Source organism: Microcoleus sp. D2_18a_D3 (genome assembly GCF_036702455.1).
GTDB lineage: Bacteria > Cyanobacteriota > Cyanobacteriia > Cyanobacteriales > Microcoleaceae > Microcoleus.
The window spans coordinates 1-57671 of sequence record NZ_JAUBTK010000040.1; the positions used below are offsets into that span (position 1 = coordinate 1).

At 46.3% G+C, this 57671-nt stretch carries 58 protein-coding genes (1 of these 58 running past the window's edge); 25 read left to right on the forward strand and 33 right to left on the reverse strand.

Translation table 11 applies throughout. From position 1 onward, the window contains the following. Together QUB06_RS18535 and QUB06_RS18540 are read left to right on the forward strand one after the other, a co-directional pair. The coding region (locus QUB06_RS18535) for an ISAzo13-like element transposase-related protein (protein ID WP_445251398.1) at positions 1 to 231 on the forward strand (231 nt) is incomplete at its 5' end. Next, positions 179 to 1030: an FAD-dependent oxidoreductase gene (locus QUB06_RS18540; protein ID WP_333436519.1), complete on the forward strand. Its 852-nt coding sequence runs from the start codon at positions 179 to 181 to the stop codon at positions 1028 to 1030. The genes QUB06_RS18535 and QUB06_RS18540, both read left to right, overlap by 53 nt. Positions 1031 to 1196: 166 nt before the next feature. Here QUB06_RS18540 and QUB06_RS18545 read toward each other — a convergent pair whose 3' ends face one another. Both QUB06_RS18545 and QUB06_RS18550 read right to left on the reverse strand, forming a co-directional pair. Beyond that, entirely contained in the window at positions 1197 to 3329 is a 2133-nt protein-coding gene (locus QUB06_RS18545; RefSeq protein WP_333436520.1) for a pentapeptide repeat-containing protein, read from the reverse strand. 500 nt (positions 3330 to 3829) lie between these two features. After that, positions 3830 to 4132 (reverse strand): hypothetical protein, encoded by a 303-nt coding sequence (locus QUB06_RS18550; RefSeq protein ID WP_333436521.1) that lies wholly within the window; start codon positions 4130 to 4132, stop codon positions 3830 to 3832. Between the two features lie 97 nt (positions 4133 to 4229). Between QUB06_RS18550 and QUB06_RS18555 the strand changes: the two genes are divergently transcribed. After that, positions 4230 to 4679: a hypothetical protein gene (locus QUB06_RS18555; protein ID WP_333436522.1), complete on the forward strand. Its 450-nt coding sequence runs from the start codon at positions 4230 to 4232 to the stop codon at positions 4677 to 4679. Between the two features lie 102 nt (positions 4680 to 4781). Here QUB06_RS18555 and QUB06_RS18560 read toward each other — a convergent pair whose 3' ends face one another. The 5 genes from QUB06_RS18560 to folK form a co-directional block, all read right to left on the reverse strand. Further along, positions 4782 to 5429: a Uma2 family endonuclease gene (locus QUB06_RS18560; RefSeq protein ID WP_333436523.1), complete on the reverse strand. Its 648-nt coding sequence runs from the start codon at positions 5427 to 5429 to the stop codon at positions 4782 to 4784. A gap of 67 nt (positions 5430 to 5496) precedes the next feature. After that, entirely contained in the window at positions 5497 to 6171 is a 675-nt protein-coding gene (locus QUB06_RS18565) for a Uma2 family endonuclease (RefSeq protein ID WP_333436524.1), read from the reverse strand. Between the two features lie 115 nt (positions 6172 to 6286). Then, positions 6287 to 7738 (reverse strand): FAD-binding domain-containing protein, encoded by a 1452-nt coding sequence (locus QUB06_RS18570; protein WP_333436564.1) that lies wholly within the window; start codon positions 7736 to 7738, stop codon positions 6287 to 6289. Between the two features lie 150 nt (positions 7739 to 7888). Further along, a complete protein-coding gene (locus tag QUB06_RS18575; protein WP_333436525.1) occupies positions 7889 to 8437 on the reverse strand; it encodes an NUDIX hydrolase in 549 nt (182 codons plus the stop codon). Between the two features lie 181 nt (positions 8438 to 8618). Further along, a complete protein-coding gene (folK, locus tag QUB06_RS18580) occupies positions 8619 to 9107 on the reverse strand; it encodes a 2-amino-4-hydroxy-6-hydroxymethyldihydropteridine diphosphokinase (protein WP_333436526.1) in 489 nt (162 codons plus the stop codon). A 299-nt stretch (positions 9108 to 9406) separates the two neighbouring features. Here folK and QUB06_RS18585 point away from each other — a divergent pair, with 299 nt between their 5' ends. Both QUB06_RS18585 and QUB06_RS18590 read left to right on the forward strand, forming a co-directional pair. After that, on the forward strand, positions 9407 to 9874 hold the full coding sequence (locus tag QUB06_RS18585) for a hypothetical protein (protein WP_333436527.1): 468 nt from the start codon (positions 9407 to 9409) through the stop codon (positions 9872 to 9874). Between the two features lie 289 nt (positions 9875 to 10163). Continuing rightward, positions 10164 to 12512: a PhoX family phosphatase gene (locus QUB06_RS18590; protein ID WP_333436528.1), complete on the forward strand. Its 2349-nt coding sequence runs from the start codon at positions 10164 to 10166 to the stop codon at positions 12510 to 12512. A 266-nt stretch (positions 12513 to 12778) separates the two neighbouring features. Here the strand turns inward: QUB06_RS18590 and QUB06_RS18595 are convergent, their stop codons facing one another. From QUB06_RS18595 to QUB06_RS18610, 4 genes are all read right to left on the reverse strand, one after another. Next, the gene (locus QUB06_RS18595) at positions 12779 to 12925 is read right to left on the reverse strand and encodes a hypothetical protein (protein ID WP_333436529.1); all 147 of its coding nucleotides are present in this window, start codon (positions 12923 to 12925) and stop codon (positions 12779 to 12781) included. 264 nt (positions 12926 to 13189) lie between these two features. Then, positions 13190 to 13627 (reverse strand): hypothetical protein, encoded by a 438-nt coding sequence (locus QUB06_RS18600; protein ID WP_333436530.1) that lies wholly within the window; start codon positions 13625 to 13627, stop codon positions 13190 to 13192. 55 nt (positions 13628 to 13682) lie between these two features. Beyond that, positions 13683 to 14510: an N-acetylmuramoyl-L-alanine amidase gene (locus QUB06_RS18605; protein ID WP_333436531.1), complete on the reverse strand. Its 828-nt coding sequence runs from the start codon at positions 14508 to 14510 to the stop codon at positions 13683 to 13685. A gap of 93 nt (positions 14511 to 14603) precedes the next feature. Then, positions 14604 to 15470 carry a peptidoglycan-binding protein gene (locus QUB06_RS18610; protein WP_333436532.1) on the reverse strand — a complete coding sequence of 289 codons (867 nt, stop codon included), beginning with the start codon at positions 15468 to 15470 and terminating at the stop codon, positions 14604 to 14606. A 539-nt stretch (positions 15471 to 16009) separates the two neighbouring features. Between QUB06_RS18610 and QUB06_RS18615 the strand changes: the two genes are divergently transcribed. Next, positions 16010 to 17365 carry an NB-ARC domain-containing protein gene (locus tag QUB06_RS18615; RefSeq protein WP_333436533.1) on the forward strand — a complete coding sequence of 452 codons (1356 nt, stop codon included), beginning with the start codon at positions 16010 to 16012 and terminating at the stop codon, positions 17363 to 17365. 14 nt (positions 17366 to 17379) lie between these two features. On the opposite strand, the gene larC is transcribed toward QUB06_RS18615, so the two are convergent. After that, the gene (gene larC, locus QUB06_RS18620; RefSeq protein ID WP_333436534.1) at positions 17380 to 18816 is read right to left on the reverse strand and encodes a nickel pincer cofactor biosynthesis protein LarC; all 1437 of its coding nucleotides are present in this window, start codon (positions 18814 to 18816) and stop codon (positions 17380 to 17382) included. Between the two features lie 75 nt (positions 18817 to 18891). On the opposite strand from larC, the gene QUB06_RS18625 reads away from it, so the two are divergent. Further along, entirely contained in the window at positions 18892 to 19557 is a 666-nt protein-coding gene (locus tag QUB06_RS18625) for an L-threonylcarbamoyladenylate synthase (RefSeq protein WP_333436535.1), read from the forward strand. Positions 19558 to 19889: 332 nt separating this feature from the next. On the opposite strand, the gene QUB06_RS18630 is transcribed toward QUB06_RS18625, so the two are convergent. Beyond that, entirely contained in the window at positions 19890 to 20174 is a 285-nt protein-coding gene (locus tag QUB06_RS18630) for a DUF427 domain-containing protein (protein ID WP_190738299.1), read from the reverse strand. Between the two features lie 97 nt (positions 20175 to 20271). Here QUB06_RS18630 and recQ point away from each other — a divergent pair, with 97 nt between their 5' ends. Further along, entirely contained in the window at positions 20272 to 22467 is a 2196-nt protein-coding gene (recQ, locus tag QUB06_RS18635; protein ID WP_333436536.1) for a DNA helicase RecQ, read from the forward strand. A 149-nt stretch (positions 22468 to 22616) separates the two neighbouring features. Here the strand turns inward: recQ and QUB06_RS18640 are convergent, their stop codons facing one another. Continuing rightward, complete coding sequence (locus QUB06_RS18640) at positions 22617 to 23345, reverse strand: DUF72 domain-containing protein (RefSeq protein ID WP_333436537.1); 729 nt, start codon at positions 23343 to 23345, stop codon at positions 22617 to 22619. A gap of 185 nt (positions 23346 to 23530) precedes the next feature. Between QUB06_RS18640 and QUB06_RS18645 the strand changes: the two genes are divergently transcribed. The 7 genes from QUB06_RS18645 (at position 23531) to QUB06_RS18675 (ending at position 31356) form a co-directional block, all read left to right on the forward strand. Continuing rightward, positions 23531 to 24493: a hypothetical protein gene (locus QUB06_RS18645; RefSeq protein WP_333436538.1), complete on the forward strand. Its 963-nt coding sequence runs from the start codon at positions 23531 to 23533 to the stop codon at positions 24491 to 24493. A 254-nt stretch (positions 24494 to 24747) separates the two neighbouring features. Then, positions 24748 to 25863 (forward strand): AAA family ATPase, encoded by a 1116-nt coding sequence (locus QUB06_RS18650; protein ID WP_333436539.1) that lies wholly within the window; start codon positions 24748 to 24750, stop codon positions 25861 to 25863. Beyond that, positions 25863 to 26552: a hypothetical protein gene (locus QUB06_RS18655; protein WP_333436540.1), complete on the forward strand. Its 690-nt coding sequence runs from the start codon at positions 25863 to 25865 to the stop codon at positions 26550 to 26552. The genes QUB06_RS18650 and QUB06_RS18655 overlap by 1 nt, the downstream gene beginning before the upstream one ends. Before the next feature lie 143 nt (positions 26553 to 26695). Further along, a complete protein-coding gene (locus QUB06_RS18660) occupies positions 26696 to 28645 on the forward strand; it encodes a long-chain fatty acid--CoA ligase (protein ID WP_333436541.1) in 1950 nt (649 codons plus the stop codon). A gap of 151 nt (positions 28646 to 28796) precedes the next feature. Then, positions 28797 to 29237 (forward strand): YlqD family protein, encoded by a 441-nt coding sequence (locus QUB06_RS18665; RefSeq protein ID WP_333138001.1) that lies wholly within the window; start codon positions 28797 to 28799, stop codon positions 29235 to 29237. A 173-nt stretch (positions 29238 to 29410) separates the two neighbouring features. Beyond that, positions 29411 to 30706 carry a dihydrolipoamide acetyltransferase family protein gene (locus QUB06_RS18670; RefSeq protein ID WP_333436565.1) on the forward strand — a complete coding sequence of 432 codons (1296 nt, stop codon included), beginning with the start codon at positions 29411 to 29413 and terminating at the stop codon, positions 30704 to 30706. Positions 30707 to 30885: 179 nt separating this feature from the next. Beyond that, positions 30886 to 31356: a hypothetical protein gene (locus tag QUB06_RS18675; RefSeq protein ID WP_333436542.1), complete on the forward strand. Its 471-nt coding sequence runs from the start codon at positions 30886 to 30888 to the stop codon at positions 31354 to 31356. Between the two features lie 69 nt (positions 31357 to 31425). Here QUB06_RS18675 and QUB06_RS18680 read toward each other — a convergent pair whose 3' ends face one another. Continuing rightward, positions 31426 to 32853 (reverse strand): DUF3370 domain-containing protein, encoded by a 1428-nt coding sequence (locus QUB06_RS18680; protein WP_445251400.1) that lies wholly within the window; start codon positions 32851 to 32853, stop codon positions 31426 to 31428. A gap of 314 nt (positions 32854 to 33167) precedes the next feature. Next, a complete protein-coding gene (locus QUB06_RS18685; RefSeq protein ID WP_333436544.1) occupies positions 33168 to 33917 on the reverse strand; it encodes a PEP-CTERM sorting domain-containing protein in 750 nt (249 codons plus the stop codon). Positions 33918 to 34534: 617 nt separating this feature from the next. Between QUB06_RS18685 and surE the strand changes: the two genes are divergently transcribed. Next, on the forward strand, positions 34535 to 35212 hold the full coding sequence (gene surE / locus QUB06_RS18690; protein ID WP_333436545.1) for a 5'/3'-nucleotidase SurE: 678 nt from the start codon (positions 34535 to 34537) through the stop codon (positions 35210 to 35212). A gap of 499 nt (positions 35213 to 35711) precedes the next feature. Here surE and QUB06_RS18695 read toward each other — a convergent pair whose 3' ends face one another. Further along, positions 35712 to 35936: a hypothetical protein gene (locus QUB06_RS18695; protein ID WP_333436546.1), complete on the reverse strand. Its 225-nt coding sequence runs from the start codon at positions 35934 to 35936 to the stop codon at positions 35712 to 35714. A 399-nt stretch (positions 35937 to 36335) separates the two neighbouring features. Here QUB06_RS18695 and QUB06_RS18700 point away from each other — a divergent pair, with 399 nt between their 5' ends. Next, the gene (locus QUB06_RS18700) at positions 36336 to 37208 is read left to right on the forward strand and encodes a pentapeptide repeat-containing protein (RefSeq protein ID WP_333436547.1); all 873 of its coding nucleotides are present in this window, start codon (positions 36336 to 36338) and stop codon (positions 37206 to 37208) included. A gap of 146 nt (positions 37209 to 37354) precedes the next feature. Here the strand turns inward: QUB06_RS18700 and QUB06_RS18705 are convergent, their stop codons facing one another. Further along, positions 37355 to 38533 carry an FAD-dependent oxidoreductase gene (locus QUB06_RS18705; protein ID WP_333436548.1) on the reverse strand — a complete coding sequence of 393 codons (1179 nt, stop codon included), beginning with the start codon at positions 38531 to 38533 and terminating at the stop codon, positions 37355 to 37357. Here QUB06_RS18705 and QUB06_RS18710 point away from each other — a divergent pair. Next, positions 38498 to 38761 (forward strand): hypothetical protein, encoded by a 264-nt coding sequence (locus QUB06_RS18710; RefSeq protein ID WP_333436549.1) that lies wholly within the window; start codon positions 38498 to 38500, stop codon positions 38759 to 38761. The genes QUB06_RS18705 and QUB06_RS18710 overlap by 36 nt on opposite strands. 7 nt (positions 38762 to 38768) lie before the next feature. Here QUB06_RS18710 and QUB06_RS18715 read toward each other — a convergent pair whose 3' ends face one another. From QUB06_RS18715 to QUB06_RS18750, 8 genes are all read right to left on the reverse strand, one after another. Further along, entirely contained in the window at positions 38769 to 38957 is a 189-nt protein-coding gene (locus QUB06_RS18715) for a hypothetical protein (RefSeq protein ID WP_333436550.1), read from the reverse strand. A gap of 6 nt (positions 38958 to 38963) precedes the next feature. Further along, entirely contained in the window at positions 38964 to 40496 is a 1533-nt protein-coding gene (locus QUB06_RS18720; protein ID WP_333436551.1) for an NAD(P)/FAD-dependent oxidoreductase, read from the reverse strand. 302 nt (positions 40497 to 40798) lie between these two features. Then, positions 40799 to 41284: a CRR6 family NdhI maturation factor gene (locus QUB06_RS18725; RefSeq protein WP_333436552.1), complete on the reverse strand. Its 486-nt coding sequence runs from the start codon at positions 41282 to 41284 to the stop codon at positions 40799 to 40801. Positions 41285 to 41459: 175 nt separating this feature from the next. Then, positions 41460 to 43451, reverse strand: a complete 1992-nt coding sequence (locus QUB06_RS18730; protein ID WP_333436553.1) for a DUF3685 domain-containing protein — start codon at positions 43449 to 43451, stop codon at positions 41460 to 41462. A gap of 47 nt (positions 43452 to 43498) precedes the next feature. After that, positions 43499 to 45712 (reverse strand): hypothetical protein, encoded by a 2214-nt coding sequence (locus QUB06_RS18735; protein WP_333290705.1) that lies wholly within the window; start codon positions 45710 to 45712, stop codon positions 43499 to 43501. A gap of 736 nt (positions 45713 to 46448) precedes the next feature. Then, complete coding sequence (locus tag QUB06_RS18740) at positions 46449 to 46913, reverse strand: Fur family transcriptional regulator (protein ID WP_333436554.1); 465 nt, start codon at positions 46911 to 46913, stop codon at positions 46449 to 46451. Positions 46914 to 47087: 174 nt separating this feature from the next. Beyond that, positions 47088 to 48167, reverse strand: a complete 1080-nt coding sequence (locus tag QUB06_RS18745) for an Hpt domain-containing protein (protein ID WP_333436555.1) — start codon at positions 48165 to 48167, stop codon at positions 47088 to 47090. Positions 48168 to 48249: 82 nt separating this feature from the next. Then, positions 48250 to 48504: a hypothetical protein gene (locus QUB06_RS18750; protein WP_333147632.1), complete on the reverse strand. Its 255-nt coding sequence runs from the start codon at positions 48502 to 48504 to the stop codon at positions 48250 to 48252. Between the two features lie 194 nt (positions 48505 to 48698). Between QUB06_RS18750 and QUB06_RS18755 the strand changes: the two genes are divergently transcribed. Together QUB06_RS18755 and QUB06_RS34720 are read left to right on the forward strand one after the other, a co-directional pair. Further along, a complete protein-coding gene (locus QUB06_RS18755) occupies positions 48699 to 49334 on the forward strand; it encodes a DUF1345 domain-containing protein (RefSeq protein WP_333436556.1) in 636 nt (211 codons plus the stop codon). Continuing rightward, positions 49300 to 49383, forward strand: a complete 84-nt coding sequence (locus tag QUB06_RS34720) for a hypothetical protein (RefSeq protein ID WP_445251401.1) — start codon at positions 49300 to 49302, stop codon at positions 49381 to 49383. The genes QUB06_RS18755 and QUB06_RS34720 overlap by 35 nt, the downstream gene beginning before the upstream one ends. A 76-nt stretch (positions 49384 to 49459) precedes the next feature. Here the strand turns inward: QUB06_RS34720 and QUB06_RS18760 are convergent, their stop codons facing one another. The 3 genes from QUB06_RS18760 to QUB06_RS18770 form a co-directional block, all read right to left on the reverse strand. Then, complete coding sequence (locus QUB06_RS18760) at positions 49460 to 50131, reverse strand: hypothetical protein (protein WP_333290059.1); 672 nt, start codon at positions 50129 to 50131, stop codon at positions 49460 to 49462. Next, complete coding sequence (locus QUB06_RS18765; protein WP_333290057.1) at positions 50128 to 50595, reverse strand: type I restriction enzyme HsdR N-terminal domain-containing protein; 468 nt, start codon at positions 50593 to 50595, stop codon at positions 50128 to 50130. Before QUB06_RS18765 ends, QUB06_RS18760 begins: the two co-directional genes overlap by 4 nt. 133 nt (positions 50596 to 50728) lie before the next feature. Next, complete coding sequence (locus tag QUB06_RS18770; protein WP_333436557.1) at positions 50729 to 50866, reverse strand: hypothetical protein; 138 nt, start codon at positions 50864 to 50866, stop codon at positions 50729 to 50731. Positions 50867 to 50929: 63 nt separating this feature from the next. On the opposite strand from QUB06_RS18770, the gene QUB06_RS18775 reads away from it, so the two are divergent. The 4 genes from QUB06_RS18775 (at position 50930) to QUB06_RS18790 (ending at position 53358) form a co-directional block, all read left to right on the forward strand. After that, positions 50930 to 51190 carry a ParB N-terminal domain-containing protein gene (locus tag QUB06_RS18775; RefSeq protein ID WP_190733544.1) on the forward strand — a complete coding sequence of 87 codons (261 nt, stop codon included), beginning with the start codon at positions 50930 to 50932 and terminating at the stop codon, positions 51188 to 51190. A 70-nt stretch (positions 51191 to 51260) separates the two neighbouring features. Beyond that, entirely contained in the window at positions 51261 to 51809 is a 549-nt protein-coding gene (dps, locus tag QUB06_RS18780) for a DNA starvation/stationary phase protection protein Dps (RefSeq protein WP_333436558.1), read from the forward strand. A gap of 351 nt (positions 51810 to 52160) precedes the next feature. Further along, positions 52161 to 52793 (forward strand): helix-turn-helix domain-containing protein, encoded by a 633-nt coding sequence (locus tag QUB06_RS18785; RefSeq protein ID WP_333436559.1) that lies wholly within the window; start codon positions 52161 to 52163, stop codon positions 52791 to 52793. Between the two features lie 238 nt (positions 52794 to 53031). After that, positions 53032 to 53358, forward strand: coding sequence for an STAS domain-containing protein (locus QUB06_RS18790; RefSeq protein WP_041623653.1), 327 nt, complete (start codon positions 53032 to 53034; stop codon positions 53356 to 53358). Positions 53359 to 53414: 56 nt separating this feature from the next. On the opposite strand, the gene QUB06_RS18795 is transcribed toward QUB06_RS18790, so the two are convergent. Continuing rightward, a complete protein-coding gene (locus QUB06_RS18795) occupies positions 53415 to 54551 on the reverse strand; it encodes a SpoIIE family protein phosphatase (RefSeq protein WP_333436560.1) in 1137 nt (378 codons plus the stop codon). A gap of 431 nt (positions 54552 to 54982) precedes the next feature. Here QUB06_RS18795 and QUB06_RS18800 point away from each other — a divergent pair, with 431 nt between their 5' ends. Then, positions 54983 to 55462, forward strand: coding sequence for an ATP-binding protein (locus tag QUB06_RS18800; RefSeq protein ID WP_333290046.1), 480 nt, complete (start codon positions 54983 to 54985; stop codon positions 55460 to 55462). A 106-nt stretch (positions 55463 to 55568) separates the two neighbouring features. On the opposite strand, the gene QUB06_RS34725 is transcribed toward QUB06_RS18800, so the two are convergent. The 3 genes from QUB06_RS34725 to QUB06_RS18810 all read right to left on the reverse strand — a co-directional run. Then, on the reverse strand, positions 55569 to 55775 hold the full coding sequence (locus QUB06_RS34725; protein ID WP_445251399.1) for a hypothetical protein: 207 nt from the start codon (positions 55773 to 55775) through the stop codon (positions 55569 to 55571). 50 nt (positions 55776 to 55825) lie between these two features. Continuing rightward, a complete protein-coding gene (locus tag QUB06_RS18805; protein WP_333290038.1) occupies positions 55826 to 56065 on the reverse strand; it encodes a hypothetical protein in 240 nt (79 codons plus the stop codon). A 536-nt stretch (positions 56066 to 56601) separates the two neighbouring features. Beyond that, positions 56602 to 57671: part of a CHAT domain-containing protein coding region (locus tag QUB06_RS18810; protein WP_333436561.1), annotated on the reverse strand (this coding region is incomplete at its 5' end). The annotated region continues 498 nt past the right edge of the window; the window shows 1070 of its 1568 annotated nt.

The following is a 57671-nucleotide window of genomic DNA, read 5'->3' on the forward strand; positions in this document are numbered from 1 at the left end:
CCTCATATTACCAGGGCTTGTCAAGGAGTAATTTTTACAAGTTTAGAATTAGTGAAAGTTCTCGTAGAAAAAACTCAGACTAAAACGGGACTATCTGTAGCTGTAAATATCCTTAATAAAGTTTATCAAACGGGTCGAAAGGTGGCTGATAATTTCAAAAATACTATGCAAATTGTTTTTGACGAATATTTGCCCAAATGGAATTATCGAGCCGTACCCCAACCTGAGTAATTCATTAAGTTATTTATTTTTCATTCCTTACCACTCCTTTAGAGGAAGAAAACTATCTTTTTCTGAAACTGGCGTAATTTTAGATGAGGGAAATATAGCAATACTTCCAAATGACAGACTTTCGTGGAATGCGCTTTTATTTGCAGTCACCGCCAGCGAAGCGGAAGCCTTAGCGAGAAGCGGGAGCAAACCCACGGCTAAGATGCAAAGAGAGATGTTATTTATTACAACTTGGCTAAAGAGTTTGGGGGCTACTTCTGTTACTTATGCCTCAGAACTTTATATCAGACACGCTGGCAATGTGACAGGAGTGGTAGAACCTTTAACTGGCGCACAAATGCTGTTAGGTGGCGTACCAGCTAATGAGGCACTGGCAACATTTAGCTATCATTTTGATGTACGGGGATGCATCCAGGGTATTGGCGATAAAGCAAATAATCTAGGATGGTTTAAAAGTCTGAGTTTTAAACAGCCTATCTTTAATGTTGGCATCCGCCACGCATTAATTAAAAACGTTCCTAACCTGGCAGTGGTCAGTCCGTGTTCTGGATTTGAAGGGTTGGCTTGTTCTGTTGGCAGAATTGTGGAATTCAACGCCGCCGTTGGTCAAGGTGTAGGTATCGCTGCGGTTAATGCCATTCTAAATAACAAAAATCTAGCCGATGTATCTAACCGAGAAGTGAGACAAGTTCTCGTTGAAACAGGTCAGTTACCTAGAATTTTTGGAGTCCCAAATAATGGTGATGCAATGCTATTGGCGCAATTCGAGAATCTTGTCACTTCGGATGCTATTGCGTAATATCAATTCCGGTTGCAGTCCTCATGATTATTGATTGTTGACTAAGCTGTTGTGGCATTTAAATTGTATGTCAAGAAATAATCAAACTTTTTTGGGGTGTCCCACCCGCCCTGAATATACAATTTAAATGCTCAACTGTATTAGCCTACTCGCTAACAACCAATCCTTACTTCTTCTGCGGGCACTTCGGATGAATCCCCCCCTGCAAACAAATGTAAGCAATTTGACTTTTATCTAAATTCTTAGCCTCCGCAAAATCAACTCCTAGGAATCGACCGGATTTACTGCCAGTCGGATTTTGAATAAATTGATCCGAAGCTGCCTTCCCCAGAAACACAGCGCCTTTAAAATCCGCTCCCGCTAAATTCGCGCCTCTAAAATCAACCGAACTCACCTCTGCATTCCGAAAATTCGCATCTTGCAACTGAGCATCTTTTAAATTCACGTTGGCGAGTTTAGTCGAAGTCAAATCGGCCTTTTGTAAGTTGGCGCCGCTCAAATCAGCACCGGACAAATCAGCACCTTGCCATTCCGATTTAGACAAATTTGTCAAGGACAACTGAGCGCCTTGAGCCTTCACTTTGGCCAAACGCGCGCCTGACAAATCCGCTCGCGACAAATTCGCGCTTCCTATATCTGCCCCGGTAAAACTTGCATTTTTTAACAGTGCTTCCTGTAAATTTGCTCCAATTAAAATAGCACTGCTGAAATTAGCGGCATTCAAATTGCCGTTTGACAAATTAGCTTTGTTCATGACAGCGCGCACAAAAGTAGTGCGGTTCATTACAGCACTGTTCAAAGACGCCCCGACCAAATTTACTCCTTCCAAATTAGCGCCGCTCAAGTCTGAAATCCAATCGTCAAATGTACCCGGACGCCTGTCTTCGCCGGTGCCGTAAAAGCGAGTTCCCTGCAAGCTGGCATTGGTTAAATTGGCATTTCTCAACTTAATTCCCGACAAGTCAACTTTGTTTAAAACTAAAGTAAACTGAGACGGGCCGGCAGGACTTTGAGCTAAATCGGTGCGGCTGAGATCGACACCGTTGAGTTGGCTGCTATACACTGTGAGAATTTTGCCGATCGCCCTTTGTACTGTTCGCTGGCGGGCGGCCGCTAACTCGCGTTCCGGGGCCTTGCCGCCAAAGCGCAGGGATTCTAGGTCGTTGCTGAGGGCTTGATTCAACCGCTGCAAGTCAGGCAAAGCTTTCGGCCCGCTACTGACTAAAGCTTGCTGGATCGCGTCCAACATGGCGCGGTTGTCTTCTTGAGCTAGCAAATCCGCTAGCAGCGGTACGGCGCGGGAGTCTTCCACCGCCCCCAAAGCCAAAATGGCCGATCGCCTGCCCGATGCCCCGCTAGCCGATGTGGGAGACAATTTGCTGACTAAAGCTACAAATAATTCGTCGTTCCGCTGCCGGGAATCCCGCATATTTGCTTGACTTTGAGTGTAGATGAGAGTGCCGACAAACAAAGTTAAAATCAATCCCGCGCTACCGACGGTAACTATCACCAAAGTTGTGCCTGGGTGTTGGCGCATCCAATTCCACAAACTGGCATTTGCTTTCAGGCTGCTTTGTGGAGTCACAACCAAAGCCGCAATCTGCGCGTCTTCCTCAGTCCAATCTTGAGTCGGGACAGGATCGGCAGACAGTTGATTCGATCGAGCATTGACGACCAAAGTATTCGCGAGGCGATCGTGTCCGGATTGGCGTTTGTAGCGCAATGCAAAAGCGCCGTCTGCGAGCACTGCCAAGCCGCTCAACCCCCCTAAAATCAGCAAATCAGGAAACGCACCGCTCAAGCGCCAAATGCCGTAAGCGACGCCCAGAGGCACTCCCCAGCGCCCCAAACTTTCGCGAATTAGCACTGGCCCAAAACCCGGAGGAATACCCGACGCTGTGACAACTTTGACGCCGAACCAGCGTTTGGGGATAGTTTGACCGGTTCTGGCGAGCAAAAACAGTTGCCACCCCGCTAAAACTGCCGGTGCCAGCAGTGCCCCTGACCAAAATAGATTAGTTAGGGGTGCGACTCTGGGGCTGCGATCGCGCACGGGTATGCCCAAAGTACGGGCGACGGTTTCGGATGCTGCTGCTACTGAGGAATTGAGCGGCACGGTTTGAGATTCCTGGTTGACCAATGCCCCGATACTGAAGGGAACGAGGGCGCTGGCCGCAATTAACGAAATTTCCACTGCCCAAGCGCCGCACCTGCGAACCAGCAGTGGCATTTGCTTGGATTGTGTTTGCCAAGACGGATCGGGTTGATTGATGCCGCTGGGCGCGGTGGGGTTAGCCATATTTATAATTTCCTATTGTTAGTCGTTAGTTGGAGGAATCAGGAGATATTGCCAATTTATCAGAAATTTGGGTTTAAAACCCCGTCCTTGGCTTGACGGCTTTCTATTGGATGAGCGTGAATTTACGCTTGGCAAAGCAACCCCAAACCAGGTTATAATTAAGTTGTCAGGGTGAAACTCCATTGCCATCGTGAAACAGTTGAGACACACTTTCAGGCATAAATTTAGGGGCAAAGAGCGGCGAAAACTCTTAAAACAGCTAGGGATAAAAAAAATAATATCCCAATACCAGAGAACCAAATACTTTGTTGACTACTGAAGTAAGGCGGGGCACGCCTGAACTCTAGGTTCATATCCTAGTACGCTTGGGGAGATAGACCCTCTGGGATTAACTAAGTTAAGCTCGTCAATTGGTGGTATTCCACGGTTGAAAGGTTTAAGTATTGCCGTAAGGATAGTGAGTAGTAAGGTCAGTCGTGGAGCCAAGAATCACCTCGCCTTTAGGACGGTCGGTGAGTGTCAAACGCTATGTAGATTAGCACTCCGAGAACGGCAAGAGTCATCAGGGCGGAAATTAGCTTTACGATGCTATTGAAGACTGTCAGGACAATTATCGCTCCGACGGCAAAGGCTGCCACCTGTCCCGGTTTGGGGAGTCTTTGAAACTTGTCGAGTAATTGATTGTATAAGGTTCCGACGGCTTGATAGCTGTCTGAATTTTGTTTGATGAGCGGCGATCGTTCTACTTTAGCTTTTAGTTCTCCCAACGCTTGCTGCCAATTGAAGTTATTTTGAGGATTCATAAAAAAATTCGGAAGTTAGTTTAGATTAATGTGTTTGGAACCGCCATTATCCTCTACCGTCAAAGAACTAGAACCAAATGCCATTGTGTGAGGAAACATGAAGATCCATTATCCGGGCGATCGCGGCAAACTGTGGTTTAGCCCGATCGTGACCCTAGCCTTGGCAATGATTTTAGCGGATGCCGGTGCCCTTCGGAGCCAACCGCTACAAATTGCTCCGGGATTTCCCGAACCGCTGGGAGTTTCTGGAGTTTCCGGCGGCCCGAACAATAGCGGCGACTGCGGTTTTGTCTCCCAAGCACCGAACCACGTCATCGAAGTAACGCAGGATTTGCCTTACTGGCGGATTGCAGTACAAACCGCTGGAGCTCCGAGTTTGATGATTCAGGGGCCGAGGGGGCGTTTCTGCGTGCTGCCGGCGAATGCTGCTGCGGGGAATGTAGAATTTTCCGGTTATGGGGACAAGGGGACTTATGTTATTTTTGTGGGCGATCGAGCTCAAGGTCAACACCCTTACTCTCTCTCTATTTCCCAAAAGCGAAATTAAAAATACAACGGAATTAGGAGGATGGCTGTGAGAAAATGGCTTTTTGGCGATCGTAAATAAGCCGGAGTTGTGACAGCCAGTGCGGGGAATAGGGATTTCATATCAATTTTGTATTTGGTCTTTAACCCACTTGCGAAACAATCTGAGAGTTTGACTCGTACCCACTGTTTGGCTTTGTTCGCAATATTGAGAAATAGCTTCAAGAATTGGCAGATTGGGAAAAGTCGGACTCATTTCTGCTTCAACATATTTCCCATCTTGAAGCACATTAATCTGAAGCTTTTTATTTTCATAGCGCCAGATTTCAGGTACTCCCAAAGCTTCGTAAGCATCGAGTTGAGTTTGGGAAGTTATATCGACTTCAATTGCTAAGTCAGGCGGCGGATCGACAGTTAAGTCGATCCGCTTTTTCCCAATCATTAGAGCGTGATTCTGAATGTAAAAGCAGTTGTCAGGTTCAATTCCTTGTAACATACTTTTTCGTTTAAAAGTCGTCGAACCAAAACATTCTCGATCAATTTCAAGTTCTTCGAGTAATATTTTCACCATATCGCCAATGATTTCCTTATTGAATTCATGTTCTGGTAGTGGCATCCTAATCTCCAAAGTTCCTTGACTGTAAGCTATTCTAGAGCCACGGTGTTCTCCCAACTCTTCTAAAATTGCTTCAAATTCCTGCCAGTTGACATCATCTAACAGCACTCTATGTCCAGGTGGTACAATGATTTGTCTTAATTGCAGCGTTACCATTTCAACCTCCGATTTATTTAAGTTTATGATAACTTGTCTGTATCGGTAATTGGGCATTGGGAAACAGTCAGCTTTGTAGTGAGGACTTCAGTGATCGAAGCCTGATTTGTTCTCTAACCCACTTGCGAAACAATCTGAGAGTTTGACTCGTACCCACTGTTTGGCTTTGTTCGCAATATTGAGAAATAGCTTCAAGAATTGGCAGATTGGGAAAAATCGGACTAATTTCCGATTCAACATATTTCCCATCTTGAAGCACATTAATCTGAAGCTTCTTATTTTCATAGCGCCAGATTTCAGGTACTCCCAAAGCTTCGTAAGCATCAAGTTGAGTTTGGGAAGTTATATCGACTTCAATTGCTAAGTCAGGCGGCGGATCGACAGTTAAGTCGATCCGCTTTTTCCCAATCATTAGAGCATAATTCTGAATGTAAAAACATTCATCAGGTTCAATTCCTTGTAACATACCTTTTCGCTTGAAAGTAGTCGAACCAAATGGTTCAAATTCGATTTCTAGTTCCTCAAACAAAATTTTCACTAAATAGCCAATAATGATTTTAGCTTTCTCGTGTTCTGGTAGTGGCATCCTAATCTCCAAAGTTCCTTGACTGTAAGCTATTCTAGAGGCACGGTTTTCTCCCAACTCTTCTAAAATTGCTTCAAATTCCTGCCAGTTGACATCATGGAACAGCACTCTATGTCCTGGGGGTACACTGATTTGCCTTAATTGCAGAGTTACCATTTCAACCTCCGATTTATTTAAGTTTATTATAACTGATACAATCTTTTAATTTGAGTGGGAACACGGCGCTACCTCAACTTAATTTACTGGTAAATGTCGCCAAAAATCGAGAAGTCTAATCTGCGTTTTTTTGCTGGTTATAAAGTTCCTTAAACTTGCGCTGCTGCTGGTTGTGATCTACGATCGGAGAGGGATAATGAAGAAGTCGGCGTTCTAAAGGTGAAAGATTTCCTGTTAGCAAAACTTTAGTATCAACGCGGCGCAATTCGGGAACCCAGTGCCGAATATATTCCCCCTCCGGGTCGAATTTTTGAGCTTGACTCGCCGGATTGAATATTCGCAAAGGTTTCGGGTCCATGCCGCTTGATGCACTCCACTGCCAGCCGCCGTTGTTAGCAGAAAGGTCGGCATCTATCAATTTTTGCATGAAGTATTTTTCACCCCACTGCCAGTTAATAATTAAATCTTTGGTGAGGAAACTGGCGACTATCATGCGGCAGCGATTGTGCATCCAAGCTGTCTGATTTAACTGCCGCATTGCTGCATCGATAATAGGATAGCCAGTTTTGCCTTTACACCAAGCTTGAAAGAGCTTTTCATCGTTCTCCCAAGGAAAGTCTTTGAATGCTTGACGGTAGGGGCCGTCTGCTAATTCTGGGAAGTTATACATGGCGTGTTGGTAAAATTCCCGCCACGCTATTTCCTGTTGCCAAGTGCGGATGCTTGTGCACGCTTCTTCGCTGCGGCAAGTGTCCATTACTATCTGGGTAGCTTGCCAAACAGTGCGGATGCCAATTGCACCAAATTTGAGGGCTGCGCTGAGTTGGGATGTGCCGTTAATGGCGGGGAAATTGCGCTGTTCTTGATATTGGTAAATTGCCCGATCGCAAAATTCTTCTAATTTTTGTTGCGCTGCATCTTCTCCGGGTTCTATTACTAATGGATTTTCCCAAATAAATCCCAAATTCAACGCTGTTGGCACTGTTTCCATTGCACCTGCTTGGTTAGCGGTTGCTTGTTCTTCGGCGGTTAAGCCGGTCATTAATTCCAGATAAGTTATCGGCAGTGTCTCTACTGGTTGGGCTTTGGGTTTACTGTTCCATTTTTTCCAAAATGGTGTATAAACTGTGTAGGGAGTCCCTGTACCGCTGCGAATTTCATCTGGGGCGTGCAGGAGTTGATCCCAGAAATTGTGAACTTGAATTCCTGCTTGTTGGAGGGCGTTTGATACGGACTGATCGCGCTGTTTGGCGTAGGGTTCTACATCCCAGTTCCAAAATACTGCTTGAGCATTTATAGCTGTTGCTAATCTCGGTATTCCTAGGATCGGGTCATCTTGAATTATCAGCAATTGGCTGCCTGCTTCCCTATAACGCGAGGAGAGTTTTTGCAAGCAGCCGATCATGTATGTGACTCTAGCTGGCGCTACGTCATCCCGATTTATGATATTGCGATCGAGACAAAAAATTCCGACTACTTTCGGGCTTTGGTGGCGCGCTGCTGCCAGTCCGATGTTGTCAGAAATACGCAAGTCGCGGCGGTGCCAAAATAAAATTAGATTGGATATATCGGACATTCGATTTTAGATTTTAGATTTTAGATTTTAGATTTTACAGTCCTGGACACACGCGGGTTCAAAAACCCGGTTTCTAAGTTAAGATTTATCGGTTTTACGCACGATTTTTCTCAGAAACCGGGTTTCTTCCGTCAGTCCTATTTAAGTCAAAAATGGACGGGCCAATAAAAAGCTAGAAATTGATTTTGAATCAATGGGTTCCCCAGCTAAGATAGCTTTTTCTAATTCTTCCGGGGTGAATAAAACTGTCTCCATGTCTTCGTCATCGTCTTGTGCTGGCGGCTTTTCCAGTTTTTCCAAATCTTGGGCTAAGAAAGCATAAATGATTTCGTCGGAATAACCGGGGGCGAGAAAAAATTGCCCTAATTTCTGCCATTTTCCAGCGCGATATCCGGTTTCTTCTTCGATTTCGCGTTTGATAGTTTCGGCGGGATTTTCATTGATTTCTACCGTACCAGCGGGAAATTCTAAAATTCGCCCTTTTGTGGCAAAGCGATATTGGCGTACCAAGACGAGTTTACCTTCGGGTGTGACGGGAACTGCAAGTGCTCCGCCTGGGTGGCGAATACATTCCCACTCGCCTTCGGAACCGTTGGGAAGACGGAGGGTGGCTACGTCAAAGTTGAATTTGCGCCCTTGGTAAAATAGGCGTTGTTTGAGGAGTTGGGGTAGTTCTTGACCGATCGACATAAGCGAGAAGCGAATAATGTTTGAGTGCACCGATTTAAGACATCATAGGCGATCTTATAGGATTTTAGATTTTAGATTTTAGATTTTAGATTGGGAATGACTGATGACTATCACAGTTGGCAGCTTAGCTACGGTTGCATTTTTTTTGAAACTGGTACGATCCGTGAATTTTACTCAATTTTTACACTTGCAATTTTTCCACTCCAGAACAGTCTGCGGTTTGCAGCAGTTGGGCGATCGCACTTTTCGTCACCGGATGCACCCAATCCGGGGCAATTTCTGCTAAAGGTACTAATACAAAAGCTCTTTCGGTCATCCGGGGATGAGGTAGAGTCAGTGTCGGAGTTTCTAGGATTAAATTGTCGTACAGCAGCAAATCTAGGTCTAGGGTTCTTGGCCCCCATTTTTCTCGGCGAATTCGATTAAATTTTATTTCAATTTCTAATAAAGCTGCTAGCAATTGTTCTGGTTCTAGTGCAACTTCTAGGATGGCACAGGCGTTGATGTAATCGGGTTGCGGCGGCCCAACGGGGGCGGTTTGATACCAGCTTGAATGAGATTTTACTGCTATTCCTGGGGTGTTGTTGAGGGTTGCGATCGCGCTAGAGAGTGTGGCTAGGGAGTCGCCTAAGTTGCTACCAAGGGCGATCGCACATTTTGTTGATTTCATAAGGAAGGAAGGTTCGGCAACGGATTGTGTAACGGATGTAACGGATGTAACGGATGTCAGGAAGCAGGAAGAGGGAAGAAGAGTAACGCGGGGGCGGGTTGATCGATCTCCTTTACTACCGACAAATATTTCGAGTAAAACCCGCCTCTAAAAGCCTAATTTTTGGTGGTAAATTGATCCTACAGGACACTTTTTTAGGGAAACATGGTGACCCAAAACATTATTTTAATCAAATATTAACCTACTGTTAAATTTTATTAAGTATCATTGACAAGTGTTAGTATTTAGTTTCAAAAATAATGAATTTGTACCTACGCTTATTGTCGGCCGTCATTCTAGCAATTATCAGCTTAACAGCAAGTAGATCAATAGGTTTGGCTGAAACAAAAGAGCGCTACCTTACGCTAGATTCGGAGGGCAGTCCATCTTTTGCGAGTTTAGTGCAGCAGGCGGAAGATTTAGCGAAAGAGTCGATCGCCCGCGAGTTTCAAGAAAATCCGGCATTAACAGAAGTTACAATCATCATTACAGCCGATCGCAGCCGACAAAGAGTTCCAGTTTTGCGATCGAGAGTATCCCGCCACGACTGGCAAAAAGATGCGAGAATCGAACAGTGGACTAGATATTTTGCCGATGCTCAATTGCTGCTGGGATTCAGAGACGGCAATATTTCGCCCGCAAATTCTGGGTTTTCGCAAGTGATTAATGTACCTGCGCGTAGTCGATCAACCTCCAGAGAAAATGATCCAGGTTTTCGAGATGATTGAAATATTGGTAATGGGGCATTGGGCATGGGGCATGGGGCATGGGGCATTGGTAACAAATAACAAATAACCAACAGCACGACACGGAAATCACGGATACACGGATAGATATTTTTTCCTGAATCTCTCTCTCTATTCCCAATTACCAATTGCCAATTACAATATTTAACTTGTTGTTAACCTAAATATCTCCCACTTTTAATTAACCTTCAGGTTAACTTCCCTTAATTGAAAAGTGATAGAGTTTCATACGGAATCATCAGATTAGAGATGTTGGTTTGAAAAGGAATTTATGTCTAAAATAACTCGCCGACAACTGCTAATTTTCTTCGGCAGCAGTGCGGCTACCACTGTGCTTGCTCCTGGGCTAACTCAAAAACTGTTCAGCATCAATTCCAGCGCTGCTGAAGCTGTTGTTCCGACATCTTTCACTCCTGTAAGACTTCCCCACCCGCTGCCGATTTATCGAGAACTGCCCAGCTTCATGGCGATGGCGCCGGGGGGACAGGGAATCGTGATGGCTGCCTCGCAGGATACTAGATTAACGAGTTACAGCGTTGTTGACGATGTGGTTGTGCCGCCGGAATACGAACGTTATGTGATTGTCCGCTGGGGCGATCGAGTTTTCCCCAATCCGGCAGACTATTTCGGCTACAACAACGACTACACCGGCTTCGTAGGCCTTCGCGGCAGCAGTGACGACGGTTATCTTTGGGTTAACCACGAGTATGTAGGCTTTCCGATGTCGAAAGTGGCGCCGGAAGCGCCGTCTGATCTGGCACCATTTCCCACAACCGATCGCGCTGTCCTCGGTATAGACTTATCGGTAAAGAATCGGGATACCCTTGGCGAATTTCTGTACAATCTCGGTGGTTCGATCGTCCGCATCACCAAACAGTCTAACGGTAGATTTCAGGCGATCGCCGGCGACCCCCTCAACCGACGCATTCACGGACTTTCAGGGCTCGGAATCAACAGCCAGCGTACCGACAAATACAAAGATGTCACCTCCTGGGGAACCAGACAAGGGGATAACGAGTACCTCACCGGCACGGGGCCCGCAGCCACCCAAGTCTTCGCGCAAGTCAACACCGACGGACTCGGCAACCGCATCATCGGTACAGCCTACAACTGTTCCGGCGCCACAACCCCGTGGGGCACAATCCTCTCCGCTGAAGAAAACTTCCAAGGTAGCGAACTATTCTTCGTCGGGGTTCAGGAAAACGTCAAACCCAACGGCGGCCAAACCGGCTACGCCAAGGGTACTACCGGTGAGGAATTCGGCTTAGTCGGCGAAAAATACGGCTGGATGGTAGAAGTTGATCCCCAAGATCCAAGTTTCCGCCCCCGGAAGCACACATGGTTGGGTCGTTTCCGCCACGAAAACGTCGGGATTCGCGCTGAAGCAGGCCGCAAGTTAATAGGCTACATGGGGGACGATCGGCGCGGCGGACACACTTGGAAATTTGTCAGCAACGGTACTGTCACAAATCCCGCAGATAAAAACAACAGCCGATTGTTTGAAGATGGCGTTTTGTACGTAGCCCAATATAACCGCAACGGTACGGGAAGATGGCTGCCACTGACATTAAATACCCCGACAAATCCGGTGCGTCCTTCTAAAGTTGGCGAGGCGGAATTAGCAAGTTTTGGCAAAGCTCAAAGAGATGCCGCTACTCGCTTGCCCAAACGCGCCGGAATTGCTGGTCAAACCGAAGACGGCGGTTCTTTTGTAGTAGATACAACCAATGAAGCAACAGCACTTCCTGGCTATAGCAATAAAACTCTTGCTAATTTTTACAGCAGCCAAGGCGCGGTTTTAGTTGATGCTTTCTTAGCTGCTAATTTGATTGGTGGCACTCCGACGGCGCGGCCGGAAGATTTGGAAGTTAATCCTACTACTAAAGAAGTTTTCATTGCTTATACTGATGCCGCACCGGGAAGCGACGGCTATCCAGATTCTCGCATTTTTACTGTTGCTAAATACGGTAGCGCAGTCAACAGCACCCAGCAGTCGGGAGGACTTTACAAAATAATTGAAGACAGTCCAGACGGTGCAGGTTTGACTTTCCGCTGGCAGCGTTTGGCCCAAGGTGGAGAAGCGGGTTCAGTCTCTGGCGCGGGATTTGCTAGTGTAGACAATTTGGCTTTTGACACTCAAGGCAATGTCTGGGGCGTGACTGATATGTCTACGAGCACGCATAACGGTTTTGATGTCGGTGCGGCTGGAAAGCCAACGACGATCGACCATAAAAAGACTGGAAATGTGTCAGATTTTACTGGAGTTTTCGGCAACAATTGGCTCTTTTATATTCCGACTTCTGGGCCGAATGCAGGAACAGTAATTCCGTTTGCTTACGGCCCGAATCGGTGCGAAATGACGGGGCCGACTTTTGTGGGAGATACCCTCTTGCTTGCGGTGCAGCATCCGGGGGAAGATTGCCCGATCGATGATGGTACTGTACTGAGTCGGCAAATTGAAATGTTGGATTTGAACGGTGCGGTTTTTAATCAGACTCGGAGTGTGTCTCGCGGCAGTTTGTGGCCGAGTAATATTGAGAATGACAGGCGTCGATCGCCGATGCCGTCGGTGATTGGAATTCGTCGCGTGCGATCGACTCCAACGGGCCAGTTTGTTTAAATCTCACATCTTACACCATTTTCAAGAACAGGCAAGATGCCTGTTCCACAAGAAAATTCACTCTTTGTGGAACAGGCATCTTGCCTGTTCATAAAAGCTTATTAAGAATGGTGCAATATCTCAGTGATGGGCGATCGCGTAAGGCAACCATAATGCGATCGAGAATGAAGTATGTTTCTAGAATAGCTCGAATCTACCTGTGTAAGCTACAATAAAGTGTAAATATACCTTTTACTCGCAAGAATCAGAAAGGTAGGACGATCGCCCTATTGTGAGCTAGGGATTTTTACGTACTTATTATCTGCGGATACAACAGTAATTTTCCCGCCAGAACGTGACATGGTTTTGTAACGCTTTGTAAATTGGTAAGTTGTCGAGGTAGAGGAAAGGGCGATCGCACTTGCAACCTTCATTGCAGGTGATTTTGTGAGGATATGAACAAGTGACGAAGTGCGATAGCCATCCTAATAGCTAGCAGCTTAGCCTACCACGGGCGATCGAACTGATGGAGCAAATAAGGGCGATCGTTGAGATAGATGGTAGCTCAAATATACAGAATTTCGAGCAGTGGCAAAAACAGATTTTACAAGCGCGGCGGCTGCTTTCATCATCAGTAGTAACAATTGCTGTTCCAAAAGCTGTGACGAGCGATTTTATGACAGTTGTGAGCATATCTTCTAATCCTGAGATAACTTTTTTGGGTCAAAATTTACGTCTCCTATCATCGCTTCTGCTTCGGCGAAAGCAGCCACTAATTTTTCCGGTGAGCTACTACCAGCGTGAAATCTCATTGATTCAGCTCTTAAGTGTCTTTGAGCTTGACGAAACCCATTACCTTTTCGTTTAACATCTGTTGTGCTAATCAAAGCTAATGAAATTGCGCTAATTGCAGAAAGCACTTTTGTTCTATGAGTTCCGAGTTCTTCAACAAAGGTAGCAACAAGTAAAGATGAGACGATTGAAATCACTCCAAAAAACAGATAAATGGAATGTAATATATAGGCAGACTGATGCCATCTTTTGATTTGCGCCTCAATTTCTTCTGGTATTTCTTGCATGATCAATTCAACTATTAATTCAACTGGTATATGCCCTATAACGCTAAATACAGGCAAGGCATTAATAACTTAAGTACACCTTGCCTGTGATTTAAAACAATCAGGAATAAGGTTAACTAAGTCCTAACTCCATTCGAGTGTTGCTCCCAACTATTCCATCATCGAGAAGTCCAACAGAACGCTGGAAAGCTTTTACAGCCGCTTCTGTAATTTCACCAAATACACCATCAGCGGCTCCTGGATTAAATCCCCGATCGCGCAATCGCTGTTGTAGTTTGATAACGGCTGAACCTGTTGAGCCAAACTTTAGATCCACAACTTGCGAATCATTTTCTAGCTCTTCTGGCGTGAATTGCAGACCTAGCTTATCGGCAACTTGTTTTCTCAAACGGGGAAGTTGACTGTACAACAAATCACCCGGACAATCAGTATTGCTGAAATCTCTGTGTCCTTTAATATTACGCGGACTAATATTGCAAGAATCACATAATGAGACACAAAGTTCTACAAGGCTCTGCCATTGCTTTTGACCCATTTGAAAGGTCATGAAATTGCCTTCATTTTCAATGCCAGGAGATTGATTGCCGTTAGCTAATTTTCCTGGGTCTTGTGCTGCATGGGCTGATTGGATAGAAAACCCTTGTTTTACAGCATCTAGGGAACCATGCCGAGCTTCTAGAATAAACCCTCCGGTCGTATTTAAGAAGTTGTGTCCTGAGTCCGACCAACCATTAACATCCATGTGAAATTTTTGAATGTTTCGTGCCAACTGCATCGCTCCTTCACTTGTGCCTCTTGATGGATCGTTAGGAGGGTTTTGGTTGTCTGTATGATGGACGATGACATAACGGGGAGCAGTCCTGGGAAAAGGAAATCTTCCCGATATTGGCGGTCTGGCTCCCCATGCGGCTGTTGTTACAACTTTTGCGGTAAATGGCATGATTAAAGTGCTCCTATTTGGTTAAGATTCTCTAGGTTAAAGCGTTGACTGCACTCAGCCAGCGGGCTGGAATGCTCGCCCTACCGCTACTTTTCAAACAAGACCTAGTGCTTTTAGGGTTTGCGAACCAACAGCACTATCAACTGCTAAACGCTTAGTTGCTTCTTGGAATTGCTTGACCGCAGCTGCAGTTACCGAATCAAATATGCTATTAATGGGAATGTCGATCTTGGTCAGTTTATTACTAACTAGAGACTCCTGAACTTTTCTGACATCATCGCCTGTCATGGGTGGTGTTTCCAGTCTTAGTACCCTTGGGAATGGATTGTTAAAACCTTCAGCCGGTGACTCTCTCAATCTCCCTGCCGTTTGAGGGCCAAAATCCCCATCTACCAGAATCTGGTCGGTAGGATTGTATTTATTCCAAAGAATCTGAAAGGCACGAATACCCAAAGTTCCGATATCCTCTCGCGTCGCAGCAAAAAAGCGGAAGTCGAAATGAGGTCGATCTCCGGGACCAAACCAGACATAGCTGTGTCTTTCAAGAAAAGGTTCCCAGCCAATATGATCCTGAATATCTAGTGCAAGTCCGCTTTCATGGTTGCTAAATCCTGGCGGCGCAACCGCTTGAATGCCACATCGATCGGCAACTTGTTCAAACTGAAGATTTAGGAGGTACTGTTGTGCCACAGTACGATAGGCCGAATTAACGATTAGTTTTACGGCGTTTCCTTCAGCTTTCCGGCGTTCTGTTACGGCAATTTTTAGCGAATTCTTGGCAGCAGCCTGCAAGAACGGATTATTTTTATCGCCAACTGCAACTACACCTTCAATGTCTGTAAAATCTACAAGAATATTGGGAGCAATTGAGTTGAGGACGGCGATAATTTGAAGATTCAAACCTCTAATTAGACCAGTATTGCAAGCATTGATCAGAAGGGTATCCTTAAGTTTTTGCATTGAAGTTAATTAGTAAGTTGTTTTTTCACGTCTCTTGTATTCTCCAAACCCTCCGAAGTCAAGTCCGCTAAAATAGCGACCCAGTATGCAGGTTTAGTCCCACCTAGTAATCGAGTTGGGCAACCAAAAGTCAAATCTGAATTGACGTTAATGGCTGAGTCAGCACCCTGCACTCCAATTTTAAGATGGCCTGCGATTGATATATGTCTCTCGTATGCAAACCAATCTTTAGTTCCTTAAGCTCGTTTGCTTGACTCTGAATAGTTTGACTTTCCCCATCAAAACCCAAACCCATCGCCCTGCCGGTGAGAAAAAGTGACAACTTTTTGTAAACTTACGTAAATTCCCTTAAAGGCTGCTAGCAGTCAATCGATTTTAGATGTTAAATTTTATTTAGATAACAAAATTGACTTCACAGCCTGTACCTGGGGCTTGTAACCCTATTGATTTGGCTCAATTGTGTAAATTTGTTTTCTTTCCTGAAAAGCATCTCGCAGTCATGAAACCTCAGTAAGTTTACTTAATAGATCAAAATCGCTATGACAGCACAAGAGGCGATCGTCCTAGTTGATAGTCTGTTACAATCCGCAAACAAAAAGCAAAAACTCAATGACATTCAATCCCGCGTCTTTCTGGAAACTTGGGAGGGACACTCTTATCAAGAGATAGCCGATCGCTTACTTTACGAACATGACTATATCAAAAAAGTCGGTTCGCATTTGTGGCGAAATCTCTCTCAAATCATCGGCGAAAAAATCTCAAAGCAAAATCTGCAAGCAGTCTTGCGCCGCTACCAGCATTGCTGTGCGGGCATCTTGCACGCTAGCGAAGCAGATAGCAGCACTCAAAATTGGGGAGAAGCGATAGATGTTTCGCACTTTTACAATCGGCAGCAGGAACTGGAAACTTTAGAAACTTGGATTAGCAGCAATTCTACTCGTCTGATTGGTATTTTTGGACTTGGCGGTATCGGCAAAACTTCTCTGTCTGTCAAACTCGCTCAGCAAATTCAATCTCAGTTTGAATTCGTGATTTGGCGGAGTTTGCAGCAAGCACCGCAATTAGATGTTATCCTCAGCAATATTTTACCGCTTTTAACTAATTCTGAACACACACAAAATAACTCTATTAATGCTCTCATGGAACAGTTGCGGCAAAAACGCTGTTTGTTAATTTTCGACAATCTGGAGTCGATTTTGCAAGGGGGAAATCGCAGCGGACAATATCAACAAGGGTATGAAGATTATCGACAGTTATTGGCGCGCATTGCTGACGAACCGCACCAAAGTTGTCTGATTTTAACCGGACGAGAAAAACCGGGGGGGTTTGCTGTGCGATCGGGCGAAAATTTACCCGTGCGATCGCTCCAACTCTTCGGAGTTTCACCGCCCGTATGCCAGAAAATCATCGCCGATAAAGGATTAAAGGCAACCCTATTGCAGTGTCAAGATATTGTCAACTACTTTGGCGGCAATCCCCTCGCCCTCAAACTTGCTGCAACGACTATTAAAACACTTTTTGGCGGTGACATTCACGCATTTTTAGTACAAGGAAATACTGTTTTTAGCCATTTCTGGGATTTGCTCGATCGCCAGTTCTATCGCTTGTCTCCCCTGCAACAAAAAATTATGTACTGGCTCGCAATTAACCAAGAAGGAGCGACTCCTGGGAAGTTAAAAGCTGAAATTTTGCCCAGAGTGTCTGGAAGGCAACTGATGGAAGCATTGGAGGGGCTGGCTGAACGATCGCTCATCGAGGATCGGCGATCGCCCGACAATACCGCATCGACAAGTTTAACGCTACAACCTGCGATCGTCGAGTATGTGAGAGAACGCTTATTCCAAAATGCTGAGCAAGAAATGATGACAAACAAACTTAACTTATTGATAGCTTAAGCCTTGGTGATTGATTAAGTGCGATCGTACCAACTTTGCAGCGCCAAGCGGTGAACTTCCCGCCAACTAATATTTTTAAGTCGGGCAATTTCCGCGCAATCCTCATATTCCGGCTGCACATTAACAATCGTTTGTCCAGACTTCGCAACTTTTATCTTGACTTCGCCGTATTCTGTTTTAACTGTCTGGATTTCTCGGTGTAAAATAGTTCTCTGTTGAGTCGATCGCCTAATTCCCAAAGTAGTAGTTTCGCGAAAGATCACAGCTTCGCAAGCATCCTCAAATTCTGGATGACAAATCGCAGTTAACAAAACCCCAAGCCGCGACTTTTTCATCACAATTGGGACAGTAAAAACATCCAGAGATCCGGCGGCAAACAAAGCATCAAAAACATAGCCGATCGCCTGCGGACTCAAATCATCAATTTGCGTTTCCAACACCGTAATAGTTTCTATGGAATTGGTAATCGGTAATTGGGAATCCGTAATTGGGAATTGAGTATTGTTTAAAAATTTCCCTCTTCCTTCTTCCCTCTTTCTGACATCCGTTACATCCGTTACAGAATCCGTTGCCGAACTTCCCTCTTCCTTCTCCCCAATCCAGAGGCGCAAAATATTAGGAATTGCCAGGTTTCGAGAACCTGCACCCAAACCGATCGCCTGAATTTGCATCGACGGTGGCGGCCCGAAACTAGCGGCGAGAGTACAGGCGATCGCAGTTCCCGTAGGAGTGCACAATTCGCGATCTATCCCATTGCTATAAACCGGCACTCGGTGCGTTTCCCACAACCGCATCACCGCCGGCGTCGGCACCGCTAATCGGCCGTGTGCAGCCTTCACCGTACCTGCGCCAGTCGGCATCGCCGAAAAGTAAAACTCCTGAATATCCAACCAATCCAAACCCAAACAAGTACCCACAATATCAATAATTGCATCCGTCGCCCCCACCTCGTGAAAGTGAACCTCGCTTGCGGGGATACCGTGTACGGCACCTTCTGCCTCTGCTAATTTGCGAAATACGGCCAAACTGCAAGCTTCCACGCGCGCTGGCAATTTTGCAGAGACGATGATTTGCTCAATTTCGGGTAAATTGCGGTGATGACTGTGGCTAATTTCGGCATCTGCTTCGCCGTGACTGTGAGAATGTTCTTCCCCGTGATGATGGTGATGGCGGGCGTCGAAAGTCGGGGATTCCGTTTCCGAGGGATCGAGTTCGGTAGCGGGATTTTCAGGTTTTAACGACAAATCCGCAGCTAAATCCACATAAAATTTAGTTGCTTGTTGAGTATTCCGGTGGACTAATTCCGTCCGCAACTGGTACTCTGTCGAAATGCCGAGCAAATTGAGTTTTTCGATTAGGTATTCTAAAGGAACGCCGGCGTGGATGAGAGCTCCGATGCACATATCGCCAGCAATGCCGGTTGGACAGTCAAAATAAGCTATTTTATTCATTGTTAACAATTAATTTTTAGCATTGATTGTTTCACTCTATATTTCGATCGCCCACTTAGCCTGCAATATCTTAACATGGCAACTATTTACGAAGTGCATCCAGTTGCACCCCAAAGAGACCGGATCGAGAAAATTCAAAAAGCTCTGAAAGATGGGGCAGTGATGCTTTATCCGACAGATACAGTTTACGCGATCGGCTGCGATCTCAACTCCAAGTCTGCGGTAGAACGAGTCAGGCAGATCAAGCAACTCTCCAATGATAAGCCTTTAACGTTCTTGTGTTCCTCTCTGTCAAATATCACCGACTATGCTGCTGTCAGCGATGAAGCATACAGAATTATCAAGCGGTTAATACCGGGGCCTTATACATTTCTGCTGCCAGCTACTAAGTTAGTGCCGCGGTTGGTAATGAACCCAAAACGGAAAACCACTGGAATTCGCGTTCCCGACCAGCGGCTTTGTTTTACACTGTTGGAAGCCTTGGGAAATCCAATTATTTCAACATCCGCTAACATTACCACGGATGATGAAGGTGCTGCACCCGTGCCAGCAGGAAAAGGAGAAAGTTTTGGCAAAGCTGAACTTTTTGACTGTTTTTCAAAGTTAGTAGATGTCATTGTCGATGACGGTTCCGATCCGGGATATCAAGTTTCTACCATTCTCGATTTGACACAAAGCGAACCGATTGTTGTTCGCCGTGGTTTGGGTGCGGAAGCTGTCGCCGTTTGGGAAAAAGATTAAAATTTGAGGATGCTTTCGCTTCTCCAACAGTCCGCCGGGGGTTCAAAACCCCCGTCTCATAGCGAAAGTCCTCTCAAAGAGGACTGTTAAATATAGCGGTTATGGTATTGAATTTAATTAAGCTCTGTCCTATATTTTAAAGGATTGACAATTATCAGAGGAGGAATCGCTATCAGTAGATATTAGATATTATTTCTATTTGAAATCATCGCAACTTATGTTATTCCTCCCTAATTTCCACAGTCGTCTTAAGACGACTTCAGCTATGAGCCAGGGAATTAATTCCCTGGCGGCCTGTCGGAATCGCCAGCTAACAAACCTGCGGAAAAAACCTAAGCTTCTACCTTAACTCCTTTCCAAAAAGCAATATATCCGGCAATATTTTTAGCAGCATCTTTCGGAGTAGGATAGTACCACGCAGCGTCTTTATTCACTTGTCCGCCGACTTCGACACTGTAGTAACTAGCAACACCTTTCCAACCGCAAGTAGTGTGAGTGCTGCTATCCTTGAAATACTCACGGTTGATGGCATCGGCGGGGAAATAATAGTTGTTGTCTACAATTTCGCACTTGTCGCTCTCGGCCAAAACGGCACCATTCCAAATTGCTTTCGGCATCAGTTTTTCTGCTTAAATTGAGATTCTCAATTATTGTAACTGTATTTGTGCTCAAAAGGCATAGAATAGTTGAGAAGCCAACAACCAACTACTGCAAATGTCAGCGTCTCATCCGCCAATATCTTCTGTGCCACTGTCCCTGGAACAAGCTCTTAAACATTTTTTTGGCTATGACTCTTTCCGTCCGGGACAGCAGGAAATTGTCGAAGCTGCTTTACAAAAACGGGATATGATGATTGTCATGCCGACGGGCGGTGGCAAGTCTTTGTGTTTTCAATTACCGGCACTGTTGAAACCGGGATTGACTGTGGTTGTGTCGCCGTTAATTGCTCTGATGCAAGACCAGGTGGAGGCTTTGCAGGATAATGGAATTGGGGCGACTTTTCTCAACAGCACTTTGAGCTCTCAGGAAACCCGATCGCGCGAAACTGCGATTCTCGAAGGTAAGATTAAATTGCTCTATGTTGCACCCGAACGCTTGCTGGGTGAGAGATTTTTACCGTTTTTAGATATAGTAGCAAATAAGTTAGGAATTTCGGCATTTGCGATCGACGAAGCCCACTGCGTTTCGGAATGGGGGCACGACTTTCGACCAGAATACAGGCAAATGCAGCGAGTGCGCGATCGATATCCCGACATTCCCATTATGGGACTAACCGCCACCGCCACCGAGCGCGTCCGCCAAGACATCATCCAGCAGCTAACTCTGCGAAATCCCTACATCCACGTAGCCAGCTTCAACCGCCCCAATTTATACTACGAAGTTCGCCCCAAAACCAAACACAGTTTTGCCGAAGTTTTGCAAATCATCCAAAAAAAAGGCGGTTCGGGAATTATCTATTGCCTCAGCCGCAAAAAAGTTGACGAAGTTGCCTATAAATTGCAACAAAGCGGCATCCAAGCCTTACCATACCACGCCGGCATGAACGATGTCGATCGCGCCACCAATCAAACCCGCTTCATTCGCGACGACGTGCAAGTAATGGTAGCCACAATAGCCTTCGGTATGGGCATTAACAAACCAGACGTGAGGTTTGTAATTCACTACGACTTACCCAAGAATCTCGAAGGATACTATCAAGAATCCGGCCGCGCAGGTCGAGACAACGAACCCGCCCATTGCAGCTTATTTTACGGCTACGGCGATGTCAAAACCATCGACTACATCATCGAGCAAAAACCCGACCCACAAGAACAACGAATTGCCCGCCAACAGTTGCGGCGAGTAATCAACTATGCAGAATCCACCGAGTGCCGCCGCACAATCCAGTTAAGTTATTTTGGCGATTCATTCCCCGGAAACTGCGGTACTTGCGATAACTGTTGCAACCAAAAACCAGTAGAAGATTGGACGATTGAGGCAATGAAATTTCTTTCTTGCGTCGCCCGATGCCAAGAAAAATTCGGCATGAATCATATTATTGACGTGCTGCGCGGTTCAAAAAATCAAAAAATATTGCAATACCAGCACAACCAACTTTCTACTTACGGAATTGGCAAAGATAGAAGTGCTGATGAATGGAAAAAGTTGAGTCGATCGCTGGTGAATCAAGGTTTTTTAGAGGAAAAAACAGACGGATTTCCCATTTTGAAACTGAATGAAAAAAGTTGGGAAATTATGAAACGTCAGCGCACAGTTGAAATTGCCATTGAACCCCAGCGGGAAGTACAGGGTAAAGTTCGTTCTTTGGCAGTAGAGGTAGAAGGTTTATTTACCGTACTGCGGACGCTACGCAAGCAAATTGCCGACGAACAATTTGTGCCACCTTACGTAGTTTTTGCCGATAAAAGCTTGCGAGACATGGCTGAAAAACGCCCGCAAAATCTCAGAGAATTCGAGGAAGTTTACGGCGTTGGTAGCAACAAGCGAGATAAGTACGGTAAGGTTTTCTTGGAGGCAATTCGCACTTTTTGCCAAGAACAAGGATTACCAAGTGGTGCTGCATCTTCTGAGGCCGCTAATCTTCCCAATCTTTCCAACGTTGCGTCTTATTCGCAGATGCAAACCTGGGAATTATACCGACAAGGTTTGACAGTTCAAGGAATCGCCAATGCGCGGGGTATGAGTCCTAATACTATTTCTGGGCATCTGATAGAATTGATGGAAATGGGCAGGGAAGTTGATATAAATTTGTTGGTGGAACCGGAACGCCAGCAGGCGATAGTGTACGCTATTGAAGTTATGGGGGATGAGAAACTGAGAGCAATTTATGATTTTTTGGAAGAACGTTATACGTTTGAGGAGATTAAGTTTGTGCGGGCTTGGTGGCGGCAAAATTATGTCGGTTTTTAACCGCAGATGTAGGCTGATTAACGCTGATGCACGCAGATAATTGATGGGAGGGGAAATAAAAATTTAAAAAGTAGCTTTTTTGCGATCGTCAATTACAGTGGCGTTTTGAACCGATATATTTTTCTAATAAGTAGGGATGTACCGTTGCCCTACATATCCAAAAAAGTTTTTAGCTTAGAAGCGTTCCGAACGGCATTGCCATCTCCGTCGTTGTTGAAGTAGATGAACACGCTGAGCCCCTGACTTTCCCACTCGCGGGTGCGATCGGCCCACCAATGCAAATCCTCATCCGAGTACGAGCCGCCGTAGAGGTAGTTGGGGTCGGGGCCGTGAAGGCGCGCGTACACGAAGGACGTTGTTGCGCGCAGGATACAGGGGAGGTGCGCCCCACTCATCACACAGTAAGCCGCTCCGAAGCGTTCCAGCAGCGAAAATACCTCTTCTTTATGCCAGCTTGGGTGTCGGAATTCGACAGCTACTCTTATCCAGGGGGGCACTTGTTCTAGAAAGTATGCTAGGCGGGCCGAGTCGCAACCGAACTGGGGAGAAAGCTGGACTAGCAGAATACCCAGCCGATCGCCCAACCCTTGAAGTCCCTCACTCATCCGTTCCACCCACTTTTCTGGCGAGTAAAGGCGCTTGGAGTGCGTTAGACCACGGGGCGCTTTTACAGTCATCAGAAATCCTTGGGGGAGGCGCTGCTGCCAGTTAGCGAAGGTCGCGTTTGGTGGCCAGCGGTAGTAGGTGCTATTAACTTCCACGGTTTGATAGTGCTCGATGTAGCGATCGAGCCTGGATCGCAGCGGTAGGTGCTGGGGATAAAGCACACCTTCCCAATGGTCATAGCTCCAACCTGAAGTGCCAATATGAACACTCATCGCCTTTTTACTCCCAATACTTGACATATCTAACAGAGTCTACTTCACCATACTTCATGCCGTTTCCCCTGACTTCAAATCAGTCAAGCTAACTGCTAGTAATTGAGCAGCCTGCACGTTACTCATTGCGACTTCCCAAATGCCTTTTGCACAATAGCTGTAACAGTTGAGAACAGGAAGAAACAATGAAAGCTACTGGTAATGTGCATACAATTGATTTAGCTGGAAATCAGTATCAAAGCCCTCGCTACTTGCAAAGTCGGGCGAGGATTAATTCCCTCATCGACCATTATATGTCATTGGAAGTTTTGAGCGATCGACTTTCCGATCTCCCCCAGCAATTTTCCAACCCGCATCCCCGCCCTTGGGAACCCATAGATTGGCAAGGAATCACTCGCGATCAAATTATTGGTGTCAAGCCAGAAATATTTTTACAAATTTTGGCAAGTGCGGCAGAAATTGAAGCTCCCATCCGCAGCTACGGTAGAGAAAGTTGGTGCTACTTACAGCATATTTACCCACAAATGGCGCGGTTTATGGGAGGAATTTTTGATGACAATGGCAACATTTTAGAGATAGGTGTCTGGGAAAAAGAAGAACGCCAACATTGCCCGACATTTAGGAAAATTTACCAGCAACTTACAGGGGAAAAACTGCAAGTTAAACCCAATTCTGTGAATGGCTGTCAATCCACAGGTGACGCTTGGCAAGATACCTACAAACACGTAATTAGCCGCCTGAGTACCGAGTGGGGAGCTACTTCTGTTTATTTATGGTTGATGGTACACTCAACTGGAGCGTTGCAACAGGCAATTTCCCAGCCTTTACAGGATGAGATCAATCATTTGGTTAAGTTTTGGGGTTTCAGCCGCTGGGCCTTCTCCCAGAGTTATTTCAATCAACTGAAAGGCTCTACCAAAAACCTGATTGCTTTGCTGAAACACCATCAGATTGAACGCACGCACGGCAATGATGTGTTTAATACTTCACTGAGTCTCAAACAGCTTTCTCTGGTGTTGGAATTGACTTTTACATTCACGCGAGTGATGGTGCGTTTGCGGCGCTGGAACCGGGAACTCAGCCGCAGTTATCTCAGACATTTGTTTGGTAATGCGCCGATGGTTGATGCACCGCGCCATGTCGCTTAAATCTGAGATATTGCACGAGTTTCATGAACAGGCATCTTGCCTGTTCCACTCATAGTTCAATTTTATTGTGGGGGTAAGGTGCGCCAGAAGCACCCAGCTATGTTAAAGTGCGATCATCGATGTATGTACTCGTTTGCTCGGCATATAGTAGAATTGATGCAGATGGGACGAAAATCGGTTTTTGAGGGGAGTTTTTAACCGCAGATGCAGGCTGATAAATACTGAGGGACGCAAATAATTGAGGGGACGCGGAAATGAGAATTAAAAAATTAGCTTTTTGGGATAATTTACGAGAGTGGCGTTTTGAACCGATATATTTTTCCAACTTGGCTTTATTAGTTGGTGTATCTGGTGTGGGCAAAACACAAATACTCAAAGGAATTTTGAATTTACAACGAATAGCTAATGGTGCTTCATTAAACGGTTTAGCATGGGACATTACATTCTCGACAATAAACAATGTAGAGTACCGCTGGCAAGGCGAATTTGAAACAAAAAAAAATCTGCCTATCATTTTTGATGAACAAGACGAAACTAATGAATTTAGAATTGTTAGAGAACATTTATTAAGAAATAAAAATGTAATTATAGAAAGAACACCTAATAAAATTATATTTCACGGGAATAAAACTCCGAAATTATCGCCATTTCAAAGCGTAGTAGAAATTTTAAACCAAGAGGAAGATATTTCACCTGTTCAACAGGGTTTTAATAAAATAGTTAGCTATGATTTAAGTTCATTTGATTTCTTTTACAATATGAGTGTAATGATGTCAACCACCTCAGTAAGCGATGTTTTATTATTAGATTATATTAAAGCGAGTGACTTGCAAATCCAGATGAAACTGGTTCTTGTTTACCGCCATCATCCAGAAATTTTCACTAATATTAAGCGCATCTTTATACAGGCCTTCCCTCAAGTGGAAGATATTAAAATAGAAGCGGTACAATATGAGGATTCATCCCCCAACTTTCCCATTCAGATAAAAGAGAAAGGTGTCAAGGAGTGGATTTTTCAAGACAATATCTCGTCAGGGATGCTGAAAACCTTAATTCACATTAGCCAACTGTATTTGTCGCCTGAAGGCACTGTAATCTTGATTGATGAATTTGAAAACAGCTTGGGGATTAACTGTATTGATGTGGTGACAGATTTAATTGTAGAAAATAAAAATATTCAATTCATTCTTACCAGCCACCATCCCTACATAATAAATAATATTGGGATGGAACACTGGAAAATAGTCACTCGCCAAGGTGGGGTGGTAACTGTGAAAGATGCTAAAGATTTGAATCTGGGAAAATCGAGGCATCAAGCTTTTACGCAACTGATTAATCTTGAAGAATACAGCGAAGGAATCAAAGTTTAATGAATCTGTATTTTTTAGTTGAAGGGAAGCAATCGGAGAGAAAAGTTTATCCCGCTTGGTTGGCTCATCTTTTACCGGAATTGCAGCGAGTAGATAATTGCGATGATGTGAATGAAAAAAATTATTACTTGATTAGCGGTGAAGGATATCCTTCATTAATATACGATTTTATCCCGCGTTCGATCGCCGAAATTAACTCAAACGGAAAATACAGCTATTTTGTAGTATGTCTCGATGCCGAGGAAAATACTGTTGCCGAACTCACAACAGAAATATATGATTTTTTAACTCAACAAAATTTGAAATTAAACAATGCAGAACTTGTGCTGATATTTCAGAATCGCTGCTTGGAAAGTTGGCTGTTGGGTAATCGGAAGATTTATTCCAGAAATCCTCAAAACAAACATTTGCTAGATTATACTAAATATTACGATGTTTCAGTTAACTGTCCCGAAATTATGGGCAGATATCAAGACTTTAATACTCACGCTCAGTTTCACGGAGCTTATTTGAGAGCGTTATTTGAAGCTAAAAATATTACCTATTCAAAAAAACGACCGGGAGATGTACTCAAGCCATTTTATTTGGAACAACTATTGACAAGGATTCAAAGTCAGCCCGAACAACTGACTACTTTCCGTCAGTTCATCGATTTCTGTAACAAAATTAAACCAAAATTGTCAACTTAAAAGGCAACAAATAAGAGAAAATAAAAATTAAAAGGTAGAGACAGATTTGCAAACTGTCCCTACCCAAGCAGATACAGTTAGGATACATTTCATACTAGATTTAGATAAAACACTTTAATCTCGCACAACTCGCAAAAATAACTATGAACAGCCCAGCATCTTACGCATCATCTCAAATGACCGATCGCGATCGCGCTAACCTCAGCCGCCTGATCGATTACACTTCCATTCAATCGATACCCGAATTTTGGGCGATCGTCAAACAACAATTCGGTCAAACCGTCGCCCTCCACGACCCCCACACCCAGCCCGAAATCAAACTCACCTACACCGACCTCTACCAGCAAATCCAACAATTCGCCGCCGGCCTCCAAGCCCTCGGCATCGAACCAAATCCAGGAGAACCCATCCCTCCCCGCGTCGCCCTCTTCGCCGACAACAGCCCCCGCTGGCTGATAGCCGACCAAGGTATCATGATGGCCGGGGCAGCCAACGCCGTTCGAGGCGCCACCGCCGACCCTGAAGAACTTTTGTACATCATCCAAGACAGCGGCAGCACCGCCTTGGTAGTCGAAAACCGGGCATTACTCAAAAAACTGCAACACCGCCTCCCGGATTTGCCCATCCAACTCATCGTCCTCCTCTCGGACGAAGAACCGGAAACCAGCCAAACCCTAAGCACAGTCAAATTTTCCCAAGTCATGACCACAGGGGCAAACCGCCCCCTCAAACCCACCAACCACAAGCCTCAAACCCTCGCCACCCTCCTCTACACCAGCGGCACCACCGGCAAACCCAAAGGCGTCATGCTGACTCACGGGAACCTGCTGCACCAACTCACCACCTTGGGCACAGTTCTCCAGCCCGAAGCCGGCGAATCTGCCCTCAGCATTCTGCCCAGTTGGCACGCCTACGAACGCAGCGTCGAATACTTCCTGCTTTCCCAAGGATGCACGCAAATTTACACCAATATTCGCTATTTCAAACAAGACTTTAAAACTTACAAACCCCAGTACATGGTCAGCGTTCCGCGCATCTGGGAATCGATTTACGAGGCCGTACAAAAGCAATTTCGGGAACAGCCACCTAACAAACAAAAATTGGTGGATTTCCTGTTATCTGCCAGCCAGCAATACATAGAGGCCCGCCGCATTTGCCAAGGATTAACTCTCAGTTTGAAACCGGCTTCTGCTTCCGAAAAACTAATCGCCCGCACCAAAAGCATTCTGTTGTCGCCCGTACACGCCCTCGCCGAAAAATTGGTTTACCAAAAAGTCAGGCAAGCTACAGGGGGACGCTTAAAATGGGCGATTAGCGGCGGCGGTTCTTTGGCCGCGCATATAGACAATTTCTTTGAAATAGCGAATATCGGTTTGTTAGTGGGATATGGTTTAACCGAAACGTCCCCGGTTTTAACCGTCCGCCGCCCTTGGCACAATCTTAAAGGTTCCGCAGGACAGCCTCTAGCCCATACGGAAATTAAAATAGTAGACCCAGAAACCAGACAGCAACTGCCCACAGGCCAGCGCGGTTTAGTATTGGCGCGGGGGCCGCAAATTATGCAGGGCTATTATCTTAATCCCCAAGCGACTGCCAAGGCCATAGACTCCGAAGGCTGGTTCGACACCGGCGACTTGGGCTGGCTGACACCGGGAAACGACTTAATCTTGACCGGGCGGGCCAAAGATACGATCGTCCTCACCAACGGCGAAAACATCGAACCCCAGCCCATAGAAGACGCCTGCCTCCGCAGCCCCTACATCGACCAAATTATGCTAGTAGGTCAAGACCAGAAATCACTCGGCGCCTTAATTGTCCCCAATGCAGAAGCCGTGCAGAAATGGGCAGAAACTCAGAATCCCCCATTACACGAAATTGACTGGAATAGCAAGACAATTCAAGATTTATTCCGCAAAGAATTGAACCGAGAGGTGCAAAATCGCCCTGGATACCGCGCGGACGATCGCATCGGCCCGTTCCGGTTGATTCAGGAGCCATTTTCGATCGAAAATGGAATGTTGACCCAGACCCTGAAAATTAAGCGCCCGGTTGTGACGCAACACTACCGCGATATGATTGACGGGATGTTTTGAAATATTCGCAGGACTTGGGAAATGGAAAAGAAAAAATTATCCCAACACCCGAGTCCCGAGTCCGAGTCCTCAGTCCTGGGCCATTAGTTCATTTTTACCAGCTAATGACTCATGACTAATGCCTAATTCCTAATTGACAAGCAACAACTTTATGGAACCACAATTACTCTTGAAGCGATCGATTAACGTTAAAGTCGTCGTTACTCCCCGCTGGAAAGAAGAAGCTCAACAGCAACTCCAAGCCCAAATCAACCAAATAGACTCTCAGCTACAACAGTTAGAAATGCAAGGGCAGCGGATGATTTCAGAAATCAAACAGCAAAATCTACAGCCCCCAGGCCCGCAAGTACAGCAGCAAATAGAAAACATTCAAGTGCAGGTGAATCAAAGAAAAAGCGAACTGTTAGAACAGAAAAACCAAAACCTGCAACAGCTTCAGCAAGTGCAGGTGCTAGACCTAGAACAAGAAGTGAGTCAAGGTCAAATTGACGGCACATTCACTGTCGGGCTCGGAGAAAACTTGATTCAAAAAATGCAAGTAGAAATTCTCCTCCGCGACGGCATAGTCGAAGAAATTCGAGGTGATATTTAGAAATTGGTAAGTGGTAATTGGCGATCGGTAATTGGCAATTGATTTTGAGTCAACATTCACACATCAAGAATGCGAGAAACTGGCATAATAATAAGTATTGCCGGTGGCCGATCGCCAATTATCAATTGCCAAATACCGATTACCTATTACCACATCAAAAGGACTTTTTACAGATGATTCGCGAAGTTTTCATGCCAGCCCTGAGTTCTACCATGACAGAGGGCAAAATTGTTTCCTGGGTCAAATCCGCCGGAGACAAAGTAGAAAAAGGCGAAACGGTGGTAGTCGTGGAATCCGACAAAGCCGACATGGACGTGGAGTCTTTCTACGAAGGCTATTTAGCAATAATTATCGTACCTGCGGGCGAAGTTGCTCCGGTGGGAGCGGCAATCGCCCTGGTAGCAGAAACAGAAGCCGAAATCGCCGTTGCTCAGCAGCAAGGAGCCGCCGCCCCAAGCGCAGCAGCAGCCCCCGCTCCCAGCCCCGCTCCTGTCAGCGCACCTACAGCATCAGTAGGTTTGCAGCAAAATGTCAGCCGCCAAAACGGCCGCAGCGTCGTTTCTCCCCGCGCTCGCAAGTTAGCCAAAGAATTTAAAGTAGATTTGAATTCTATCAAAGGCAGCGGGCCCAACGGCCGCATTGTCGCAGAGGATGTGGAAGCAGCAGCCGGGAAAGCCCAACCCGCTCCGGTTCAGCAACCGGTAACAGTCCCCGCAGCACCCGCACCCGCACCCGCAGCACCAGCCCCCGCAGCAGCCAAACCCGCCCCCGCACCAGTCCCCGCAGCAGCACTTTCTGGTCAAACAGTACCGATGAACGCGCTGCAAAATGCGGTGGTGCGGAATATGGAAGCAAGTTTGAGCGTGCCGTCTTTCCGCGTCGGTTACACAATTACTACTGATAATCTCGACAAACTCTACAAACAAATTAAGTCGAAGGGCGTCACGATGACGGGTATGCTGGCGAAGGCTGTAGCAGTAACTTTACAAAAACATCCTCTGCTGAATGCTTATTATGTGGAGTCGGGGATTCAATACCGCGCTGATATTAATGTGGCGGTAGCGGTGGCGATGGACGGCGGCGGTTTGATTACGCCGGTGCTGCAAAATGCCGATCGCCTCGATATTTATTCGCTCTCGCGCACTTGGAAGGATTTAGTCGATCGCGCCCGCACCAAGCAGTTGAAGCCTGATGAATACAGCACGGGAACTTTCACTCTTTCCAATTTGGGAATGTTTGGAGTAGACAAGTTTGACGCGATTTTGCCGCCGAATCAAGGCTCGATTTTGGCGATCGGCTCTTCGCGGCCGCAAGTAGTGGCTAATGAAGATGGTTTGATGGGAGTGAAGCGCCAAATGCAGGTGAATATTACTTGCGATCACCGGATTATTTACGGTGCTGATGCGGCGTCTTTCTTGCAAGATTTAGCGAAATTGATTGAGACAAATCCTCAATCTTTGACACTTTAGCCCTCGTCTAAATTCCCCTTTTACTCTTATTGGCAGGAAAGGGGGATTTAGACTTAGCTTTTAATGAGATGTCTAATTTCGGAATGATTTAACCGCAGAGACTGCAGAGGACACAGAGGAAGAGAAGAGAGAGATGAATAATTCCGATACCAACGGATTTGATATTACTGGTTAATACAATGAAAGTGCAAGTTTTGTGTGTTCAACCTGCGATTGGCCATAATACTCACGAGGTTTTGGTGTCAGTTGGTACGGATACACACAAATTTATTTTTACAACAGAAGTCAATCAAGTTGGAACACATTTAGTTCAGACTACTCGCGGCGATCGCACTTTTTCAGAAGTTTTCCGATTTAATCAGCGGGTAGCGATGAATGTGACAAATCTCGTTGTTAAATGCTACAATCATGAAACTATAAATCTTCCGGCAGATGTTGGCATTTTTGTCACTCCAGAAACAGCTTTATCAAAGCAAAAGCAATTTGAAAATAGCAGTTTAGCAGACACTGACTCGCAACAATCCAAAGCAGTCGAGCGAGAAACCCGTCAAAGGGCGATCGCGATTGTTGAGAAGTTACCGGAAGCTGTACTTGATGAAGCCGTTAAGTTTCTCGAATCTTTGTATGTTAAGGGCTCGCCCGTCGAGTAGCGATCGTACTTTTTGTTGTGAGAAATTCAGCCGCGTTTCGCACAGTGTAAATATACAGTCAACCAATAACTAATTACTCGATCGCACAGTCAAAACTTGCGGCGGCGTCGCATCCGGCGGATACAAGAAATCCACCTGGACCAAACGGCGTTCCCCCGGCTTCATATTCACATTCACCAAAGGTTCCCCCTGCTGTCCCCGCCGCTGCACGATGTGAATGTAGCGCGTCAAAGTCTTGCCCGTATCATCATTAAACATCACCCGCACCGTACCTCGGAAAAATATCCGATTTTCGGGAGGATCGTAAAACATCAATCCCCCCGCTTCGGTATTTGCTTTAATAGGTGTTTGCATTTTAATGCTAACAGATTGAGTTTCACGAGATTTGTTGTAAAGGGGAAAAGTTAAGTTGTATTGAATCCCGTAATTACCGTGAGCAGAATAAGCAGTATCGGGATAGCGAGCTAACATTTTAGCACTTTGAACTTGACCAGTTCCAAAAGTACCCGTATCAGTAGTGCTCAAAGCATAAGAAAATGACTCGCCGCGCTTGGGAATAGTTAAATAATCGGTTCTCGAATTGTCAGTAATTTTAGCTTGCCACTGGGAACCTTCAGCTACTCCTGCCACGCGGCCATAAATTTTTTGCACCGGATTTTCGCCTCTCGGAGTTGGTGCTAAATCTCTGGGCCCCGCTAAACCTTTGGTATTTAAAATATTTTCCCACTGTTCTAAAGTCGGATATTGCTCGACTCCTTCTTGAGTTGTAGGAGCAAACATTGCTAAACTAGCTACATAAACCGAATTGCTGCTCGACATTCGCATCAAAGTCGATCGACCGTTGGAAGAAGGCGTCACATTCCCCACAGGTATCGGCAAATTCATCAGCATTCGGCTCTCATTGGCCGGAATCTCGATCGCAGCCGGCAAAATGCTTTGTCTGTATCCCCGCAGCACATCGCTCGTGATGCGGCTTCCAGGCCCCGCAAACACAGTGCCGAATCGATTCTCTAAATACGACGGCAAATCGACAAACAAGGCATCCGGCCGAGTTAAATAAGTCGCTCCTTGCAAGACATTTAAAGTAACAGGTTCGGAGTTAGGATTGTGGACAATTATTCCTTGAAATAAGGTGCGAGTTTCTTCGCGATTTTTAGCTTTGGCGATGTGGTGGGCAAAGATGTCAAATCGACCTTTGAAGGGAAAGTTTAAGTGTGCAGAAGGTACTTGTTTTCCTTCGGGCCCAAATGTGGAGAGCAAAATGCCTTCGGTTTGCACAACTTCGGGGCTGTTGCTGTTGAAAACCGGGATGCTGTCGAGTTTGCCCGGTAAAACGCGCACTTGCTGAGGCACCGTCACAGTGTTCAGCGGGGCGGTTGTTGGAGGCGCTGGCAAATCCAGTTCGTTTTCCGGTAGCGGGAATTCTCGCTTGATGATGACTTGTTGGGTCGCAGGTGTCGGGATTGCTTGAGCTAAGGGTAGAATTGGCAAAAACATTGCTGAGAGCGCGTTTAACTGAACTTGCAGAAGGATTGCCACATAGCAACCGACACAAAACCTTACCACAAGTTGGTTGATATTTTCTGGGGATTTTGGGATTTTAGGTCAATTTTTGCGGAAATTCGGGCGATCGCAAATTTTTTGTTCTTCACCTTGACCAAATGTAGATTTTGTAATTCCAAAGCAAAAATAAGAGCCAGAGGCGGGATAGCTGCCCTGGCTCTTATGAGTTGATACTAGAAGTTAACCTGAATTCACTAGAAATGCGACGAGCTTTTCTGCCGATGGATGGCCTGCACCCCTGAGAAAATTTAAGCAAGAGCTTTTTTTGCCTGCTTGCGGCGGGCTGCGACTAAACTTCCCAAGCCCATCACCATACCTGCGATAGTCGTTGGTTCGGGCACTGGCTCAGCATCAGCGGAAACTCCCGCCATAACTTTGTCACTGTCACCAACACTAGACCCACTTACATCCTGGAAGCGAACCCCTGCCTTCAGCGTACCATTCTGGAATCCCGTCAAGAAAGCACTTTCTGCCTGAGCCGCACTCAGACTGCTGCCAGTTAGCAAAAAGCTAACCAAAGTTGACTCATTTTTATATAAGCCTCCTTTAGGGTCGCTACCATTAAAGTTACGGCGCGGAGTGCTAATGCCATAGTCGAAACCGTTGTGCAAACCGTTAATACCAACGTTTTGCCACCAAAACGATGTAAAAGAGCTGCCTGCAGTCGATTGAACCGATGCACTAACGCCACTCAATACGTCAAATGCCACGGCAACGAGAGAAGAGTTGGTTGCGCCACCGGCTGTAGTCTTAGTGCCAGTGGTATTGGTGATGCCCAAATTCAGGAGCAAATCGGCTCCACTTTGGACAAAGTTGAAGTCCAATGTTGCAGTAGCGCCGGTGCCGATGACGTTGCCCAGGCTGTTGGTACTACCGTACTCAGGTGCCACGGATAAACTGAATGCTTGGGCTTGCGTTGCAGTTAGTAATGAAGAAGCAATGACTAAACCAGCGGTAGCTAGACACGCGGTTAGTGGTTGGGCGAAGTTGGTTTTCATAAGAGTAATACCTTTTTTATATCGTTGGGGGGATTGACTTTATTGATTTCTTCTGGTATCTATTTACAGCATCGCTCGTTTAAAAGTGTTTGTCTATACATTTTTGATACCTTTACCAAAACAATATTATTTGAGGTTGATTCTTAAACCTTTGGTAAACTCGGTTGTATCGCAAACGCTAGGATGACTGGTGATGAGGCATTCCACGGCTAACTATCCGTTATTGCAACTTTCGGCATCATCGGCTGTCACAATGGCTAATTGCGTAATATTACTAAGCAGTAAGTGTTTATTTATACAATAATTGAGCAATCGGTTTGTCGATCGCCTGATGTACGCGAAAGTAAAATATAGTTGCACAGTAAGTAAATATAGAATTAGTAACTCTTCCCGGGCGCAGATACCGGGTTTGAGCCACTAAAGTACGGCGGGGAGGGCTCAAAAATTTTAGGCTGTTGTTCAATCTCCGAGATTCATCTGTGGAGTAAATCTAAAATCTAAAATCTAAAATCTAAAATCGACTGACACCGATACAATCCCCGCGCCCCCCAACAATTTGAGATTGCCTAGACTCGCCCGCCAGTGACACAATAACGTTACTAACAGACAAATTTTCAATGACAATAATTTTAACCAACGACGACGGCATAGACGCTCCGGGGATTCAGGCACTTTTGCAGGCTGTCAGCGGCAAAACAATTATGGTGGCTCCGCAGGGGCAATTGTCGGGCTGCGGGCATCAGGTGACGGCTCACAGTCCGATTCATGTCGATCGGCGATCGGAATTTGAGTATGCTGTAGGGGGAACACCGGCCGATTGCGTGCGTATTGCTCTTCATCACGTTTGTGCGAAGCCGGATTTGGTGCTTTCGGGTATTAACGCGGGTGGCAATTTAGGGGTTGACGTGTATATTTCGGGTACGGTTGCGGCTGTGCGGGAAGCAGCCATGCACGGTATTCCGGGAATCGCAATTTCCCACCGGATTAAAAGGCCGCTCGAAATTGACTGGGATGTCGCTACTCGTTGGACATCGCGGGTGTTGGCGGATTTGCTGAACCGGGAACCAAAGTGTGGGTGTTTCTGGAATGTGAATTTGCCGCATTTAGCGCCGGGAAGTGCGGAACCGGAAATTGTGTTTTGCCAGCCTTCCACGCAGCCGCTGCCAGTTGTTTACCGGATGGAGGGAGAATACTTTTATTATGCCGGAGAATATGGATCGCGCGATCGCGCGCCAGGGACTGATGTTGACGTGTGTTTTGAGGGTAATATTGCGGTGACTGAGATATCGCTGTGATAGATTTGGGCGATCGAACTCTATTTTTTTTCAACCAAGTCTAAATAAATGGTCTTAAATTCGATCGGCGACAGAATGTTTCATATTCATGGCTAAAAACAGATTTCATTATACTTTGGGTTTAGCATTGCCTATTCCCTATATATAATAAACCTGTTTTCGCCTTATCCCCAAATAGGATATTTAAATTTGTTAAAAATCGATAGTAATGACAATTGAACAAAATTAATCGCAATCCGAAGAGTGGCAGCTATCTCTACTTGCGGCCGTCCGTGCTACCATAATTTTTTTTGTCATCCTTCGGCTTAGCAACACCATCAGGTTGTTTCTTTGGCTTTTTGACTTCTTTGTTGCTTTTTCTTTCTTTTGACATAATTATTCCTCAATTTTTACTCAGAATAACATAGATTGACACATCTGCCTAACTGCAAGTAGAAGAGGTGATGCTATACGGATATTACTCGCTGTTAGTTTTCTACAATCTCCAGTAGATTATGCACTAGGTTTTGAACAAATAGCATCTACCGTTAGGCATATCGATACATCCCTCAGAAGTACACTTTTTGCAATTACTTTTAAGCCCGATCGACTCAAGCAAATATTGAAAAGCACGATCGTCTAACTGCTGCGAGACTACCGAGAAAAATTCTCGCTTATTAAGCTGTTGTTCCACATCTAATTTTAATGAAAAATGACAGTTGATAAAATATGGAGCTATGACCATGCCAGCCTTCGCGACACCGGGCGCAAAAACAACCAACAAATTTGCAGTCTCGGTTTAAAAAAGCTGTTAGCCACAGTGGACAACAAGAAGATTGATTTTAACTATTGATTAACACTTCGGACAGTGTTTGATGGCTTACCTACTGAGAATAACGGTTTCACGGATCTCAGTACGATCGCAACGCTTGCCGAAGCACACTAGAGGCTAAGTAAATCAATGGTTTCAGACTATGACATCAAAAAAATCGGGACTCTGCAAAAAGAACAAAGTATATGTATAAATATAAAGTTGATTCTCAGCTTTCTGGAAAGTGCGATCGCATCCGGTCCCTTTGAGATAAAATATTTATAAAGAGTGTTTATTTATAGATAAATTTCCGCTATTAGGAATGTGACCGATATGGAAGTAACCGAGCTGCTCAAAGAGTACGAAAATGGAAACAGAGACTTTGCTGACGCAAACCTCAGCGGAGCAAACCTCAGCGGAGCTATGTTGGTTGGCGTAAACCTTTCGAGGGCTAACCTGTCGGGAGCTAACCTGAGTCGGGCACATCTGACCAAAGCAGAACTAAACGGCGCAAACCTTTACAGGGCAAATCTGAGTTTTGCCAAAATGGGCCAAGCCAGGCTAGCCGACGCAGAGCTTACAAAAGCCAATCTCAACGGAGCTTTCCTCGTCAAAGCAAAACTGCCCAGAGCAAAGTTGAGTGGCGCCCAACTCATAGGTAGCAACCTGCGGAGTGCCATCCTCTGGAACGCCAATTTGTGTACAGCCGACATGCAATTCATCAACCTGCGGGGCGCAAACCTCACGGGAGCAAACCTCAACTGGGCAAACTGCGGAGGCGCAAAACTCAGCGGTGCAAAGCTTTTTGGCGCTCAACTAACAGGCATCTATCTCAGGAAAGCTTACATCAATGGCATCGACCTGAGCAGGACGGATCTCAATGGCGTCAACCTCAGCGAAGCCAAACTGAACGGGGTAAACTTGGAAGGCTCGAACTTGTTAGCCGCCAATCTCAGCGGGGCTCAGTTGCGGGGCGTCAAGTTGATGGGAGCAGATTTAACGAGGGCAAATCTGGTGGCAGTTTCTTTGGTGCAGGCAAACCTCGATTGGGCTAGGCTGTGCTATGCAGACTTGAGTGAAGCCGACTTGAGCGGGGCCACATTCACGGGAACCAACTTTGAGGGTACTCAGTTAGCCGGATCAACAATGCCCCCATCTTTGAGCAATGATGTCTACTTAACTACAGCACGTGGTGTCGCAGCTTAGGCAACGCCAAAAATTAATTTCGCATCCGAGTGGACGACTCTCGCATTGGTTTAACTTTTGATGCAGACATCATTACTTTTGTGAGAGTGCTGCACAGGCAAGAAATTTACTGATATTTGCGAGAGTTTGTAGCATCACAATTGAACTCACCCGATTAATTTCGCGACTCGCAAAGCAGAGGTAATGGCTCCTTCGTGTAAACCATCCCCCAAATAAGCTCCCGCATGATAAGTGTTGTTCTCGCCATTAGTCTCGATAACTTCATCTCGATATCGAAAAGACTCGACAGTGTACAGCGGGGTGTGATGTTTCTGAATGTGAATAATGTCTTTTTTGGCGATCGACTCCTCCAGATGAAATGCTAAACTGTACTCTCGTGGCGATGAGATGCCGCAAAGCTGATTCAAGCTCGCATTATATCCCCACCCTTTGTCCGTCTCGAAAAAATCAAATTCAGATAACTTGCGGATACCATAGCGATCGTACATCGATGTATCCGAATGCAGTACAGTCGTTGCATAATTGGCTTTCCACGCCGAAAACCGCTTCCTTTCCGCCTCCGTCGGATCAGACAATAACCTCATAACTTGATCTGGTGGCATCGCAAAAACCACCTTATCAAATTCCTGGATTTCCCCATCAGAAAGCACCATTTTTACAGCATCCGCACTTCTAAAAATATTGGCAATCTCCACATTTAGCCGTATATCGCCCTTAAATCGCTCCAAAATCTTTTCAATGTAAGAATACACCCCGCCTTTAATCCTCACCCAGTTGACCAAGCCATATTCGCGTAGAACAGGCATCGCTAATTCTGCCGGGAAATTGTCGAGCAATTCAAACGGTATCGAGTAGCTGTACATCGTCAGCAACTTCAGCCAATAATTGCGGACGCACGAGCTTTTCAAAGACTCAGAAAGCGACACGTCGTAGAAATCATGCTGTTTAGCAAACCGCATTCTTAAAATAAATCCCGCCGAACGAGCGTAGAGACTATCAAGTCGCAAATACTCGATCAGGCGTTGGATTCCGGTGAAATTCTTTTGGATAGATACCGCAGACAAAAAGTGAGTGCCATCTTTAAAAAACAGCGCGGAACCAATCTGCACTGGTTCTAATTCAACGCCTAGCTCCTGCATAAAAGCCACGAAATTGTAAAACACCGTGGGAAATTCCAGCACCCCATTTTCTAATATTTCATTGCACTCCGATTGATTGGGTACAACATTTTTGTTCAGCGTCCGAATGTGTCCGCCTAAAATCGGCTGACTTTCCAACACAGTGACGTGATGCCCCTGTTTATCGAGCCAGTAGGCTGTTGCCATACCGCTCGCTCCGCCCCCAACAATTGCAATTCTCATAGTTCACTCCTAGAAGGAAGAAGGAAGAAGGAAGAAGGAAGAAGGAAGAAGGAAGAAGGAAGAAGGAAGAAGGAAGAAGGAAGTTCGGCAACGGATTGTGTAACGGATGTAACGGATGTAACGGATGTCAGTCCGATGGAAGTCGGAAGAAGGAAGAAGGAAGAAATTCTCGTTTCCCGGTTCTACCTGTAAACGCATTTCAGTCTTGCTGTCCCTCGTCATTTTTAAGAGGAGGTAAAGCTTCTAGAAATTCATTCCTTGGCACAGCCAAGGAACGAGATAATGAGAGCAGAAATGAGAGATTTTTAAGAGCAGGCAGAGCAAGAGTGAAATTCATTCCTTGGCTTGACCAAGGAACGAGAAAAACAGGAAAATAACCAATTGCCAATTTTCCTTAGCCTAAAATCGCATCGCCGGATAAACGTTGATAAAGCAGCGCCCCCGTCCAAAATGTCGGTGCAAAGCCTGGATAGCCCGAGGAGGCGTTGCAGAAATAGAAATTGTTGAGGGATGTTTCATGATTTAGTCGATCGACTCCCATGTTGCGCGGCGTCAGGCTGGAACCGTAGGAATTACCGTTAGGACACCAACAGAAGCGCTCGTTAGTCGTTGGACTTCCGGTAACATGAAACACCATGTGTTTGCGGAAATTCGGAACATAGTGTTTTTCCACAACATCTAAAATCGAGTCCAGAATCTCTTGTTTCTTCTGTCTGTAAGCTTTGCGATCTGTCTCCCAAAGCTGTTTAAAATAGCTGTAATTAGCAACAGTCAGAAATTCGACAATTTGACAATCTTCTGGACAATCCCCCCGCGCTTGGGTCAGTAAAGTTGGCGTTGTAATTGCAAAGCTGGGACGAGAAAAATCATTTTGCTCATACATTTGAGCAAAAGCTTCATTTAGATCCAAGTGTTCCGAATGAAACGTATTCCACTTGCCAAATCCATAGTCTCGGAGATCGATATCTTTGACAACGCAGTACACCATGTAGTTAGATGCAGAATACTCATAGTTAAGTTTCCGCCGCACTGTTTTAGAGAACAGTTCCTCTCCAATCATCTTGGCCGCTCTTTTCGGGTCCAGGTTGCAAATTACCGTGTCGCCCGTGAATTCATGGGTTTGATGGGTGGTCAAATCCATCGCTTCAACACCGGTTACTGTTCTGTTTGTCACCCTAAAATTCGTGACTTCATGGTTTAGTCGAACTTTCCCCCCGTTGGATTCAATGACTTTAACTAAAGAATTGATGACATCTTCAAAATGCTGCGTCGGGTAAAATGCACCTTCTTGATAGCCTCTAAACAAGGCAATCCAAGCATAGAAAGAAAGCTGATTGGGAGGCAGCAAAAAGTCCGGCCATTGCAGGGCTAATAGGGTTTGGGCGGCTTGCGGGAGTTGGAACTTGTCGAAAACGTCCTGAAGTGTACTGTTGAGGTGTTGGACGGCACAGAATACGTCACCGAAATTTTTGAGCAATTCAATTGGTTTGACGGGAGGAGCGAGTTTTCTGAGTCCGTTGCCGGTTTTCTCGACTTCGTTGACGAATTGGCGAATTCTCTCGCCCGCTTCGGGAAACAGCGCGGACAATCGCCGGATCAGTTCCTCTGGTTCCGAGGGAATATCGAGCGCATACCCAGGCATTCTCATGTGGTCGTAGCCATTCGGATCGTACCGTTCAAAGGTGACATCTCGATCGAGACCGAGTTTTTTGAGAACTCGATTGACCGTATGTCCTTCGCCGCAGTCCCAAACGTAGTGGAATTGGGCATTAAAGGTGTATTTTTTGGCCATCGTAAAGGTGTGACCAAAGCCTCCGGGATGTTCGTGAGCTTCGAGGATGTGTACGGTTTTGCCGGAGTTTGCCATCAAAGCTCCGAAAACCAGTGCTGATAAACCACTGCCGACGATGAGGTAATCTGTTGTCATGGTAAATTTCCTCGATCGATTGAATGGGGCGATCGTTGTCTATTTAAGCTAACTATCAATTCTGAGAAAATTCTGAAGTCCAGCAACAATTTTTTGAGGCGCGCTGGTTTAAGGATTGTCTTAAAGTCTGAGTACGGTTGCTGTTAAGCTTAATCAAGCTGTTGCGGATAGAACTCATAGCTGTGGAGGCGGACTGGAAAGGCCGCCCCACAAGGGAAGAAATCGGGTTTATACCTTTGTTCTTAGTCTTAAGGTATAGTAGCTTACCTAATTAGCAGTATGTTAGTTAGAGGCGCGATCGCTTATTTGTGCGGCACAATCACATCAAAAAAAGCATCATCCAAATCATAACCAAACATCTGCGACATCGCCATCAACTTCGATTTACTGGGGATTCCCTGCTGATTCAACCAATCAGTCAACACAAAAATTTTGTTCATCAAAAACATTTCCAAAGCTTCAGGATTGTACTGAATACCTTGGGTGCGGTGGAACTGGTGCGGCACCAACATCGCGGCATAGCGCGCCAATTCTCCCGCTTTCCAATCCAGCAAAAATGGCAGCCAAGGGTAACAAGCATCCAAGCGAATAAACCACAGCCGCACTTCGGGAATTTCTGAAATTTCTCGCGGATCTAACTCTTCGCGCGGATACTCAATTTCAAATTGTAGCTGTTGTTCGTTTTGGGCGATCGCTCCTTCGGTCAACCACTTTTCAATCACAGTCCGCACCGGAGACAAATCTAAACTGTTTATGCGATCGGCATCTATCGATATCATAATACTCATAAAAAGTCAACTGATTTTAGATTTTAGATTGCTTCCACCGATGGATTCGGGGCCAAGAGACCCAATTGCTTGATTGTCAACTGGATAGCATTTAGCGATCGTACCACCAACTATAAATATTTTAGCTTACTCATGACTACCAACTAATGACTAATGACTAATAACTAATGACTAATTACCCATTTTTCCCAAACTTGCTATCTTGCAAAGAATTACCAATCCCCTGGATAATTCCCCGCCCGATCAAACCAATTCCCCGCCCTATAACCTGAGTCAAAACGTAAACAACCCCAGCACCCAACAGCGAAATAACCGCGCGAACTCTAGGTGCGATCGCATCCCTGGTTTCCAGCAGCAAAGTCAAGGCTAACTGCCACCCCGGAAGCTGTGCTAACTCCAGATTTCTCGGAGCATAAATAGAAATTTTCTTAATTCCAGAATCGCCCAAAACAAACAGCCAAAACCTGCTTTCAAAAATAGCTTTCGGTTCCACAAAATATCTATCCCAGCTATATCTCCACGACAAATCATTCCGAAACCGCTCAATTTCTCGTGTCGAAATCAACTTACCATCGTAAAAAATTTGCTTAATTTCTTCCAGATTTGCCAAATTATTTAGTAGAGGCTGTATCACTCCGCTAGCAACTTGAATTGCCAAATTTTCCAACAAAGCTTCAGCTCGCTGCATTGCTTCCGGGCTGCCAGCCAAACAAGAAATATTGTCAACTGTTAGAGGAATTTCAAATAGCAAATGTGCAAATAAATCAACTGTCATCGGTATTTTGTCAAGGATTTGTGCTGCAACTACATCAGCATCTGCCAGCAGCATCGGCACAACTTCTACGCCGCTGCTTGCCAAGAGATAAGTAGCGCTTCCCTCTTGACTTTCTCCCAGTTTCAAGCTTGTTTGACTGCCATCAAAAACAAGATTTTCTTCCGTTGGCAGTGTATAGTATCTGCCAAAAAAATCTATGATTGTCGCCTCCCACAAATCCCGTAAAATAGCAGGCATTTTTTGCGACAATTGAGTTGGCTGCACTTGCGAAAAGCGCAATTCCTCCAGCAAATCCTTTAACTTCCGCAGGATGGAACTCATCAATTCGCGCTTTTTGGTCGATCGCAAAATATCGATTTCCAAAGGCAAGCCAGTCAAATTCACCAAATCCAACTGCAATTTAGCTGCAGCCGAGTCAAACAAGCTACCTTGCCAATTAGTTGCAACCACCAAAGATTCAGCCGAAACTTGGGAATTCGCTAATTGCGATTGAGAATTATTTAACAAATTATCGCCTCTAATTTCTTCTTTCTCCCCTCTGCCTTCTCCCCTCTGCCTTCTGCCTTCTCCCCTCTCCCCTCTCCCCTCTTCCTTCTTCCTTCTTCCTTCTTCCTTCTTCCTTCTTCCTTCTTCCTTCTCCCCTTTTCCTTCAAATAATAACTGACTGACAATCCAACGAGCTGCAAGCAATTCTCTGCGGCGCCCGCTGAGTACAACCCCATCTAAAATAGAAGGCAAATCTGTAGGATTTGCCGCTTGAATCTCTTGCAAATCAGCTTGGACAACCGCCAAAGTTGCATCTATTTCCCGCAGTCCAGAAAGACAAAAATAAGCCAGCATTTTTTTGTGTACTGGCGTATCAACTGTCGAATTATCTGCATTTTTATCGGCAATTGCTGCGGAGTTTTCTACTGTTTGAACCACCGCTGCATTTAGTTCTATTTCCGAGTTACCTCCCGCATCCGTCGCCCAATAAGTGCAACCAGATGCCACCGCGCGAATAGCTTCGATAGTCAGGGAAATATCTCTACCTTTAGGACAATAGCCATTCGCGCCCGCAGCCTGTACCTGGGCCAACAGCTCCGGTGTCAGCGGCCCGCCTAGCAGCAACAGGGGCAGGTTGGGGTACAAACTTTTGAGTTCGCGACAAAAGGCCAGCGCCTCTATTTGACCCGATCGCCAATTTGAAGTCTCAACAGCCAAAATTGCCAAATCTCCAGGCTTCTTGGCTGTTTCAGAGCCGATCGAGCGAGCTTCTAGAACCCGCAAAGCCTCCTTTCCCGTTGAAACCTCTGCGACAACTTGCAAGTCTGGATACTGCTCGCAAGCAACTCGCAGCCCCAGCCGGAAAAAGGGGTCGCCATCGATCGTCAGCAGTTGGAAATTACTCACTTGATTTTAGATTGGAGATTTTAGAGATCGATCGCGCGAAAACCCAATTACTCGGGGATCAAATTAGCATCAGGAGGCCCAGCCGATTCAGGAATCGAGGGCGGCGCAGGTTCTGGAGCCGGAGCCGGAGGAGGTGGTTCCGGAGCCGGAGCCGGGGCCTCTTCTCTCGCGGGCGGATAGTAAGGTTCCGGCTCCCTCGCGGGCGGATAGTAAGGTTCCGGTTCCGGCTCTCTCGCGGGCGGATAGTAAGGTTCCGGCTCCGGAGCAGGCGGATTGTAAGGTTCGGGAGCCGGGGCCTCTTCTCTCGCAGGCGGATAGTAAGGCTCTGGCTCTGGCGCGTACTCCTCCTGTCGCGGAGCTGGCGCGTACTCCTCTGCTGGAGCTGGCGCGTACTCCTCTGCTGGAGCTGGCGCGTAGTCGCGAGCGGGTTCCGGCGCGTAATCGCGAGCGGGTTCCGGCGGCGGTGCACTGTTGGCTCTAAGTTCAGCACTCCAGCGCCCGATCGCACCTGCTGCCTCTGAATACAGCGCCCTACCGTAACCGATTTGGGAAGCCGTATCGATCGCCGCTCCTAGACTGCCTTGAGATGCCAATTCCGCAGCTCGATCGAGAATCGGTCTGTCTTGAGCGACTTGCAGTTCGCTCACCCACTGATAGACATTATCCTGAGCTTTCGCGTACAAACTCCTACCGCTCTTAATTTGCGAAGCTTTTTCAATAGCAGCACTAAGTTTTCCTTGCTTCGCCAGGGCTATCGCTTCATCCAAAAAAGGCTGATCTTGAATAACTTCTATGCGTTTCGTCCACTGAGCCAGCAGAGTTTGCGCTTCTATCCTGCGAGGGCGGTTTTGAGCAATCAGAACTACCTGAGCGATGCCGCCCTTTAGTCCTTCAACCGTTTGCGCTTCTGCCAACTGCTTCGCCAGAGTCAGAAAAGATTGGTCTTCGATCCGCTCAATTTCCCGGCGCCAAGAAGCCACCAAAGTTTGAGCGTGAATCCGCCGCGGCTGCTTGAGTCCGATGGTTTGCGCTTGCTCGATCGCGAGTCCAAACGTCCCTATGTGACCGAAACTAGCGATCGTGCTCGCCACTTGCAGCCGCAGCAAATCTTGAAACTGCACCTGCAAATTTTCAATTTGAACTTGAGCTTGCTTGTACAGAGGGCGACCCGGAGCTATTTTGCTAGCAGCCCCCTGCCCTTCCAGCAAGCTAAAAATGTGTTGTGGCAGCGGAGTTGATATCGACTGGTTCCACGTCACTGCCTGAGCCCTACCCAACTGCATCAAATCTTGAGCTTCCGCAAACAGTAGCGAATCCTGTGGCACAACAGAAGCAGCCTCGATCGCCCCCGGCAGGTCTTTCGCCGCCAACCGCTTAGTAGCCATTGCCAGCAAAGTCCGGCTCCAGCCCTCAATTTCCTTCTCAGCTTTAGCGCGGGCAAAAAGCTGCGAGTCTATTTTCCGAGCCAGGACGATTGCCTCAGCGAACTTTTGCGGAGTCTCGTCCTTCGCCAAATCTCTAGCCTCTTGCAAGCGCTGCCAGCCGTTTCTTTCCAAAGAAATCTGCTGGATCAGCTCGTTGTACCGCTTCTGACTCCAGAAAATATTTTCCAGCTTAAATAGAGCTTGAGCATAATCCCAGGCTTTCCTTAAATCCTCACTTTTCAAAGCTGCTAGGGCTGTATCGTAGAGTTTTTGGCCCTCCTGCCAATTTTTTTCCCAAGCAGTCACAGCCTCCTCTACCTCTGGGTAAGACCGACTGGTTTTCGGAATTTTCGCCACAATCTCCAGAGCACCTTTCAAATCGCCCTTCTCAATTTTTGCCCTGGCAAATCCCAGAATGGCTTTCGACCATTCCCCTATCAAATGTTGACCTTGCGAGTATAGCGGATGTTCTTTCGGCCAAGCCTGCACCAAGGCCATTGCCGATTCTATCTGTTCTAGCTTGCCCGACTTAGCAGCTTGTTGAGCGCAGTAAAGTCGCTCTCCGTCTGCCGCCAGTGGCGACAGTTGCTGGCAATTCGGCGGTGGCGGCATCGTCAGCAACCACAGAAATGCAGCGGCACCGGTTACTCCAAATCCCACCAGGAGACTCAGCCAGATAAGCTGCCACTGCCAAAAAGTTCTTTTTCCCTCGGTTGGCTGCGCCGTTACGAAGGAACTCGCATCGCCTGTCGCCTCTGCACTGAACTGTGCCGTCGGTTTAGGGGATGGGTTGTATTGCGGTGGTGTGTGGAATTGGTCAGATTGTCGTCTCGCCATTACTTCAGCCTGTCCTGTAATGCGCTCTAGAATGTGACACTCCTACATCAAATCTATAGATTGTGATGTCGGCTTCTAACTCCTGTTAAGGAGATCGAGAACTTCCTTCAAGGTACTGGCAATCTTTCCCTCTACGGCGTTTTATAGTGAGGTTTGTGTCTGGCCCCACTGGTTGCTTCCGAGTATTTTAGGCTCTCGAAGCACGTAAATCATACCAGTTATCAAACAGTTATTGACAGATCCGGGGGCTGTTTAGCAGAAAAAAACAGTATAAAGCCCCGTCAGTCTATCAATTTTAGATTTTAGATTTTAGATTTTAGATTTTAGATTTGACTCTGCACATGAATTGTGGGAGGGATTCAAATAAGCTCTCATATTAAATCCGGGTCAGAAATTCCACTATCGGACTCAGCGTTTGAAACCAATAATGCACAAATTTTGCTCCACTCCAAGCCTATTAAAAAATAAAAGGGGTGTTAAACCGGATTTGGTCTACACTTTTACCTGTAGGGGGTAGGAGTGATTTTTTTGGTTTACTCGTAAATTTTATTCCCGATCGCCCAACTTGTCGATCGAGTTTCCTTTTTCGGTTTTCATTTTTTTTCGCCTGTGCCGAATTCCGGCTGGCCAGTGCAAAAAAACAGAGCGAACCCAGCAAAATACTTAAATAATTTTATACAACCGATCGACCGAGCACAAAGCTCGGTTTTGCTTCCAACAGCCGCTGCTTTATCCGTTACGAAGCCTTTGGCGTATCGCTGACACTTGATGTTTGCGTGGCGGACTCTGCCGCTCGATATCCGTAGAAATCTATCCGGTAGTCTACAATTTTGACACCCGTTTGCTCTTGGATTTGTTCGATCAAGTCGATCGGCAGTTCCACATGAACGTCCAGAATCTGAGCCGTATCAAGACAATTGACGTGAGAGTGAGAGTCGCTGACGTTGCCGTACAAGCGTCCCTCCGAGCGTTCTATGCACTCAATAATCCCTTCTCTCGACAAAGCTTCTAGATTTTGATAGACAGAAGTATGACCGATCGAATGCGCTTGTTGGTTGAGGCGATCGTAAATTTCGCGAGCGGAGAGGTGTTCTTTTGCCTCCCACAAAAGTTCTAGAATAAATCGACGCTGGCGGCTCAAGCGCATTCCCATCGCCTGACAGCGGTTTAAAGCATCTTCTAATGAACGAATTGGTTTCACAGCTACCGCCTTATAAAGCCTGCTCGATTTTTAATTCTGGTACAACATTGCACGCCTACATATCCACTAATTCTAACGCAGGCTTGCCCAACAGTAGAAGGTAGAGGGCAAAAATCTCGACTGAGTGAATTTTTTCGAGTTGCTGCTCAACTCTATCTTCTACTGCCACACATCCTAGTTCGAGGATTTGATGGCGTTAACCAGTAACTTGGCGATTTCCGAGAGTTGCTTTTTGTTGAAAGTTTTGAGCAAAAGCTTGACTACCGCCTTCGGTTCGGCTGGAAGAGCTACTTGCTTCGACGCTGCTGCTGGGGCTGCTGGGGCTGCTGGGGCTGCTGGGGCTGCTGGGGCTGCTGGTTTTGGGCTTGCTGCCAAAAGTAGCAAATTTTTACTCGGAACGATCGTCTTGACTTTCCCCACTTGTACTAAATCGCCAGCTTCCTTGAGTTCTTTGATAATCAACGGAGCTAAGACTTTATAAGAGTTTTTGGGATTAACGATCGCTGCTCTAGCTGTTTTTACTAAATTTTGCCAAGTCTCTATTTTACCTCCCAACTTATAGAGGCGAACGCACACATCCGTCAACTCAGAGCGACTAGCAGCCGATTCTTTCTGCTTGAACACCTGCAACATTTCTTTGAGTAAAGTCATCACTTCAACAGCAAAATTCGCCGGCACAGCGCCCGCTGTTGGAGCGGCGCGGGTACTAGACCCAGCAGCAGCCTGCACTTTGCCCGACGCCAATTTATTGAGGTGAGTTTCGAGTTGAGCAAAAACAGGCATCACCTGCTGCACGAGTTTTTCTCCCTCCTCATTCCTCAAGCCGAAAGGCCCCTCCAGTCGCCCCAGCAAGTCCTTAAGCGTATCAACTCCCTTTAAAAAGAGGGATTCTGCCGTTTGGTCAACCTGCTTGACGGGCCCGTCCTTGAGCACCTTAAAACAATCTTCCAAGCGGTGAGCGGTTGTTTTAATACTATCTAAGCCCAGCATAGCCGCCCCTCCTTTCACGGAATGGGCGGCTCGAAACATCTCTTGGACGCTTTCGGGGTCTTTCATCGTGGACTTTAAATCCACTAAACCATTTTCTAGAGTATCGAGGTGCTCCTTAGCCTCCTCTATAAACAAACGCATAATTCGGTCTTGCTGATCTGACACGACAGTCCTCCTAACAATCTGTGCACCCTCCAGAAAGCACCCTCTTCGCGGGAGAAAACGCGACTCCTTGCTAAAGTCGGAAGCTCCCATGCAAAACATTCTAGCCTGCCTCAGCTAGCAGACTCAAAATACTGGTGTCGGGGCAATCTTAGCTCTAAAACTGCTGCGGTGGAGATTGAGCCTAGAGTTCTGAGGGAGTATCTGGAGCGACTTCAATACCCATTCCTTGTTTCATCATCTGCTGAGTCGTAATCAAGTCGTTTAACTCCTTGACTTCGACGCCGATGTCTTGGCAAGCCTGTTTCAGTTCCCGCTCGAAGGTGTTGAGGTCGCTTCCGTAGCCGCAGAGCTTCGCGGCTGTGGCGATTCCTTGTTGGGCGTTAGCTTTGGCGCAGTCGATCAATTCAAGGCCTTTGAGGGGTTGGGAGGATGCCATAATTTCAAGCCACAATTTATCTTTTCTCCCACTCTACCTAGAAGGTTGAGGTCGATCGATCTATCGAAAGGCATGAAAAATCCTATCTGTACTGCGTGTTACCAATTCATAGCTATTTGTATGGGATTTCCGGGCCAGATAGCAGTAGTTGAGATTTTCTAACCCTTACAGTGCCTAAATTACACTAGATATCTGTGAAAAATGTTTCCCCATCTAAAATGCACTGGGTGTGGAGCGTCCGGCACCGCCTGTTTGTGTCTGTTCTGTTTGCTATGGCAGTTGCTGTGTTCCTGCCGCCTGACTATCTCCCCCTGACTCGGACGCTGTGCATTTGGAACGCGGGCGCTGTCAGTTTCCTGCTTTTGACTTGGATGCTGATGCTGCAAGGCACTCCCGAAATGATGCGCCACCACGCTCAGCAGTTGGACGCTGGCCGCTTAACAATCTTAAGTACGATCGTGGCAGCGGCTTTTGCTAGCTTGTTAGCCATTTTCTTTCTGCTGCGCGATACCAAAGGCCTGTCGCCGAATTTGCTATTTCTGCACTTGGGACTTTCTGTCCTAACAATTGTTGGGTCTTGGATGCAGGTACACACTATCTTCACGATGCACTATGCCCGCAGCTACTACAAAAACCGCAGCAAGCAGCACGGCAGTTACTTACAGGCGGGGGGTTTGGGTTTTCCGGGCGACGAGGAACCTGACTACAAAGATTTTTTATATTTCTCCTTTGGTATTGGGATGACTTGCCGGCGTTGCAGACGTGCAGATCACTTCTCGTTCGACGAGGTATCTCGTGCTTTTTCACAGCGTGCTGTCGTTCTTTTTTAACACCGCTATTCTGGCTATCAGTGTCAATATTATTGCTGGATTGAGTTGAGAGGATTAAGTCGCAGTGGTATGATTTAGAGTATGATGCGGAAACTTTCATCCTAATAATAGTTAGGTGGTAATTGCTAAATTGAAGTAGTCCAAGCATCGGGAAGCTCACTTACATCTTCTAGTAGGAAGTTAGCGTACACGAATATTCGGACATCATCGTAGAGATCGCTAAGAACACGTTTCCGGGAACCGGATTTGTCCCACGGTTGAAGATCGGAGTCTAGCTCACAGAAACCAACCCAGGGATGCCCCTCTTGCTGTAATTCTTCAGATTTAACTATCACAGCCGCCAAAATAGCTAAATCATACGGCTTAAGGAAGAGATCATCCATTGCACCAATAGATACTTGGCGCTCCAGCATAGACTCTGAAAGCGGAAAGACGTTGAGACTAGGATGGTTCGCTAATTCATGCAGTCGTTCTGAAACTTTCGTCAGTTCATTTGCGACTAATCCATCAAATTGAGCAAATACCCGACGTGCGGCATCGGCATCCTCAGCGCTGACTCGACCTTCATCTGTTGCCCATCTCACAAATTTGCGTAAATCATCAGAGCGAGAGCGTGGGGAAAACCTTCGAGGTAGGGTTTCACGTGCTTCTGTAAGGCATATTGCAGGCACATATAACTTAAACTCACCAGCCTGAGCGCGTTGAAGCAACTGAATAGCTTGTGGACTTTGCAAGTGTGCTGGAGCAATAACATCCACTACCCAATTTGTTTCCACTAAAACTGCTTTGGGTTTCACTTTGCACTCTTACTCCATCTAGGGCCAGCCGCCCTCACTTCCCCAATTCGGAGAAGGCTCATTATTGGTTCCCCAAGTAGGTTTCTTAAATCATTTGGGAGGTTGTCCATACTACCAGTCAGTTTCAGTTTCTCAAGCCATCGCTGAACTCGTGATTCAAACTCAACACCAGGTTGTCCTTTCCATTGCTCATCTGCCTGTGGTAGCAAAGAATCTGGAAGTTTCGCTTCACCAACTACATCAATTGACTCACCATTGTACTTCTCTAAGGAGTCGCGGAGGAGAATCACACGCTCACCAGTTACGACAAGTCCAACTGAACAACCAATAGATGCCATATTGTTTTTAAGCTGTGCAATAAGTTGATCGTTGATACTGATGTCTTTGAGCTTTACCTCAACGATCATCAGATATTCCCCCTCTTGGCTTGTCACAACAATATCTGGTTGGGATGTTTTTATCATGGCATTATATCGCAGCAAATTTATTGGCGATGTAGTAAATCAACGACTAGCCTAAGCTTTGCGTAACAAAATTATAACTTGAGGGCATTCAAATTAGGTCATTTAAACGTCAAGACACGGACAATCAATTGATCTACCAAGTTGATGTTGATGGGACAGCAATTTTAATCCTGATTTTCCCACCCAAAGTCGATCGCCCTCCATCCCCCGACACTACAGCAAACGGGCGATCGCACGCCCCCCTTCTGCCAATCTCAAAATTTCCTGACATATTTATTGCTAAAACGAAGTCATTACGAGTATGATTTAATAAGAAGCAAAAAAGAGAGCCGCCATGAGGATCGAAGAAATACCCCTCAACCAGATTCGCCGCCCCCTGCCGCGAGTCAACGACCAAACCAAAGTCGCCGCCCTCATGGAATCCATCCGCGAGGTAGGTTTAAACGAACCCATCGATGTGCTAGAAGTAGATGGTCAGTATTACGGATTTTCCGGTTGCCACCGCTACGAAGCTTGCCAGCGTCTCGGTTTAGAAACTATCCGCTGTAAAGTACGCCGAGCTCCCCGTGCGGTGTTGCAGATGCACCTAGCCTGAGCCTCTCAACAGAAATTCACCACAGGCAAAGATATTCGATCGACAATCACTAATAACAAGCTAAAAACCTATGACTACCAACAACCACAAACAACATCTTTACCCGACTCGCATCGATATGTCAGCCGCCACCCGCTCTCAAGTAGTCGGGCTGCTCAACGCCACGCTAGCAACGACTCTGGACTTAAAAACTCAAGTCAAGCAAGCTCACTGGAACGTTAAAGGCATGGACTTCTACCAGTTGCACTTGCTATTTGACGAAATGGCAACAGAACTCGAAGAATACATCGATTTGGTTGCCGAACGGGTCACAGCTTTGGGCGGTTTGGCTGTAGGAACAGCCCGCACAGCCGCCGCAGATTCCATCCTGCCAGAGTTTCCTTTCGACATTTTAGACGGGAAAGAATATGTGACGGCTTTGGCCGATCGCTACGCACCCTACGCCAAACACCTGCGAGTCGCCATCGGCAAAGCAGACGAACTCGGCGACGCCGATACAGCGGATCTGTACACGGAAATTTCGCGGACAATTGACAAGCGTTTGTGGTTCCTAGAAGCGCATTTGCAAGGTTCTGCGACAACTGCAACAGCCGCCCCCGAAAAAGTTGCCGTCAAATAGCCACAAAAACAGTTGTGGGGTGGGCGCGGGAGTCCGCCCCACAGATGTATTTCCGTGAACAAACCTGACGGTCAACTGAGTACAGTTAGACTGCAGGCTTCTTTTTCCTTTTTTTTCTCATGCTTTTTATAGTGAGGTAGTTCCACCCCCACTTGCTAATATAGTATCAGAGTATTTCCCGATCATCTTGGGGTATAAAAGAATAATTGTCGGTTTCGGTACCGAAACCCGACGAGCCTTTCATCCCAAGGAGTAATTCCCAACGGGGTACGGGGCCCAGCGCTCTGATTAATCCCCTCTAAATATACGCCCGGGACTTCCCGGCTAATAGTTAATTTGGATGAGTTTTTCGTGACTGCCAATATTCCAGATTATGCTCTTCAACTGCAACGCCTGATGGAACAGGCGGGGCTTTCGAGCGATCGAGAACTCAGCCAAAAAGCGGGAGTTTCCGAGATCCAGCTAAGTCGCCTTCGTCGCGGCTTAGCCCTGCAAACCCGAGCCGACATCCTGCTCAAAATTAGTCAAGCTTTGCAAATTTCCTTACCCGAACTGCTGGCAACCTTGACGCCAAACTATGTAGAGTTAGAAAAGGCACCACCGACAGCCCTAGAACAAGAATATCAGCGCCTGCAAGCTTCGATCGAACAGCAGCGAGAATCTTTGATGCAGGAATTCCAGCTATCTAGCGTGCAAATTTTAGAATCTTGGATGTTGCAGTGGCCGACTGCTGCGAGCAAAGCTCAGGAAAATCACAACTTGCGGGCTCAGAAACTACTGCCCTTGCTGCGCCCCGTCGAGCAGTTATTGGAGCATTGGGGAGTGGAGTCGATCGCCCCAGTCGGAGCCCAGATTCCCTACAACCCCCAACAGCACCAGCTCATGGAAGGAACAGCCGATCCCGGAGAACCCGTCAAAGTCCGCTACACAGGCTACAGACAAGGCGACAAACTGCTCTACCGCGCCAAAGTTAGCCCAGTTTGATGAATACCAGAAGGCCTTCGGCAAAACCAAGATTGTCTCTATCTCAAAAATCACTCCCGGCGAAGCGCTGCGAGTGTGATCAGCGTTACGATCCGCGACGAACACCATCTTTTGCACTCAAAACTATTCTCCTGCTCTCAGGCTCTGGCGCTTTCCCCTCTCTTATTTGGATCGGAGTCCATCTCGCAGCTATACTAGCCTAGTCTGGCTAGAAATTCTGACATTCCCACCGCAAAATATGAGTCCTGTAGTTAAAATTATTCAGCCCTCTGGCATTTTAGACGGCACCAAGGCAAGTCAATTCCGCCAAGAGATTAGCGACCTAGTGGAAGCGGGAGCCGATGTGGTATTGATAGACTTCACTGATGTGACATTTATGGATAGTTCTGGTTTGGGCGCTTTAGTCTTGGCGCTCAAAACAGTCCGGGCCGCTGGGAGTCAATTAGTTGTCTGTTCTATCAACGAGCAAATCCGCATCTTATTTGAACTCACCAGCATGGATCGAGTTTTCGAGATATTTCAGACCCGCGATGCTTTTAATAGCAAAATTCTCTCAACTAACTAAATCTTTGGACTGCTGCCTTCTTGCTATTTGGTCGCAGATGCAATGCAAGAAGTCAGCTAGCCAAAATTTACCTTGAGTAAAGACCAATCATCATCAAAAACTGCTTTAGCGTTCAACTTTTGAATGTAGTTCAAAACCAGCTCTAACTGGTCGGCACTTGCACCGTTGTAAGCTGCTAACAAATCTACGAAAGGGTCAAGCCCCCAGATATTGCCGTCAGGTTGGTGGATCTCGTATACCCCGTCGCTAAAGATGTAGAGAGTGCTCAAATCATCGACATCGCAGCAATTATCGACATAGGGGGCGTCGGGGAACATCCCGACCGGCATTCCGGGGGTTTTTAATCGCTGGATTTTAGCGGTGCTCGCAGGGGACTGGGAAATCAACACGGCCGGTGGATGGCCGGCGCTGGCATAAACTAGCTGGCGAGAAATGCGGTTGTAAACGCCATACCAGATGGTGAAATACTTGTCATTTTGGTAGCTCATCTGGAAGGTGGTGTTCAGGGCCCGCAAAACGTCGCTGGGTTTGTAGTAGTCTATGTTGGGGAGCGTGCGCGATCGCAGCAAATTCAGCACGGCCACCGAAGGCAGCGCCGCCCGCAAACCGTGACCGGCTACGTCTAGCAAGTAAATCGCCAAATAATCGGCATCTAGCCAGTTGTAGTCGAAGCAATCTCCCCCCAACTGCCGGGAGGGAATGAATTTTGCTTCGATACTGAAAGGTTCCTTCATCGGATCTGGCAACAAGGATTGCACGTACTCGGCGGCCTCGGCTAACTCTGCTTCCAGATTTTGCTTGGCTATTTTCAAATCTCGGCTGAGTTGGTGCAGCCTCAATCCCGCGCGTACTCTTGCCTGTAACTCGTTGAGTTCGATCGGCTTGGAGATAAAATCGTCGGCACCGGCGTCGAGGCCTTTGACTCGATCGGCGATCGAACCCAAAGAAGTCAACAAAAAGAATTGTGTAGTTGACAGATCCGGATCTGCCTTAACTCGACGGCAGACATCGATGCCGGTCAAGCGCGGCATGATCCAATCGCAAATTATCAGGGCCGGACGCAATTTTTGCGCCTGGGCTACACCGTCTTCGCCATTGCTTGCTACTGTTACTTCGTAACCCTGTTTTTTCAGGGTTCTTCTCAGCAGTTCTTGAACAGCCGTATCATCGTCAATAACCAGAATTTGAAACATGGGCACTTAGGTACTACAAGTTTTTCAAGGTCTGGGGGTCATTTAAAATATATCCTGTCAGCGCCCTTGTCTGAGATTGAGTATAGTTGATTGACATCGCTTTCGAGGTAATTCTTTTGAGGGCGGGTCGTTGAGTTCAATTTACGTTAAAATTTGATGGAAATTTGGCGCGATCGAACTTCACTCAGTTTATACTCAGAATATAAATTTTTATAGACTTTTATTTGCTACAGCCGCTGGTTGACATGAAAATGCTATTTATGGTATAGTGGCTAACCGATTAGTGGATTAGACATTGATCCACGGCCCACCAAAGCTAGTATCCTCAAACTACCATTCAATTTTGCCGCCGTTATACTTTGTCTCGTTGTATTTTATCTGGTTGTATTTTGTCTCGTTGTATTTTGCCCACGGGCCGATGAAGAACTTCTGTGGTGAGCGTGATTGAATTAAAGGGTTCCCAAAAGTTGCCGATGCTAAAAAAAGCGGATCTTCAAGTCAATACAGGTCTGAATGGATTAAGCTGGGTTTTGTCGTGGTTTGCACAATTGTACGACTCGCGAATTCCTACAAGTGTGTGGATAAGGTGTCAGTTGGCTTTGGCTGAGGGCTTTACGAATGCGGTGCGTCACGCCCACAAGGGCAAACCAGCGGATTTGCCTGTTGACATTCAGGTGGCTGTGTTCGCTGAATCTTTAGAGATTAAAATTTGGGACTGGGGCGATCCGTTTGATTTAGAGAAAAAAATCAAAGATATTTCGGAAAAAGTCGATATTCACTCTCCGGGCGGGCGGGGTCTAAAATTAATCAAAGACATCGCAGACAGTATTAGTTACGAGAGAATGGCTGATGGCCGGAACTGTTTGTCGATGGTCAAAAATTATTCGCCCTGTATCGACTCTCGAAAATAGCCACGGCATGCCGATGGCCCTACATATTTTTAGCGGGTAAGCGTTGAGGGTAGCCCCTCAACCCTTCCCTCAGAACTCTGGGTGACTCTTACAGCACTTCCGGATGTTATGAGGTACAGTAGCAGCAATTAGTAAACCAGTTTTTAAGATGTTTCGGATTAATTAAGTCAAGAGCCACAGCAATTATGGTGTCAACCATTTTAGTGGTGGTTGGTGAAAACTGGATCAATAAAGATTTGAGTTGCGACCACCATAATTCAATTGGATTAAAATCAGGAGAGTATGGGGACAAACACAAGATAGAAGCACCCACCGCTTCAATCTACGGGCTTAATTGAATCTACTTTATGCGCTGGTAAGTTATCAATTCACGTCTACTGCTCCCGACCACAATTGTGGCACTAAGCATTTGTCGATAAACACCTCAAATGCTTGACTATCCATCGAGTTGTCTATGGTCATTAATGCCACTACTCGCGGGAAACTAATTGCACCAATTACTGTGACTTTCTTGCCTCGATAAAAAGGTTTGACCGCATAGGCTAGGAGTGCCTCGTTGGAAGCATGAGTTCTGGTTAAACAAGCGTAATACTCCAGTCTCATCTAAAAAGACTAGATTTTTTGGCTCGATATGCTTGACTTTTTCCCAATACTCTAACCTTAATTTCATGACTCTTTCAGTGCCTGCTTGGCTACTTTTCACTGTTTTTTTTTTACGATTTAATCCCAACTTTTGTAAGGCGTTACACATGGCTGTTCTACCCACCCAATTTCCCGTCCTCTGGGCAAATAACTCACACAATTCTAGTAAGGTTGCATCGGGATGTGCTGCCACTATTTCTCTCAAAGAAGCTGTGGAATTATTCAAATGACTGTATCTCGGTTTCCCCCAGGGTTTCGGCTGTAAATTCCCCTCTATTTTTTGTTGCTTGACCAGTTTTTTAACTAAGCTTTTACTGACGGAAAATATCGCTGCTGTTTTTCAGATCGACAGCTTCTGATATTGATGGGCTGCTACTATTTGTGGAAAGCAAATCTACTGAATATGCTTTCATTGGTGTATTTTTTTTATCTATTCTTATTGTACCTCATAACACCCGGAAGTGCTGTATAACAAATCACTAATCACTAATCACCCATCACCAAGGACTCCCAATCATCACAAAAGCCGACCAATAATAAGGATGCGACAACTTTAAATCCGCAAACCCTTGCAGCGAAGCCGGCAACTCCACCCCCTCACCCCGACTCAAACCCCGCAATCGGCCGCCCTCCAAACGCACATCTCCCCGCAACATCGCAATTTGCGCTTGTCGCAGCGCCGCCCCCTTAATTCGCGCCGTCTTCAACTGCTGGTAAAACTCACTCATCAATCCCAAAGTACCTTCATCACTCACATACCACAAACTGCCCAAAGCCGTTTGCACCCCGGCTTGCAGCGCCAACCCCCCAAAACCCAATTCCGCCTGTGCATCTCCCACCGCAGTCCGACAAGCACTTAAAACTAACATATTCACCTGCGGATCATTCAATCTCAAATCCCGCAATTGATCCAGTCGCAGCCGACTATTCCAAAACTGAATAAAAGAATTATTCGGTACTCCAGGTCGAAATTCGCCGTGAGTAGCTAAGTGAATAACCCCAAAAGGTTGGCTTTGATGCTGTCGCTTCAAATTATCCACAGTGAAATCCTCATTCAGAAAACTAACTCCCGGCCACTCTCTAGAAATAGCGGCTATTTCAGCAGGAACTGCCGGCAAAGGATTCAATTCGGAAAATTCCGAGGCACCCATTGCTAAAACTTGAGAATTTCTGAGATCGACGTAGCGAGTCTCTGTTAAATTAATGCTGGGCATCAGGCTGAGATTGTACTTTTCCACCAAAAATTGCTGTCCGTCATGCAAAGCAGCAAAGGGCATACCTCTCAAACCTCGATCGACCACAAAGGAAATAGTATCCGTTTCGCAGCTTTTCAAACTGGCCTCTAAAGGCGCAATCATCCACTTATAAAGCTGTTGGGAAGATGGTAGATAACTCGTAGTAGCCCGCACCCCCGGTTTGGTGATCTCACCCCTGAACTCATTTACAACTTTCAGAAGTTCTTGCCGGTTCGCTGACGGCACACTTTTGTGAACCACTTCCCCGCAAGAAGTTATCAGCATTAAATTTAATTCTTCGGGCTGCGAGAACAGATAAATTAAGCTGGGTT

Excerpts from the sequence above, each read along its gene's own strand:
- QUB06_RS18590 (WP_333436528.1), top strand. The coding sequence starts at position 10,164 with ATGTCTAAAATAACTCGCCGACAACTGCTAATTTTCTTCGGCAGCAGT.
- folK (WP_333436526.1), bottom strand. The coding sequence starts at position 9,107 with ATGAAATCAACAAAATGTGCGATCGCCCTTGGTAGCAACTTAGGCGAC.
- QUB06_RS18695 (WP_333436546.1), bottom strand. The coding sequence starts at position 35,936 with ATGGTCATAGCTCCATATTTTATCAACTGTCATTTTTCATTAAAATTA.
- QUB06_RS18750 (WP_333147632.1), bottom strand. The coding sequence starts at position 48,504 with ATGGCATCCTCCCAACCCCTCAAAGGCCTTGAATTGATCGACTGCGCC.
- QUB06_RS18765 (WP_333290057.1), bottom strand. The coding sequence starts at position 50,595 with ATGATAAAAACATCCCAACCAGATATTGTTGTGACAAGCCAAGAGGGG.
- QUB06_RS18595 (WP_333436529.1), bottom strand. The coding sequence starts at position 12,925 with ATGAAGGTTGCAAGTGCGATCGCCCTTTCCTCTACCTCGACAACTTAC.
- QUB06_RS18790 (WP_041623653.1), top strand. The coding sequence starts at position 53,032 with ATGAGTCCTGTAGTTAAAATTATTCAGCCCTCTGGCATTTTAGACGGC.
- QUB06_RS18770 (WP_333436557.1), bottom strand. The coding sequence starts at position 50,866 with ATGTCAGGAAATTTTGAGATTGGCAGAAGGGGGGCGTGCGATCGCCCG.
- dps (WP_333436558.1), top strand. The coding sequence starts at position 51,261 with ATGACTACCAACAACCACAAACAACATCTTTACCCGACTCGCATCGAT.
- QUB06_RS18670 (WP_333436565.1), top strand. The coding sequence starts at position 29,411 with ATGATTCGCGAAGTTTTCATGCCAGCCCTGAGTTCTACCATGACAGAG.
- QUB06_RS18645 (WP_333436538.1), top strand. The coding sequence starts at position 23,531 with ATGAAAGCTACTGGTAATGTGCATACAATTGATTTAGCTGGAAATCAG.
- QUB06_RS18575 (WP_333436525.1), bottom strand. The coding sequence starts at position 8,437 with ATGTCGATCGGTCAAGAACTACCCCAACTCCTCAAACAACGCCTATTT.
- QUB06_RS18795 (WP_333436560.1), bottom strand. The coding sequence starts at position 54,551 with ATGTTTCAAATTCTGGTTATTGACGATGATACGGCTGTTCAAGAACTG.
- QUB06_RS18650 (WP_333436539.1), top strand. The coding sequence starts at position 24,748 with ATGAGAATTAAAAAATTAGCTTTTTGGGATAATTTACGAGAGTGGCGT.
- QUB06_RS18720 (WP_333436551.1), bottom strand. The coding sequence starts at position 40,496 with ATGACAACAGATTACCTCATCGTCGGCAGTGGTTTATCAGCACTGGTT.
- QUB06_RS18700 (WP_333436547.1), top strand. The coding sequence starts at position 36,336 with ATGGAAGTAACCGAGCTGCTCAAAGAGTACGAAAATGGAAACAGAGAC.
- QUB06_RS18725 (WP_333436552.1), bottom strand. The coding sequence starts at position 41,284 with ATGAGTATTATGATATCGATAGATGCCGATCGCATAAACAGTTTAGAT.
- QUB06_RS18545 (WP_333436520.1), bottom strand. The coding sequence starts at position 3,329 with ATGGCTAACCCCACCGCGCCCAGCGGCATCAATCAACCCGATCCGTCT.
- surE (WP_333436545.1), top strand. The coding sequence starts at position 34,535 with ATGACAATAATTTTAACCAACGACGACGGCATAGACGCTCCGGGGATT.
- QUB06_RS18640 (WP_333436537.1), bottom strand. The coding sequence starts at position 23,345 with ATGAGTGTTCATATTGGCACTTCAGGTTGGAGCTATGACCATTGGGAA.
- QUB06_RS18710 (WP_333436549.1), top strand. The coding sequence starts at position 38,498 with ATGCCCCTGTTTATCGAGCCAGTAGGCTGTTGCCATACCGCTCGCTCC.
- QUB06_RS18585 (WP_333436527.1), top strand. The coding sequence starts at position 9,407 with ATGAATTTGTACCTACGCTTATTGTCGGCCGTCATTCTAGCAATTATC.
- QUB06_RS18680 (WP_445251400.1), bottom strand. The coding sequence starts at position 32,853 with ATGTTTTTGCCAATTCTACCCTTAGCTCAAGCAATCCCGACACCTGCG.
- QUB06_RS18685 (WP_333436544.1), bottom strand. The coding sequence starts at position 33,917 with ATGAAAACCAACTTCGCCCAACCACTAACCGCGTGTCTAGCTACCGCT.
- QUB06_RS18560 (WP_333436523.1), bottom strand. The coding sequence starts at position 5,429 with ATGGTAACGCTGCAATTAAGACAAATCATTGTACCACCTGGACATAGA.
- QUB06_RS18660 (WP_333436541.1), top strand. The coding sequence starts at position 26,696 with ATGAACAGCCCAGCATCTTACGCATCATCTCAAATGACCGATCGCGAT.
- QUB06_RS18625 (WP_333436535.1), top strand. The coding sequence starts at position 18,892 with ATGGCAACTATTTACGAAGTGCATCCAGTTGCACCCCAAAGAGACCGG.
- QUB06_RS18735 (WP_333290705.1), bottom strand. The coding sequence starts at position 45,712 with ATGGCGAGACGACAATCTGACCAATTCCACACACCACCGCAATACAAC.
- QUB06_RS18630 (WP_190738299.1), bottom strand. The coding sequence starts at position 20,174 with ATGCCGAAAGCAATTTGGAATGGTGCCGTTTTGGCCGAGAGCGACAAG.
- QUB06_RS18705 (WP_333436548.1), bottom strand. The coding sequence starts at position 38,533 with ATGGCAACAGCCTACTGGCTCGATAAACAGGGGCATCACGTCACTGTG.
- QUB06_RS18605 (WP_333436531.1), bottom strand. The coding sequence starts at position 14,510 with ATGCCATTTACCGCAAAAGTTGTAACAACAGCCGCATGGGGAGCCAGA.
- QUB06_RS18805 (WP_333290038.1), bottom strand. The coding sequence starts at position 56,065 with ATGAGACTGGAGTATTACGCTTGTTTAACCAGAACTCATGCTTCCAAC.
- QUB06_RS18550 (WP_333436521.1), bottom strand. The coding sequence starts at position 4,132 with ATGAATCCTCAAAATAACTTCAATTGGCAGCAAGCGTTGGGAGAACTA.
- QUB06_RS18615 (WP_333436533.1), top strand. The coding sequence starts at position 16,010 with ATGACAGCACAAGAGGCGATCGTCCTAGTTGATAGTCTGTTACAATCC.
- QUB06_RS18555 (WP_333436522.1), top strand. The coding sequence starts at position 4,230 with ATGAAGATCCATTATCCGGGCGATCGCGGCAAACTGTGGTTTAGCCCG.
- QUB06_RS18610 (WP_333436532.1), bottom strand. The coding sequence starts at position 15,470 with ATGCAAAAACTTAAGGATACCCTTCTGATCAATGCTTGCAATACTGGT.
- QUB06_RS18775 (WP_190733544.1), top strand. The coding sequence starts at position 50,930 with ATGAGGATCGAAGAAATACCCCTCAACCAGATTCGCCGCCCCCTGCCG.
- QUB06_RS18665 (WP_333138001.1), top strand. The coding sequence starts at position 28,797 with ATGGAACCACAATTACTCTTGAAGCGATCGATTAACGTTAAAGTCGTC.
- QUB06_RS18565 (WP_333436524.1), bottom strand. The coding sequence starts at position 6,171 with ATGGTAACTCTGCAATTAAGGCAAATCAGTGTACCCCCAGGACATAGA.
- larC (WP_333436534.1), bottom strand. The coding sequence starts at position 18,816 with ATGAATAAAATAGCTTATTTTGACTGTCCAACCGGCATTGCTGGCGAT.
- QUB06_RS18675 (WP_333436542.1), top strand. The coding sequence starts at position 30,886 with ATGAAAGTGCAAGTTTTGTGTGTTCAACCTGCGATTGGCCATAATACT.
- recQ (WP_333436536.1), top strand. The coding sequence starts at position 20,272 with ATGTCAGCGTCTCATCCGCCAATATCTTCTGTGCCACTGTCCCTGGAA.
- QUB06_RS18745 (WP_333436555.1), bottom strand. The coding sequence starts at position 48,167 with ATGTTTTGCATGGGAGCTTCCGACTTTAGCAAGGAGTCGCGTTTTCTC.
- QUB06_RS18655 (WP_333436540.1), top strand. The coding sequence starts at position 25,863 with ATGAATCTGTATTTTTTAGTTGAAGGGAAGCAATCGGAGAGAAAAGTT.